General features: G+C 36.4%; 57 protein-coding genes, 1 pseudogene and 1 other annotated feature (1 of these 59 running past the window's edge). Of the genes and pseudogenes, 44 read left to right on the forward strand and 14 right to left on the reverse strand.

Annotated elements, in window-relative coordinates:
- Positions 1-838: DUF5776 domain-containing protein (locus BCR22_RS15145; RefSeq protein WP_141706521.1), on the reverse strand; the 838-nt coding region annotated here is incomplete at its 3' end.
- 281 nt (positions 839-1,119) lie between these two features.
- Between BCR22_RS15145 and BCR22_RS01335 the strand changes: the two genes are divergently transcribed.
- The 6 genes from BCR22_RS01335 to BCR22_RS01360 all read left to right on the forward strand — a co-directional run bounded on the left by BCR22_RS01335 (position 1,120) and on the right by BCR22_RS01360 (position 8,335).
- Entirely contained in the window at positions 1,120-4,017 is a 2,898-nt protein-coding gene (locus tag BCR22_RS01335; protein ID WP_069653211.1) for a sigma-54-dependent transcriptional regulator, read from the forward strand.
- A gap of 256 nt (positions 4,018-4,273) precedes the next feature.
- Positions 4,274-4,768, forward strand: a complete 495-nt coding sequence (locus BCR22_RS01340; RefSeq protein ID WP_069653212.1) for a mannose/fructose/sorbose PTS transporter subunit IIB — start codon at positions 4,274-4,276, stop codon at positions 4,766-4,768.
- A 279-nt stretch (positions 4,769-5,047) separates the two neighbouring features.
- A complete protein-coding gene (locus BCR22_RS01345; protein ID WP_069653213.1) occupies positions 5,048-6,046 on the forward strand; it encodes a mannose/fructose/sorbose PTS transporter subunit IIA in 999 nt (332 codons plus the stop codon).
- 33 nt (positions 6,047-6,079) lie between these two features.
- The gene (locus BCR22_RS01350) at positions 6,080-6,886 is read left to right on the forward strand and encodes a PTS mannose/fructose/sorbose transporter subunit IIC (protein ID WP_069653214.1); all 807 of its coding nucleotides are present in this window, start codon (positions 6,080-6,082) and stop codon (positions 6,884-6,886) included.
- Between the two features lie 22 nt (positions 6,887-6,908).
- On the forward strand, positions 6,909-7,820 hold the full coding sequence (locus tag BCR22_RS01355) for a PTS system mannose/fructose/sorbose family transporter subunit IID (RefSeq protein ID WP_069653215.1): 912 nt from the start codon (positions 6,909-6,911) through the stop codon (positions 7,818-7,820).
- 140 nt (positions 7,821-7,960) lie between these two features.
- A complete protein-coding gene (locus tag BCR22_RS01360) occupies positions 7,961-8,335 on the forward strand; it encodes a DUF956 family protein (protein WP_069653216.1) in 375 nt (124 codons plus the stop codon).
- Positions 8,336-8,483: 148 nt separating this feature from the next.
- Here BCR22_RS01360 and BCR22_RS01365 read toward each other — a convergent pair whose 3' ends face one another.
- Positions 8,484-9,302, reverse strand: a complete 819-nt coding sequence (locus tag BCR22_RS01365; RefSeq protein ID WP_240485838.1) for a DUF1129 domain-containing protein — start codon at positions 9,300-9,302, stop codon at positions 8,484-8,486.
- A 4-nt stretch (positions 9,303-9,306) separates the two neighbouring features.
- Positions 9,307-9,621, reverse strand: a complete 315-nt coding sequence (locus tag BCR22_RS01370) for a PadR family transcriptional regulator (RefSeq protein ID WP_083241718.1) — start codon at positions 9,619-9,621, stop codon at positions 9,307-9,309.
- A gap of 241 nt (positions 9,622-9,862) precedes the next feature.
- On the opposite strand from BCR22_RS01370, the gene BCR22_RS01375 reads away from it, so the two are divergent.
- From BCR22_RS01375 to BCR22_RS01385, 3 genes are all read left to right on the forward strand, one after another.
- Complete coding sequence (locus tag BCR22_RS01375; RefSeq protein WP_069653218.1) at positions 9,863-10,390, forward strand: HdeD family acid-resistance protein; 528 nt, start codon at positions 9,863-9,865, stop codon at positions 10,388-10,390.
- An 18-nt stretch (positions 10,391-10,408) separates the two neighbouring features.
- Positions 10,409-10,813, forward strand: a complete 405-nt coding sequence (locus tag BCR22_RS01380; RefSeq protein ID WP_069653219.1) for a hypothetical protein — start codon at positions 10,409-10,411, stop codon at positions 10,811-10,813.
- Positions 10,814-10,935: 122 nt separating this feature from the next.
- Positions 10,936-11,727: an HNH endonuclease gene (locus BCR22_RS01385; RefSeq protein ID WP_069653220.1), complete on the forward strand. Its 792-nt coding sequence runs from the start codon at positions 10,936-10,938 to the stop codon at positions 11,725-11,727.
- Positions 11,728-11,949: 222 nt separating this feature from the next.
- Here the strand turns inward: BCR22_RS01385 and BCR22_RS01390 are convergent, their stop codons facing one another.
- A complete protein-coding gene (locus tag BCR22_RS01390) occupies positions 11,950-12,147 on the reverse strand; it encodes a hypothetical protein (RefSeq protein ID WP_069653221.1) in 198 nt (65 codons plus the stop codon).
- Positions 12,148-12,765: 618 nt separating this feature from the next.
- Here BCR22_RS01390 and BCR22_RS01395 point away from each other — a divergent pair.
- From BCR22_RS01395 to BCR22_RS01420, 6 genes and pseudogenes are all read left to right on the forward strand, one after another.
- Entirely contained in the window at positions 12,766-14,913 is a 2,148-nt protein-coding gene (locus BCR22_RS01395; RefSeq protein WP_069653222.1) for a coiled-coil domain-containing protein, read from the forward strand.
- Positions 14,914-15,417: 504 nt separating this feature from the next.
- Positions 15,418-15,759, forward strand: coding sequence for a DUF3958 family protein (locus BCR22_RS01400; RefSeq protein WP_069653223.1), 342 nt, complete (start codon positions 15,418-15,420; stop codon positions 15,757-15,759).
- 3 nt (positions 15,760-15,762) lie between these two features.
- A complete protein-coding gene (locus BCR22_RS01405) occupies positions 15,763-15,984 on the forward strand; it encodes a T7SS effector LXG polymorphic toxin (RefSeq protein ID WP_069653224.1) in 222 nt (73 codons plus the stop codon).
- 168 nt (positions 15,985-16,152) lie between these two features.
- Positions 16,153-17,046: a type II toxin-antitoxin system RelE/ParE family toxin gene (locus BCR22_RS01410; protein ID WP_069653225.1), complete on the forward strand. Its 894-nt coding sequence runs from the start codon at positions 16,153-16,155 to the stop codon at positions 17,044-17,046.
- A gap of 19 nt (positions 17,047-17,065) precedes the next feature.
- Positions 17,066-17,437, forward strand: coding sequence for a hypothetical protein (locus BCR22_RS01415; protein WP_069653226.1), 372 nt, complete (start codon positions 17,066-17,068; stop codon positions 17,435-17,437).
- 202 nt (positions 17,438-17,639) lie between these two features.
- A pseudogene (locus BCR22_RS01420) lies at positions 17,640-19,163 on the forward strand (IS1182 family transposase).
- Here the strand turns inward: BCR22_RS01420 and BCR22_RS01425 are convergent.
- Positions 19,160-19,537 (reverse strand): hypothetical protein, encoded by a 378-nt coding sequence (locus tag BCR22_RS01425; RefSeq protein WP_069653227.1) that lies wholly within the window; start codon positions 19,535-19,537, stop codon positions 19,160-19,162. The pseudogene BCR22_RS01420 and the gene BCR22_RS01425 overlap by 4 nt on opposite strands.
- Positions 19,538-19,813: 276 nt before the next feature.
- Between BCR22_RS01425 and BCR22_RS01430 the strand changes: the two genes are divergently transcribed.
- The 10 genes from BCR22_RS01430 to rihC all read left to right on the forward strand — a co-directional run bounded on the left by BCR22_RS01430 (position 19,814) and on the right by rihC (position 28,564).
- A complete protein-coding gene (locus BCR22_RS01430) occupies positions 19,814-20,413 on the forward strand; it encodes a tyrosine-type recombinase/integrase (RefSeq protein ID WP_069653228.1) in 600 nt (199 codons plus the stop codon).
- 407 nt (positions 20,414-20,820) lie between these two features.
- Positions 20,821-21,168: a hypothetical protein gene (locus BCR22_RS01435; RefSeq protein ID WP_069653229.1), complete on the forward strand. Its 348-nt coding sequence runs from the start codon at positions 20,821-20,823 to the stop codon at positions 21,166-21,168.
- A 206-nt stretch (positions 21,169-21,374) separates the two neighbouring features.
- A complete protein-coding gene (locus BCR22_RS15335; protein ID WP_167351495.1) occupies positions 21,375-21,548 on the forward strand; it encodes a hypothetical protein in 174 nt (57 codons plus the stop codon).
- Between the two features lie 829 nt (positions 21,549-22,377).
- Positions 22,378-22,893 (forward strand): GNAT family N-acetyltransferase, encoded by a 516-nt coding sequence (locus BCR22_RS01440; RefSeq protein WP_240485839.1) that lies wholly within the window; start codon positions 22,378-22,380, stop codon positions 22,891-22,893.
- 142 nt (positions 22,894-23,035) lie between these two features.
- Positions 23,036-23,281, forward strand: coding sequence for a hypothetical protein (locus BCR22_RS01445; protein ID WP_069653231.1), 246 nt, complete (start codon positions 23,036-23,038; stop codon positions 23,279-23,281).
- A gap of 194 nt (positions 23,282-23,475) precedes the next feature.
- Positions 23,476-23,601, forward strand: a complete 126-nt coding sequence (locus tag BCR22_RS15820) for a hypothetical protein (RefSeq protein ID WP_276205045.1) — start codon at positions 23,476-23,478, stop codon at positions 23,599-23,601.
- A gap of 33 nt (positions 23,602-23,634) precedes the next feature.
- Positions 23,635-24,288, forward strand: a complete 654-nt coding sequence (locus BCR22_RS01450; RefSeq protein WP_069653232.1) for a hypothetical protein — start codon at positions 23,635-23,637, stop codon at positions 24,286-24,288.
- A gap of 172 nt (positions 24,289-24,460) precedes the next feature.
- Entirely contained in the window at positions 24,461-27,052 is a 2,592-nt protein-coding gene (gene mprF / locus BCR22_RS01455) for a bifunctional lysylphosphatidylglycerol flippase/synthetase MprF (RefSeq protein ID WP_069653233.1), read from the forward strand.
- Between the two features lie 118 nt (positions 27,053-27,170).
- Positions 27,171-27,503: a hypothetical protein gene (locus BCR22_RS01460; RefSeq protein ID WP_069653234.1), complete on the forward strand. Its 333-nt coding sequence runs from the start codon at positions 27,171-27,173 to the stop codon at positions 27,501-27,503.
- Between the two features lie 137 nt (positions 27,504-27,640).
- Complete coding sequence (gene rihC, locus BCR22_RS01465) at positions 27,641-28,564, forward strand: ribonucleoside hydrolase RihC (RefSeq protein ID WP_069653235.1); 924 nt, start codon at positions 27,641-27,643, stop codon at positions 28,562-28,564.
- 568 nt (positions 28,565-29,132) lie between these two features.
- Here the strand turns inward: rihC and BCR22_RS01470 are convergent.
- From BCR22_RS01470 to hisJ, 4 genes are all read right to left on the reverse strand, one after another.
- Positions 29,133-30,248 (reverse strand): hypothetical protein, encoded by a 1,116-nt coding sequence (locus BCR22_RS01470; RefSeq protein WP_069653236.1) that lies wholly within the window; start codon positions 30,246-30,248, stop codon positions 29,133-29,135.
- Positions 30,241-30,759, reverse strand: a complete 519-nt coding sequence (locus BCR22_RS01475; protein ID WP_069653237.1) for an RNA polymerase sigma factor — start codon at positions 30,757-30,759, stop codon at positions 30,241-30,243. Before BCR22_RS01475 ends, BCR22_RS01470 begins: the two co-directional genes overlap by 8 nt.
- A 284-nt stretch (positions 30,760-31,043) precedes the next feature.
- On the reverse strand, positions 31,044-33,680 hold the full coding sequence (locus BCR22_RS01480) for a YfhO family protein (RefSeq protein ID WP_069653238.1): 2,637 nt from the start codon (positions 33,678-33,680) through the stop codon (positions 31,044-31,046).
- 141 nt (positions 33,681-33,821) lie between these two features.
- A complete protein-coding gene (hisJ, locus tag BCR22_RS01485) occupies positions 33,822-34,649 on the reverse strand; it encodes a histidinol-phosphatase HisJ (protein WP_069653239.1) in 828 nt (275 codons plus the stop codon).
- Between the two features lie 302 nt (positions 34,650-34,951).
- On the opposite strand from hisJ, the gene BCR22_RS01490 reads away from it, so the two are divergent.
- Positions 34,952-35,605 carry a helix-turn-helix domain-containing protein gene (locus tag BCR22_RS01490; RefSeq protein ID WP_069653240.1) on the forward strand — a complete coding sequence of 218 codons (654 nt, stop codon included), beginning with the start codon at positions 34,952-34,954 and terminating at the stop codon, positions 35,603-35,605.
- A gap of 34 nt (positions 35,606-35,639) precedes the next feature.
- On the opposite strand, the gene BCR22_RS01495 is transcribed toward BCR22_RS01490, so the two are convergent.
- From BCR22_RS01495 to serC, 5 genes are all read right to left on the reverse strand, one after another.
- Positions 35,640-36,887 (reverse strand): glutamate-5-semialdehyde dehydrogenase, encoded by a 1,248-nt coding sequence (locus BCR22_RS01495; RefSeq protein WP_069653241.1) that lies wholly within the window; start codon positions 36,885-36,887, stop codon positions 35,640-35,642.
- A 21-nt stretch (positions 36,888-36,908) separates the two neighbouring features.
- Positions 36,909-37,703, reverse strand: coding sequence for a glutamate 5-kinase (proB, locus tag BCR22_RS01500; RefSeq protein ID WP_069653242.1), 795 nt, complete (start codon positions 37,701-37,703; stop codon positions 36,909-36,911).
- Between the two features lie 116 nt (positions 37,704-37,819).
- A complete protein-coding gene (locus BCR22_RS01505; protein WP_069653243.1) occupies positions 37,820-39,064 on the reverse strand; it encodes a DUF1015 domain-containing protein in 1,245 nt (414 codons plus the stop codon).
- Entirely contained in the window at positions 39,064-40,251 is a 1,188-nt protein-coding gene (locus BCR22_RS01510) for a phosphoglycerate dehydrogenase (protein WP_069653244.1), read from the reverse strand. The genes BCR22_RS01505 and BCR22_RS01510 overlap by 1 nt, the downstream gene beginning before the upstream one ends.
- Positions 40,252-41,343, reverse strand: a complete 1,092-nt coding sequence (gene serC / locus BCR22_RS01515) for a 3-phosphoserine/phosphohydroxythreonine transaminase (protein WP_069653245.1) — start codon at positions 41,341-41,343, stop codon at positions 40,252-40,254. It lies immediately after the preceding gene.
- A 370-nt stretch (positions 41,344-41,713) separates the two neighbouring features.
- Here serC and BCR22_RS01520 point away from each other — a divergent pair, with 370 nt between their 5' ends.
- The 18 genes from BCR22_RS01520 to BCR22_RS01605 form a co-directional block, all read left to right on the forward strand.
- A complete protein-coding gene (locus BCR22_RS01520; protein ID WP_069653246.1) occupies positions 41,714-43,081 on the forward strand; it encodes a hypothetical protein in 1,368 nt (455 codons plus the stop codon).
- A 110-nt stretch (positions 43,082-43,191) separates the two neighbouring features.
- Complete coding sequence (locus BCR22_RS01525; RefSeq protein ID WP_069653247.1) at positions 43,192-43,671, forward strand: dCTP deaminase/dUTPase family protein; 480 nt, start codon at positions 43,192-43,194, stop codon at positions 43,669-43,671.
- A gap of 104 nt (positions 43,672-43,775) precedes the next feature.
- Positions 43,776-45,146: a DNA repair protein RadA gene (gene radA / locus BCR22_RS01530; RefSeq protein ID WP_069653248.1), complete on the forward strand. Its 1,371-nt coding sequence runs from the start codon at positions 43,776-43,778 to the stop codon at positions 45,144-45,146.
- Between the two features lie 90 nt (positions 45,147-45,236).
- Entirely contained in the window at positions 45,237-46,379 is a 1,143-nt protein-coding gene (locus BCR22_RS01535) for a PIN/TRAM domain-containing protein (protein WP_069653249.1), read from the forward strand.
- Positions 46,339-47,091 carry a 2-C-methyl-D-erythritol 4-phosphate cytidylyltransferase gene (gene ispD / locus BCR22_RS01540; RefSeq protein WP_338030534.1) on the forward strand — a complete coding sequence of 251 codons (753 nt, stop codon included), beginning with the start codon at positions 46,339-46,341 and terminating at the stop codon, positions 47,089-47,091. Before BCR22_RS01535 ends, ispD begins: the two co-directional genes overlap by 41 nt.
- 8 nt (positions 47,092-47,099) lie before the next feature.
- Entirely contained in the window at positions 47,100-47,573 is a 474-nt protein-coding gene (gene ispF, locus BCR22_RS01545) for a 2-C-methyl-D-erythritol 2,4-cyclodiphosphate synthase (RefSeq protein ID WP_069653250.1), read from the forward strand.
- A gap of 15 nt (positions 47,574-47,588) precedes the next feature.
- Positions 47,589-49,046, forward strand: a complete 1,458-nt coding sequence (gene gltX / locus BCR22_RS01550; protein ID WP_069653251.1) for a glutamate--tRNA ligase — start codon at positions 47,589-47,591, stop codon at positions 49,044-49,046.
- Between the two features lies 1 nt (position 49,047).
- Positions 49,048-49,248: a binding site (T-box leader), on the forward strand.
- Positions 49,249-49,374: 126 nt separating this feature from the next.
- Entirely contained in the window at positions 49,375-49,923 is a 549-nt protein-coding gene (epsC, locus tag BCR22_RS01555) for a serine O-acetyltransferase EpsC (protein WP_069653252.1), read from the forward strand.
- The gene (gene cysS / locus BCR22_RS01560; protein ID WP_069653253.1) at positions 49,907-51,319 is read left to right on the forward strand and encodes a cysteine--tRNA ligase; all 1,413 of its coding nucleotides are present in this window, start codon (positions 49,907-49,909) and stop codon (positions 51,317-51,319) included. The genes epsC and cysS overlap by 17 nt, the downstream gene beginning before the upstream one ends.
- Positions 51,316-51,714: a Mini-ribonuclease 3 gene (locus BCR22_RS01565; protein WP_069653254.1), complete on the forward strand. Its 399-nt coding sequence runs from the start codon at positions 51,316-51,318 to the stop codon at positions 51,712-51,714. The genes cysS and BCR22_RS01565 overlap by 4 nt, the downstream gene beginning before the upstream one ends.
- Complete coding sequence (rlmB, locus tag BCR22_RS01570) at positions 51,704-52,543, forward strand: 23S rRNA (guanosine(2251)-2'-O)-methyltransferase RlmB (RefSeq protein ID WP_069653255.1); 840 nt, start codon at positions 51,704-51,706, stop codon at positions 52,541-52,543. The genes BCR22_RS01565 and rlmB overlap by 11 nt, the downstream gene beginning before the upstream one ends.
- Positions 52,544-52,598: 55 nt before the next feature.
- On the forward strand, positions 52,599-53,129 hold the full coding sequence (locus BCR22_RS01575; RefSeq protein ID WP_069653256.1) for an NYN domain-containing protein: 531 nt from the start codon (positions 52,599-52,601) through the stop codon (positions 53,127-53,129).
- Positions 53,130-53,216: 87 nt separating this feature from the next.
- Positions 53,217-53,777, forward strand: coding sequence for a sigma-70 family RNA polymerase sigma factor (locus BCR22_RS01580; RefSeq protein ID WP_069653257.1), 561 nt, complete (start codon positions 53,217-53,219; stop codon positions 53,775-53,777).
- Positions 53,778-53,910: 133 nt separating this feature from the next.
- Positions 53,911-54,156: a Veg family protein gene (locus tag BCR22_RS01585; RefSeq protein WP_069635129.1), complete on the forward strand. Its 246-nt coding sequence runs from the start codon at positions 53,911-53,913 to the stop codon at positions 54,154-54,156.
- Positions 54,157-54,371: 215 nt separating this feature from the next.
- The gene (gene ispE, locus BCR22_RS01590) at positions 54,372-55,223 is read left to right on the forward strand and encodes a 4-(cytidine 5'-diphospho)-2-C-methyl-D-erythritol kinase (RefSeq protein ID WP_069653258.1); all 852 of its coding nucleotides are present in this window, start codon (positions 54,372-54,374) and stop codon (positions 55,221-55,223) included.
- Positions 55,224-55,479: 256 nt separating this feature from the next.
- Entirely contained in the window at positions 55,480-56,442 is a 963-nt protein-coding gene (locus tag BCR22_RS01595) for a metal ABC transporter substrate-binding protein (protein ID WP_069653259.1), read from the forward strand.
- A gap of 77 nt (positions 56,443-56,519) precedes the next feature.
- The gene (locus tag BCR22_RS01600; protein ID WP_069653260.1) at positions 56,520-57,200 is read left to right on the forward strand and encodes a metal ABC transporter ATP-binding protein; all 681 of its coding nucleotides are present in this window, start codon (positions 56,520-56,522) and stop codon (positions 57,198-57,200) included.
- Positions 57,173-57,671, forward strand: the 5' portion of a protein-coding gene (locus BCR22_RS01605) for a metal ABC transporter permease (protein ID WP_069653261.1). Its footprint extends 338 nt past the window's final position; 499 of the gene's 837 nt are visible here — the first part of the coding sequence; it begins with the start codon at positions 57,173-57,175; its stop codon lies beyond the right edge, outside the window. Before BCR22_RS01600 ends, BCR22_RS01605 begins: the two co-directional genes overlap by 28 nt.

Genomic DNA, 57,671 nt, shown 5'->3' on the forward strand with positions numbered 1-57,671 from the left:
GTTGTTGCACATAAGATTTATTTGCAGTAAGGAAGCCTTTGTCACATTTCAAACGAGGTATGCCCCAATTAGAAAATTCAATCCCTAGAACTTTAACAATGACTCCTTTTTTTATAGCTGTTTTTTTGGTAGTAAAATTAGTTGAAGTATAGTAAAAATCGTCCGCAATCATTTTGATAAAACCGGGATTCGATAGGAAATAATGACTCATGTTTTTTTGTTGTACATAATTTTTATTTGCAGTTAAGAAACCTTTTGCGGTTTTCAATCTAGGGTAACCACCTTTTGAATATTGAATGGCATCCACTTTAACGATTGTTCCTTTGAGAACTTTGGTATTTTTACTTGTAAATTCTGCTGTTGTATAATAATAGTCATCATTTTTTAACTGAACAAAGCCGGGATTTGTTGTGTAATAATTAGATAGATCAATCTGTGAAACTAAGTCTTTAAAATGAATATAGCCATCCACTGCATTCCTATCAATCCATCTTGTCGCATAGTTTCCAGAATCTGCAGGGTTGTTGTATTCTTCAATTAAAACACTATTTCCACTAATCTCTGCCACCCAAGCCACGTGAAATTTAGCATTCCACCAAGCTACAGAACCTACAGTTGGATTTTTGTCTACATTGTATCCCATACTCTGGGCATTACTTCCCCAGACATTTGCATTCCAATTATTAGGGGGACGAGTGATATTAAATTTGTTAACCACACTTAAACGGTTTGCTACAAAAGACGTACATTGTCGAGTGATCATTCCCCATGTATCAACTGTAGCATTAAGTGGTAAGTTTTTCCACTTAGCTGGATAGTCATCTCCAATTTTTGCCATATTGTTTCCTTCTTTCCTTTTTTAATTATTTTGCAGCTGCTAGACACAGTTTATCTGAATAAAGTAATCCTAACCATTCAGTATTCTTTCAATGTTCTATCACAACTTGTTTCATGTGAAACATTCTAATAAAAAGGTTATCTGTGTACTTTTAAAACGATACACTGTATGATACACATAAATTAGTGTATCGTTTGTTGTTTTAGCATTTAATGTTATCTAACTATGGGCTAGGTTGAAACGCACGAATACAGCTTTTAATTTTAAAAGGAGGAGTCAGGATGAAACGTATCGAACGAATCTATCTTTATGTAAAAGAGCAGACGGAAAATTTAACGCCTAGTGATGTCTCTTTAGGTAGTGGTGTGACTACAGGGGATGTTTCAGATGCATTAGATATCCAAAGAACAAATGCTAGCAAAGACTTAAATCAACTAGTACGGGAAGGATTATTAGAAAAAACAGAGGGTCGTCCTGTAAAGTATGTCGACAAAGTCATTTTTAAATATCAACCATTAACAAAGCCTGTAAAAAGTTACCGTGAACATAGTCTAGTTGAGGACACTACAGCACGTATGCATCACGTACATAAACCTTCAAAAAAATTTACTGGAGAAGACATTTTCAAAGGGATGATTGGCTCTGCTGGCAGCATGAGGACGCCTGTCGAACAAGCGAAAGCAGCGATACTGTATCCACCAAAAGGATTGAACTGTTTGATTACTGGCCCAACTGGATCTGGGAAAACCTATTTCGCTCATGCCATGTTCCAATTTGCCTTAATGAATCATGTGATCGCTCCAGATAAAAAATTAGTTGTCTTTAATTGCGCTGATTATGCTCACAATCCGGAATTATTGATGTCGCATCTTTTTGGCTATGCAGAAGGCGCATTTACAGGCGCAACGAAAGCCAAAGAAGGAATCATTCATGAAGCAGATGGAAGCATTCTATTTCTTGATGAGGTTCACCGTTTACCACCAGAAGGACAAGAAATGGTCTTTTATTTTATGGATCATGGAACGTATTCAAGATTGGGGGAAACCGTTAAAAATCGTCAAGCAGATGTGAGGATTATTTGTGCAACAACTGAAAACCCAACCTCTTCTTTACTAAATACGTTTGTCCGCAGAATTCCGATCATCATTCAGTTACCTAATTTTATTGATCGCCCTGCAAAAGAAAAAATTGATCTTCTTAGAGTGATGATCTCAATGGAAGCTTCACGTATTCAGAAAAAAATTTCGTTATCAGAAGATGTAGTGAAAGCTTTGATCGGTAGTGTTTCTTATGGCAATGTAGGACAATTGAAATCCAATGTTCAGTTAGTGACAGCTAGAGGCTTTTTAAATCATATCGACCAAGATGAATTGACAATCACGATCGATGAATTGACCGATAGCATCAAAGAAGGGATGATGCAGCTAGCGAGCAATCGTGAAGCATTGGCGGAACTATCAAAATATTTGGAACCGCAAATGATCGTTACACCCAATGAACCTTTAGTAACGATACAATCAGATTCATATGAATTACCCTATAATTTATATGAAATTATTGGTGATAAAGCAGCTTTATTAAAAGCTGATGGATTAGAACAAGAAGTGATCAACAATTTTATTACAACAGATATCAATGTACATTTAAAATCTTTCTATAAAGATCATGGTTTTACATTTGATACTGAAAACAAGTTAGCAGAAATCGTCGATCAGCGTATAATCGATGTCACCAAAGAAATCTATACTTTTGCTAAACAAAAACTAAACTATAATTTCCAATCAAATTTTATTTATGCCATGAGCTTGCACATTAGTTCATTCTTAAAACGAATTCAAAATGGTGAAGAGCGCCAACACAAATTAAATGAGAATATCAAAAATATGGTGTTGGATTATCCGGTAGAATTTGAGACAGCACAAGAAATAAAACGTATTATTGAAATCAATTATCAAATGAAAATACCTGAATTTGAAACCTATTATCTGGCGGTATTACTCATTTCACTAAGAGAAAATAAAGATGCAGGACGGATTGGTATTGTCGTTGCTGCCCACGGAAAAAGTACAGCAACAAGCATGGTGCAAGTGGTATCCCAATTGTTGAATGTTGATAATTTAAGAGCGGTCGATATGCCGTTAGAAATGCAACCGAAAGAAGCTTTGCACCAAATCGTGAATGTAGTCAAAGAAGTCAATGAAGACAGTGGTGTGATTCTTTTGGTAGATATGGGTTCTTTAGCTACGTTTTCAGATGAAATCACGCGGCAGACAGGAATCGAAGTTCGAACAGTTGATATGGTCACAACACCAATCGTTTTAGAGACAGCGAGAAAAACGACATTGATCGATACACAGTTGGAGACATTATATGAGTCACTGAAAAACTTTCAAGGATACGCCAAAATTCATCAAGAGAGAGAAATGGATTCTTTGGAGACGTGGAAAAAAAGAGTGATCATCGCAATCTGTGCTTCTGGGGAAGGAACTGCTAAGCGGATGAAAGAAATGATCGAAGCTGCTGTCCCATCCCAATTAGCTTTAGAATTAGAAGTATTCCCCTTGTCCATTGTCGATATGAAAGAGCAACTTGTTGCCATTCAAGAAGAATATCGTGTTATTGCGACAACGGGTATTACAGATCCTAAAATTGCAGCACCATTTATTCCGATGGAAACCTTTTTCTCTGGTGAAGCGGAGTCTGTGATCAATCAGCTATTGATGGATAGTGATATTTATGTAGAAACACAAGAAATGGATGAGCCAATGGCTAAAAAAATCTGTGTTGAGTACATGGAGGAAAGCTTTACCTTTATCAATCCCAGAAAAGTAATTGATCCGTTATGGGGATTTGTTGACATCATCCGAACTAAGCTGAATCTACAATTGGATTATACGTTCTATGTTAATTTCGTCATGCATTTAGCCGGTATGTTAGAAAGAGTGCTACAGCATGATACATTGACGCTGACCGAAGAAGAACGAACACAGGTCACAAGCGAACCTAGCTATGAAATCGTAATAGAAGCAGCCGTTTATCTAAAGCAACTATTTAAAATTGAGTTACCAGTGGAAGAAATTTATTATATTATTCAGTTGATCAAAAATACACAGTTGAATCAAGCTCAAAATACAGATGATACACTAGAATCGATACACAAAGAAGATACACTGTTTTAGTGTATCTTCTTTGTGTATTCTCTTAAAAAAAGCCTTAGTTTTCTCTTTATTTTGCTAATACACTATTTTTGGCATGGAAATTGCTTTAAATAAGACAGTGGATAAAATTTGTCTATTATTCAAGCAATCCACTTGTAATGATTTGGCGAATTCTTTTAGTCTTTATTTTGGCAATAAATGACTAGACATAGTATTTTAGTAATAATGAATCAAGAATTTGCAGATTAGAGTAACCTTGAGAAGGAGAACAACAAACATGATGGATATTCGTTTAGTGCGAATCGACGATCGTTTAATCCATGGACAGGTTGCGACCGTTTGGACCAAAAGTACCAATGTAAACCGGATCATAGTCATTAGCGATGCAGTTGCACATGATACACTAAGAAAAGCATTGCTTGTACAAGCAGCGCCGCCTGGTGTAAAAGTAAATGTCATTACTGTTGAAAAGATGATCAATATTTTTTCAGATGACCGTTTTGATAGCTTAAAGGTAATGTTGTTGTTCACAAATCCAGAAGACGTAAAACGTGTGGTAGAAGGTCATGTCGTATTCAACTCTGTCAATATTGGCGGAATGAGTTTTACCAGTGGCAAGCGTATGATTACCAATGCTGTTGCGGTTAACAAAGAGGATATCGCCGCATTCCAGTATTTACATGATCAAGGTATTACGTTGGAGATTCGGAAAGTAGTTGCAGACAACAAAATAGATTTGATGGAATTGCTGAAAAAAGAACAGTTAGTGTGAGTCTTTTTTCAGATTCTATATAAATGGCACGACTGACTCGATGTTACTAGTCGTATCATATGCATAGAATTGGAAGGAGTGATCCAATCGATCAAAATCAATATATGGAGTGATCGTTGAGGAATAGGAATGTTCAAAAATCATCTGACAGATCGCAAGAAGTAATTGAAAACACAAACCGAGTAACGCATTTTTTCTATTTTTTATTTTTAGTCGGTGTTTTCATCTGTTGTTGATTTAGTGATAAGTAGTTGAAAAAAATATAGGAGGTATCAAATTATGGTAGGAATTATTATTGCTAGCCATGGGGAGTTTGCTCAAGGCATTTTACAATCCGGTTCCATGATTTTTGGTGAACAGGAAAAAGTACAAGCAGTTGTATTGATGCCTAGCGAAGGCCCAGACGATTTAAAAGCCAAATTAAAAGCAGCAATCGCAACGTTTGATGAAGAAGACGAAGTATTGTTCTTAGTCGATTTATGGGGAGGGACACCGTTTAACCAAGCGAATAGTTTGTTTGAAGAGCATAAAGACAAATGGGCGATTGTTAGCGGATTGAACTTACCAATGTTGATTGAAGCGTATGCTTCTCGTTTCTCAATGAATTCTGCTCAAGAAATCGCAACACATATTCTTGAAACAGCTAAAGAAGGCGTAAGAATCAAACCAGAAGAGCTAGAACCTGCTGAAGCACCAAAAGCTGTTGTAGAAGACGCACAACCAAAAGGAGCATTACCAGAAGGAACAGTTGTTGGTGACGGTAAAATCAAATTCGTTTTGGCACGTGTCGATTCTCGTTTATTGCATGGTCAAGTGGCGACAGCTTGGACAAAATCAGTTTTACCAAATCGAATCATCGTTGTATCGGATGCAGTTTCTAAAGATGATCTTCGCAAAAAATTGATTGAACAAGCGGCTCCTCCCGGCGTAAAAGCGAACGTTATTCCAATTAGTAAAATGATTGAAATTTCAAAAGATCCACGTTTTGGGAATACCAAAGCATTACTATTGTTTGAAAATCCTGAAGATGTAGTCAAAGTAGTCGAGGCAGGCGTAGACATCAAAGAAGTAAACGTTGGTTCTATGGCGCATTCAGTCGGGAAAGTAGTTGTAAGTAAAGTATTGTCAATGGGACAAGAAGACGTTGAAGCTTTTGAGAAATTAGAAGAGTTAGGTGTTAAATTTGACGTCCGTAAAGTTCCAAATGATTCTAGCGCGAATATGGATGAAATCCTTAAAAAAGCGAAACATGAGTTAGCACAAGCACACTCAAAATAATCCAAAAATTCAAATGAAAATAGGAGGCTTATCATGTCTATTATAACAATTATTTTAGTAATTTTAGTTGCCTTTCTAGCTGGTATGGAAGGAATTCTTGATGAATTCCAATTTCACCAACCGTTAGTGGCATGTACCTTGATCGGTTTAGTAACTGGTAACTTGGAAGCTGGGATCGTTCTTGGCGGAACATTACAAATGATCGCACTTGGTTGGGCGAACATCGGAGCCGCAGTAGCACCGGATGCGGCATTAGCATCTGTTGCATCAGCAATTATTTTAGTTTTAGGCGGACAAGGTGTTAAAGGTGTTCCATCAGCAATCGCGATTGCTGTGCCACTTGCAGTAGCAGGTCTTTTCTTAACAATGATCGTTCGTACACTTGCTGTACCAATCGTGCACATGATGGATGCTGCAGCTGAAAAGGGTGATGTTAGAAAAATCGAAATGTTGCACATTTTAGCAGTATGTATGCAAGGTATCCGCATTGCAATTCCAGCAGCAGCATTGTTATTCATTCCAGCAGAAACGGTTCAATCTGCATTGGAATCAATGCCAGCATGGTTGACTGAAGGAATGGCAATCGGTGGTGGTATGGTCGTAGCTGTGGGGTACGCATTAGTAATCAACATGATGGCAACCAAAGAAGTATGGCCATTCTTTATCATTGGTTTCGTTGTAGCAGCAATTTCTCAATTAACATTGATCGCACTGGGTGCTTTAGGTGTTGCCTTAGCATTGATCTATTTGAACCTTTCTAAAATGGGCGGTTCTTCAAATGGTGGCGGTGGCGGAAACAACACTGGTGATCCGCTTGGCGATATCTTAAACGACTATTAAACTGAAGGAGGAGAGAAGAGACATGGCAGAAAAAATTGAATTATCCAAAAAAGATCGTTTAGCCGTTGCATGGCGCTCTACATTTATTCAGGGCTCTTGGAACTATGAACGTATGCAAAATGGTGGATGGGCATTTTCAATGATCCCAGCAATCAAAAAATTATATAAAACAAAAGAAGATCGTGCATCAGCATTAAAACGTCATTTAGAGTTCTTTAACACTCACCCATATATTGCTTCGCCAATTCTTGGTGTAACATTAGCGTTGGAAGAAGAACGTGCCAATGGCGCACCCGTTGATGATGTAGCAATTCAAGGGGTAAAAGTTGGAATGATGGGACCTTTGGCTGGTGTTGGTGATCCAGTGTTTTGGTTTACTGTTCGTCCGATGTTAGGCGCGCTTGGTGCTTCATTAGCGATTAGCGGAAATATCTTAGGCCCAATTATTTTCTTCGTAGCATGGAATTTAATCCGTTGGTCATTTATGTGGTATACACAAGAATTTGGCTATAAAGCGGGTTCTAAAATCACAGAAGACCTTTCAGGTGGATTATTACAAGACATAACGAAAGGTGCTTCGATTTTAGGGATGTTCGTATTGGCAGCTCTGGTACAGCGATGGGTGTCCATCAAGTTCCTTCCAATTGTTTCTACGGTTAAATTGGATAAAGGTGCTTATGTAGAATGGGATAAACTACCAATCGATGGTTCAGGACTTCAAAAAGCATTTGAGGAAGTTGGCTCAGGTAAAGCACTTTCAGCAATGAAAGTAACGACTCTACAGGATAACTTAGATCAATTGATTCCTGGGTTAGCAGCTTTACTATTAACATTCTTCTGTATGTGGTTATTGAAGAAAAAAGTTTCACCAATCGTTATCATTCTTGGTTTATTCGTAGTCGGTGTGCTTGGTCACGTTATTGGATTACTATAATTTAACCTGAATTTTACTTCGATTCTACTCTTAGGGCAAAACGATTTCTTTGTTTTGTCCTAAGTTCTTTTACATAGCTTAATTCTTTGGTAACACGTATAATAAAAAGGATAGATTACAAGGGAAATGGGGCAATTAAAATGGTTCAATCACTGAATACGAAAGTAGATTTCATAACGGATGCCACCGCTTTTACGGGTCTTACGGATTATGGGAAAATTATGATCGGCGACAAAGGTTTTGAATTTTATAATTCTCGTGATAGCCGTAAATTTGTTCAAATTCCGTGGGAAGAAGTTGATTACGTGATTGCTTCTGTGATGTTTAAAGGGAAATGGATTCCGCGTTATGCGATTCAAACAAAGAAAAATGGAACCTTTACCTTTTCTTCTAAGCAACCTAAAAAAGTACTTAGAGAAATGCAAGAATATGTTGCACCAGATCATATGGTACAATCATTAGGATTCTTTGATGTCATCAAACGAGCATTTAAAACCTTAGGTAAAAAAAAATAAAGAATATAGGAGGCGGGGACAGAAGGGTTTAATCCAAAAAAATAAGAAGGGATTGCTTCTGCTCCTACCGTTTATTCGCAATTAGGGTGTGATACAAAAGTGATTTTTACTTTTGTATCACACCCATGTATTTTTAGTATAAATAGAATTAATTCTTTTTTTCTTGTCTATAAAATTGAATAGAAGGAAGTACAAACATGATCAGCAATAATAAGGTTGAAAAAAGCATTTTGCTAGCAAGAGATAATGTAGCTGGATTGACTAAACCTATGAAAATAGTGAATGCTAAAACTGCAAGAATGACAGTAGGAATAGTCTCTAAAAAGCTACTTTTTTCTAAGTAATAACCGACTAAAATAATGCCAGATAAAAGCAGTAAAATCAACGCAAATAATTGGTGAGAAAGAATCACTGTTTTTCCTATCCCGTTCATCTTATTATCGATTATTGGTACTAAGAACGTTGCTAACCAACACATAAAGGCTGACAAGGCAAAAGAATAACTTACTTTTTTTGAGAAGAGACTGTATTTTACAGATGCAAGTATAAAAATGATTGCTAAGGCTAACAATAAAATCGGCAGACCTGTTTTAAAGAGACTGACGGCTATTACAGGTTCCAAAAGAAGCGTAAATAGATTGAATTGAAGTAGCAAAATAAAGACCATCATGACAAATTTTATTAAATCTTTGCTTGAATTATTTGGTAATTCTGCTAAAATGGCATCGCTGATTTCTTTCGGATTTTTACCAAAAAATACTTGTGCTGAAGTACCGTTTTTTTGGGCATTGAGAATATCTTGTAACATTTCTAAGAGAAGTTCTTCTGTTTGTTTTTCCTTCTTGTTTATGTTTACGCGAATATAAACTAAAATCTCTTCGTAGTATGTTTTATTTTCTGGATTCAATTGTTTTCTTAGTTGATTATTTTGTTCGACTAATTCTTCTGTATTTATTACAGCCCTCATTTTCTTATTCGATAATATTGTTTACGCCTGTGGAGATTATGACCCATTGTTTTTCAAATTGCTGTAAGTAGGCTTTGCCTGCTGGCGTCAAAGAGTAGTATTTCCGTTTTGGTCCTTCTGAAGATGGGCGCATTTCACCGGAGATCAATTCTAATTTTTGAAGTTTGAGCAGGACGGGATAGATGCTGCCTTCACTGACCATATTTAAACCATATTCAGACAATAAAGTAATCATTTCATAGCCATAGACTGTTTTTTTTTGAATGATTTTTAAAATACATCCTTCGAGTAATCCTTTTAACATCTGAGTAGTGTCCAAACAAGCCCCTCCGTATGAATGGTGTATTGTCATACACTATACCATTCATACACTATGTTGTAAAACAATATAGCGCTCTATTATAAACTAATTTTTTTCTTGCATTTAATATATGAAATTAATTTAAGGAAAATTTACAGAAACAGATTTTTTTGTTATTTTTCAGACCTTTTATTTTGACCTAGCCTTTTTTTAGGAGTACCATAAAATTGTAGAAAGAATTAAAAAGGAGCGAGACATTATGAATGAAACAAGCAGGAAGGGTATTGACTGGGGTTCTTTGATTCTAGGAATTCTATTTGTTTTAACAGCGTTACTATCTTTCCAAGACCCAGCAGGAAACTTAATTGCAATTGTGATGGTTTTTGCAGTATTCGCAATTGTGAAAGGGATTTTTGAAATATTAGTACGAAATAGAATGAAGGAACTAACAGGATACAAAGCCTATGCGCCAATTATTTTAGGGGTCATCGATATTATTATCGGGGTATATTTCCTATTTAACTTAAATATCGGTGTTGCAGCATTACCCTTTATTTTTGCGATTTGGTTTATCCTAGACTCTGTTTTTGGACTTTTCGCTTTAGATTTAGCGAAATCAGTCAGTACTGGCTATTTCTGGTTTACTTTAGTCGTTGATGTTTTGGGGATTATTCTAGGAATCATGTTATTAATGAATCCTTTATCTTCAGCATTAACATTAAGTTTTCTAGTTGGATTTTATTTTATGCTTTTTGGTATCACGCAGATTGTTTACGCATTTAGATAAAACGAGGAGGAACAAATAATGACAAATTATGCAGAAAAAGAAGTAAAATTAGTAGAAAAAATCGGTAAAGAAATGGATAAGTTAGACGTGACTCTTGGAAAAATGGAAGATACAGATAGCAAAATCAAACATTTTTATGAACAAGAAAAAGCGTTACATGAAATAAAATCAATTATCCGCAAAGAAAATAAGATCGAAAAAGAAGAGCAAAAAGCTCTTGATAAAGCAGTAGAAAATGCTGAAAACTGGATCGATGATCAAGATTCATTGGTTTACCAAATCAATACTGAAATCGATAAATTAGATTCAACTTTAGGTAAAATCGATGGCGATGAAAATAAAGTGAAGAGCTACCTGGAACAAAAGAAAGCCATTCATGAAATTAAAAAAATTGTCAAAAAAACGGATAAATTAGGTGAATAAACGATTCTGAATTGAATCAAAAAAAAAGTAGAGGCTGATCTTTAGGGATCGTCCTCTATTTTTTATATTCGGTTAATTGTAAAAATACGCTATAATAGAAAAAAATACGAAGGAATGACAGTATGAACTATCATCGCTTTAAACTACCAAAGGCTTATTGTCCAAACTGTTCAAGAAAAGTAGAATTACTTTTTTCGGAAGAGTCTGCCGAGCTACCGCAATTCTATATTTGTTTTAAATGTAAAAAAGTCGGGCAATTCGGTGTGGGTGAATTAGCGACGAACGACTTTTTAGCTTTTTCAACGGACAGAAAACAGGAAATTCAAGAATTAGTGGAAGAAATTCCAGATAAATATGTTTACAAAGCGAACGGAAGCCAATTACGTTTGGAAGAAAAAACAGATACATATAAACGACGTTGGCTAAGTCTTTATGAATACGAAAAAGCATTTGGCGAAACATTGGGCTTTGAAACGATTGATTTTAGGGAAGATAACCGATTATGTAAATGGTGTAATCACCCTTTGGAAGGCCGCAGAAGATCATTTTGTTCGGATCGCTGTAGCCGAAACTATGGCAAAGCGACTTTTTTTAAACGAGGAATGTCAACGTTACCACATAGAATAGCTAGTAGAGATCGTTTTTATTGCAGAGTCACTGGAGAAGATTTAGCAGTTACCAATCGTTTTGGTGTCAGAATTCCAGCTAGTGATCATCAAGTGGAGATTCATCACTTAGTCTTTGTATCCGCAGGAGGAAGTGATCATGAAAGTAATCTTTTAACTGTTTCCAAACAAGTCCATAAGGATTATCACATGGGCGTTGCATACGCTGTAAACGCTATTGAAGAAATAAAAAAACAGCAACTAGTGCACTACCAAGAGAAAATGTACACTGCAAAAGAAAATAGCTAGGCAAGATTGGGAAAAGAAAAAAACTAAAAAAGGTGAGGTTGGGACAGAAGTGTTTAACTCCGAGAAATAAGAAGGAATTTACGAAAATAGCTCTTCAAATTTTTGTGAATTTCAGCTTATTTCCGAAGGAGTTGCTTCTGCGCCCACCGTTTATTCGGTTACTAATAGCCTGAAACATAATCTTTTTAGTTATGTCCCAGGCTTATCTTTTTTAGTGATCTCTTAATAATATCTACGGGAATTTGATGGACCTGAAATCATACGAACTAACCATACAGCGATAGCCACAGGAATCAAGATCTTGATTCCTAGCCACAATAAACCACCTAAAAGTCCTAGTATGATACTTAAAATAATACTTCCTATAAAGAAAAATCCGATTACCATTAATATATTCAGTAGCATTGAGCGATGTTCCATTCTAAAAACCTCCAGTTTTTCTCTCGTTCTCTATGAATAAAGTATAGCAAGAATCCTTAGCCACTGAATCCACCTTTAGGCTGATTTTCTCTCCATCTTTAGGCGGGGCATGATCATTGGATCTGTTTTATAAGAACGTAAAATGAGGTAATGAGAATATGTCAAAATCAAGACTAGATGTTTTTAAAGATGTTTCTATTACGATTGTGAGGACGATTTTAATTTTTAGAATAACATAAACATTTTATATTGATCGTAAATAGTTGTATGGTAATTAGGTGGATCATTTTATATTGATGAATAGATAAGCAATAGAAGGGGTAAATTCGGTTTATAAAGAGTGCATTATCAAAGATAAGATAGGACTATTTCTTAGTTTTATCTTATCTTTTTTTTAAAACAGATAATCACTTTAAATAAATCATATAAAATAGAGTGAAACCTCAATTATTCTCATTTTTTTACAACATTATCGTATTTTATGAAAACAAATCTAGTTGTTTTTAGGTTAAAATTAAAAATGATTGTAAAAAAGAGTGTAATAAACATAGAATTATAAAAATGGTGTTTCTAAATAAAAAAGTAAGGTACAAGTAAAAAAAGGGGCCGTTAGTACATATGGAAAAGGTGAATCTTACAAAGAGTACAACAGGAAGCAAAAAAGTTTTTTTAAGAAAAGAAATGGAAGCAAATCGATTAGGAGAAGAGCTGTATTCAGAGGATGTTCTGAGCCAATATTCTGTCTATCTTATAAGAAAATTCGAAGTATCAGAAGATTATGAACAGCCAGAGCAATTTGAAGTACTTCTATCGGACCTACCAAATGAATTCAACCATGAATTTGAAGACTGTGTAGTAAAAAATCTATATGTTCGCGTGACACAAAAAGCTGTTTACATTACATTGCTATTAGCTTTGGCTCATCCATTAAGCAAATTACAGATCAGCGACTTACGCACTTGGATCAGCGGTTTAGAAGTTCCTGAAAGCCCTCTAGAGCATCTGTCTAGTTTTGCTGAAGACGTTCCGCTTGAAATGGTAAAAGGATTACAAGAAACGAATAGTGAAGTCTTGCTTTTAAGCGAAATGATGAATCAATTTAGTGAAAATTTAAATGATCTTTACAAAGAAGTTCAAACTGTTAAAGAGAAGAGAACACCGCCCGTAGTTAAAGTAGTACAAAGTAAAATTGCTGCTAAAGAAGCATTAGAATCAAAAAATGCTAAACAGCTAAGAATGACTGACGAAAAAATAAGGCAATTAGCGGAAGAGTTCGCAACCTTTAAAACGCTTATAACGGATAAATTAGAAAAACAGCCAAAGCCAAAAGCACCACCGAAATTCAAAATTACATTTGATTCGAGTGAAGAATCCGGTCCAACTGTTGAAAGTCGGTTAGATGAAGCAGTACAGCGAATCGATTTGCTAACACAAAAACTGACTCACTCGGATGAGCAAGTCACCGAACTAAGGAAAACAATCGAAAAAAATAAACAAGTACAAAGACCAAAACTAACCTTCTCTACCGCTAAAAAAGCAATTAGTGAACAAGCAAAGCTTGCAGAGAAAGTTGCGACAACCAATGAAGAAGTTACGACTATCGCACACCAATTACAGCAAATCAATGGGAAATTGAATGCTGTAGAGTCAACCGTTATACAAGCGAAACCAGATTCTGAAGCACTAGCAAGAATTGAAAAAGATCATGGGCAATTACAAAAAACAACCACAGAAACCCTTAAATTAACCCAAGTGATCGATCAATTGACTATGAAGTTACAAGCTGTTGAAACAGAACTTACAATAGTCAAAAATGAAAAGAAAAAAGTGCCTAAAGTAAAACTGACTAAAAGCGATTCAGCAAAAAGGCTAGCAGAACAACATCAAAAAGATCAAGAACAGTTAAAGTCAAATGCAACAGAAATAAAGAAATTAACGCAAACCGTTGGCAAAGTAGATGTTCAATTAATCAAAGCACATCAAAAAATCGCTGAGTTAGAACAAAAAATGCGTCAAACGTCAAAAGCAACACCAGCAGTAAAAACGGAACCAATCAAAACAGCTCAGCAAGACCCTGTGACAAGAACAAGCAATAAAATGATAGGACCACCTCCTGCACCAGCAACACGCGCAGAAACATCCCAGCAAACGGCTACTGCACAAGCAACTAGAAGCTTCCCGACCAAAGAGACGTTTCTACAAGCAAATCGACCCGCCAAAGCTGTAGCAGAAGTTGGCGAGGAGAGACCGACAGTGACGTTAGCAATCGAAGAAATGCTTGATCGTGTTTCAGAAAAACATCCACAACATACTGGGGCTAAAAGTTCTTGGTCAATAGAAGAAGGGTATAATCAAGATAGTGCGAATTCCCAAGACCCAAATGGTCCCTCTTTACGTCGTTTGAAAAAATTAGAGTGGGCTATCCATTCCTTTTTCCAACAAGGACGTGGGTCAGGACATAAAGGGATGATGCCAAAGGATAACTTTTATGCGAATATCCGACAAATTGAAGTACTCCCCTATCTCTGGGCTTCTGTATATGAACGAGAGAAGAAAGATATTTTATTAGGCAATGAATTAAGCACGCAACGACTGATCAATGAGTTGAATGATTTTTTAGAAGAAATAGAGGTATTATCTAAGAAACGAAAAGTTATGGGTAAGTGGATTTATTGCCCGAAAGAAGTGGAACAAAAGATGGAAGGATATAAACTATTAAGTGAATATTTGGAAACCTATCTTGCACGACAAAATGAAAGACAATAATGAAATAATAAACGATAAACTGAGAGCAGCAGGTTTTAGCTGAGCTCAGTTTTTTTAATTAATGTCATAATAGAATCATATGTTCTCTACGTGTGCGGAGGTGGAAGCTTCAGTGTTGAAAATCTCCTTTATGGTATAGATAGAATTGTTTATAAGTTCTCATTTTGTTATACTTTTACTACTAAATAAAAGGTGGGGGATTTATATAGGAGTAAAAAGTAGTCTTTCAGTAGCAGGAGGCGTATCTGCTTCATTTAGTAAATCTGCTAGTGCACTGAACAGAGTTACTAGTTTAACTAATACAGCTTCTAGAACGAACATTTCTGGAAACGCTATCGCCATGGAATCAGCAACTACGTATGGACAAATGTTTTAGCAGTTGTCTACAAGTATAGTAACAGCAGGAAGTAAAATCCATTCAGTTGCTAAAGATTTTTCGGAAATTGATCAACAGGCTGCACAAAAATTTCAACTAAATACGTCTCCTATGAGTAGGTGGTTTAAATGATTGAATCAGATTACAAAGCGCAACTATCAGCGATTCAAAATGAACAAGATTTGGTCAAACAAGAACTGAAGTCCGTTGAGAAGCAAAGAGAAGATTTTTTCTATTTGAATCAACAAGAACAACGGATTTATGCAGAACTTATTGCAACCAGTGATCCAGAAGATCGTAGATTTTTTCAGGATAAAGGGGAAGATAGTTTTTTTCAATCAAAAAGAGCACAACAACAACTAGAAAAAAATGAAGAGCAATTGCAGCGTATGAAAAAAGAACTAGCTGATTCTGAAGAAGAGACTTACCAATTGCAGCGAAAATCTTTACTGAAAAACGAGGAGGATTGAGGGATGGGTTTAAAATTCTATGTAGGAGAGATGCAAAGACAGGCAGCAGAAGCTGCACGTATGAGTAATAAAGCAAATCAAGCAGTTGCACAACTACAAGACAGTATTTCTCATTTCTTGTCTGCTCCTTTATCTGGTAAAGCCTATGATTCTGCTAAAAGCTATTTTAGTGTGGTTTATACACCTCTTTGTCGATCAGCGCTTATGACAGGTGAAGCAATGTAACAAGCACACAAACGTTTAGTCACTGAATACCAAAGCTCTGTCTCGGGTATCGATACTGACGAAGATCAAATCCAAAGTCAGATTGAGCAACTGGAACAGCTTAAAAGAAATTTAGAACACCAGATGCAGGTCTCGAAAAACTTCCAACCAAGTTTAGAACGTCGATATATGAACGCTTGTGATTCTATTTCTAAAAAAAGAGAAAAACTTGAAAAGTTCCACGCTTATAATGCTCGTTCCAGTAGTTTTTTTGCTGAATATGAAGCAAGTCAGCAAGAGTTTTCTCGTGGTTTAGCTCAAGTCAATGGATGCAAAGCATGGAATGCTTCTTCAGGTACTTTCAACATCAGTAAATTAGATATGAATTGGGCGATATCAATTAATAAGCGTTGGGAAAGCAGAGAAGAGCAATTAGAAGCCATAAAAAATAAGAGCATTAAGAACGCAATTGCCAAGCTAGGTGGGTATGAAATACGGCGTGTGACAAATGGGAATAAAGTAGATTGGATCATTCTAAAAAATGGAAAGATACTCAATCCAAAAAATAATTCTGAACTTTATTCAATTTTAGAATTGCATGGAGATTCGTTGCCGAAAAGCAGTTATACTGCAATGGTCGTAAAAAAAGGAATTGTTGATCCGACAATTGCCTTACCTGGTATTGGTGGTGCTGCGAACATAAAAAACGTAGTAAAAGGGATAGGGACGATAATAGTATCTACTGGAATCCTAACTCTCCTAAATGATGCCCCCTCTGTATCATTCAGCGATTCCAATGTAGATGAAGTAGATATTGAAATACCCAAAGATGTACAAAGAAAAATTAAAAAACTTTCTCCAGAGCAAAAGAAAGCCCTAGATGAAGCGTTGGACAAATTATCTAAAGGTGATAAAACAGGTTTGAACGATCACGCATTAAAAGGTGATCGCAAAGGAGAACGAGCATTTGATATCCGAGGAAAAGGGACAGGAAATAATAGAGGTGGAATCCGAGGAACCTATGAAAAAGACGGTCCCGATAAAATAAAACTAAAAGATGTGTTTAAAGGACACAAATACTAAAGTGAAAGAGGTTTTTCTTTTGGAAACTAGAATAAAGCATGTATTATTAGAAGTATTTTATGAGGAAGGAATGGATCTCGTAAAAATATTCAGAGAAAGTGAATCTTTTGATGATTTTAATGGCACAGGTATAGGTTTTACGTATGCAGACTATGAATTATGCTACGCAGGAGAACATGGAATTGTTCATACTTTAGAAGATTTTGTAGGGTTTGGTGGAGAAATGGATATAAATCCAGACACAAATGATTATCAAAGTCATAATGACCAGTTAAAAAAAGAATGGGAAATAATATCTAGAAGAAAAATTGAAGAGGCACATAGTGAATATATGCAATTCAAAAAGGATTATATGGATAAACATGGAATTGAAGATGATATGGCTGATTAATACTATTCAGGTATCTAATTTTATTAGTGTACTGCTAGTGAATCATTTTCGAATGAATTTAATGAGCTTGGGACATAAGTTCTAATGAAAAATCCAGATACCAGTCAACTTGATTGGCATCTGGATTATTTTGTTGTACAAAAATAAGAACACCTTTGCTAAAATAAAAGTGACTAAACAAATAAGTCAGCGAGGTGTTCTTATGTTTAAAAATTATACCACAAATCAAGTCGTTCTTCCTCTAGATTTTAGCTTTCAGTTAGAAAAAAATGATATTGCGTTTGCCATAGATCAATTAGTTGAAAGTATTCCGGAGGAACGTTTTCTCTCTTTCCACCATCAAATGGGGCCTGCTTCTTATCATCCGAAAATGATGATGAAAATGATTTTGTGTGCTTACACGCAATCTGTGTTTTCTGGTCGTAAGATTGAAGCGTTAACGAAAGACAGTATTCGCATGATGTGGCTCACTCAAAGTTATCAACCTAGTTATTGGACCATCAATCGTTTTCGAGTGAATCCTTTAGTGAATGTACTCCTTCGGGAGTGCTTTGTCCAGTTCCGTAGCCAATTAGTCAAGGAACAATTAATCGATGAAGAAGCCATTTTTATCGATGGCACAAAGATTGAAGCCAACGCCAATAAATACACCTTTGTTTGGAGAAAATCGATTGATAACTTTGATAAAAAGCTTACTGAAAAATCAAATTTTCTTTATGATGAATTGTTAAAAAATCAACTTATTCCTGAAATTGAGCGAGAGTCCGCAAAAGAATTATCTATCACTGAATTAGGCAAGATTGAAGAAAATCTAGCGCATGTTGTAGAAAAGTTTACAGACAAAATCGAACAAGCAGAGGATGGAAGTACGCGCAAATCAATCCGTTCTAAACGAAAAGTGTCTAAAAAATTAAGGAAACTTTTCCAGGACTTTAAAGAGCGAAAACTCGCTTACCAAAAACACAGATAGCTTTTAGGGCAACGAATTGCCACGAACAGTCAATACATTTTAGGCTACGACCTTTTCTCAAATCCAACAGATACACGAATATTACGCCCTTTTTTGACCACTTTAAAGGAGCGTTTCTTTGAACTGCCAAACTATATTGTCGCAGATGCCGGCTATGGAGGTGAAGAAAACTATCAAGCGGTTTTAGAGGATCATGAGCGAACACCACTCATCACTTACGCCATGTACCATAAAGAACAGAAGAAAAAGTTTAAACGAAATCCGTTCTTTCCAGCAAATTGGCCGTACCAAGAATTAAAGGATACGTTTCTTTGTCCCGATGGACGGAAGATGATTTTTCGCAATTATTCCATTCGTACAGATAAGTATGGTTTTAAACGATATTTAAAACGGTATGAATGTGAGGACTGCTCAAATTGCCCTCTTCGAAGCAAATGTACAAAAGCGAAGAGTGACAAGAATCGTGAGATTCAAAAGAACATGAACTGGGAATACTTTAAAGCGACGATTCAACAGCTGCTTTCAGAAGAAGAAACAGGGAAACTCTATCGCCAACGAAAAATTGACGTCGAACTAGCTTTCGGACATTTGAAGGCTTGTTTAGGATTCACTCGTTTCTTTGTTCGAGGGAAACAGCAGACACACAATGAAATTGGATTCGCGTTAATGGCAGTAAATTTAAGGAAGTATAGACTAAGTAAGCTAGAAAATAAGAAGGATTCTTCTATTTTACGGTTCTTGGGACTTACGTCCTAAGCTCTTTTTAAAATTAATGGAGGAGACTCACCAACAATGTTTTCATTGGGATTCGCAGAAAAGTAAAACTCTAATTGATTTTTATCAATCATATGAAATGAGTAAATGGAACCTTTATCAAGAGACTTCAAAATTAGCTCTTTTTTTGTTTGTTCTGAGGTTATTAAATCACCGTTTTCAAGAAAATCAAAATTATCTAATACTAGCTCAAATGAACGATCATTGTTTTCTATTATACTAATTTGCTTCTCAGTGTCTCTTACTGATTGCCAGGTTCCAACAAATGTAGACTGTTCTATATCCTTAGACCCTTTGCAGCCTACTAAGATAAAAGATAAAACAACAACTACAAAAAAATATGGTAAAAACTTCAAAGTAGTTCTCCTTTCTTTTTTTATATATTTAGAAGGATAATGTATACACTAATCATAACAGGAAATGCCATATTTTCAATACAGGAAATAAAAAAATTTAGACAAGGTCTAAATCTGACACAACTTATTGTGTCAGATTTATAAAAATCAATAAAACAAGACAGCTCTAAGGCTCAACTCACTTTTGAGGAAAGCCTTCAATTTATATCTTCTTTAAATCTGACTTAAACAATGTTATAATGGTATTAAGTCAGATTTATAAAAAGAGGGATTTTTTTGAAAATTGTTGAACCATTTCGAGACAAAAAACAGATTGATGCCATGAAAGCTATTTTATCCTCCGGAAAAATGGGCCAACGAAACGTGCTGCTATTTTCGATCGGAATAAATACTGCTTATCGAATTTCAGATCTACGCCGATTAAAATTATCGGACGTCCTAACAATTTCTCGTGATCGAGTGATTGCCAAAGATCGATTAGAAATGAAAGAGCAAAAAACAGGGAAGCATAATTCGATTATTATTTCGAATAAGCTGAGAAAGTTGATCATGGAATACTGCACTGAAGTTTTTTCCTATGAGATAGCAAATCGAGAGTTTGATCACTACTTGTTCCCAAGTCAAAAAGGAACGGATGAACCGATGAAAAGACAAACGTTGTGGGAAATTCTTAGTAATGCGGCCAAGAGTATTGGGGTAAGTAATATCGGCAGCCACTCGATGCGGAAAACATTTGGGTATTTCCTTTATAAAAATGGCACGTCAATCGAGATTATTCAGGATCTATTGAATCACTCTTCTCAACGTGAAACACTTAGATACATTGGAATTACTCAAGAAGATAAAGATACGGCAGTGATCAGTTTGGATTTATAAAAGGTACATAGTTTCTATATAATAGAAGAAACACGTTTTTTCTTAAAAATTGCCCCAAAACTTATAGCAAATTCTATCTATCATAAATCTACGTTATTGGTAGAGTGATTCTAAGGACGTTTCAGCTTTTAAAGCTAGATACTATCTTGAGTGAACGTTCTGAAGATTCTCAAAAACGCCGTTTTTGGCAATATAAAAAAGCTGCCCCAAAACTAGGGCAACTTCCAGTGATATCAATAGTATATATTCGTTGAAACATGAATTAATCAAATTATCGAAAACGCTCGTTTTTGGTATAAAAGCTTGTTTCCTTATATTTATGTTAAAGAAATGAAGCAGCATTGTCAATTTGAAAAAGTATTTACAGTAACGTATATGAAATCAAAAAATATGAGAAGGGGAAGACAATGGATGAACTCTTGAAAAAAATGGCAGCCTTTGGGGTTCCAGGGATAGTTTTAGTAGTTGCGATCAGTGTCAGTGGATATGCTGGAGGTGTAGCTATCACAGTTGCTTTAGCTTCCTTAGGACCTTTTGGAATGATTGGCGGAATTGCAACATTGGGAGTTATCGGGTTAATCAGCCATACTATTGCAGATTATGGTACAGAGAAAGTTATACAGGCTGTAGTAAAAGAGCAGCTGAAGAAAAAAGAACAGAATCAGATAATTAAAGAAATTTGGAATTACCCAATCACAAAAGGCTTAAAACTAAAAGTAATTAATTATGTAGAAAACACCAAAAAGGATCGATAAAATTAATCTATAAAATACGCTACTATGGGAGGTGTTTTTATTGAAGAATACAAAGTTTAGTTTATCTCGTATATCAAAAAATGTAGTTTTTTTTATTCTAGGTATAATTTTAGCAATAATAATCTTGAAGATCTTTAATATTAAATGATTTCCAAAAAGGATAGGTAGGTGAAAGATGAAAAATTGAATGAAGAGAGGTGTTACAGGTGATCGTTTTAACAGAAGAGCAAAGAGAAGCAATCATAAATAAAATGTCTGAAAATCAGAGAAAAGTCCTTTTTACTTATAAAAGACGTGATATTCAATCGATGTTTTTAAATAAAATATTCTCCGAAGATGATGAATGGGAATATGATGATTACCATGAAAATTCGTACTAGCAAAATAGTAAAGTATCAAAAGAAGAAAGATTGTATTGTGCGTGTGGTAAAGAAGTAAAGTACCAATATGTATTGAGATCCAAAAAGAGCCAACAAAAGATCGGACTTAGTTTGCAACATTTATCGGATCATATCAATATTCCGTTGTCGATTGCTAGAAATATCAAAGCGGGAATACAGGGAATTGACCGTCATTTAGATAAGTTTGTTTATAAGCTAAATAATAATAGAAATAAGATATCGTCGTGAAAAAACAAGATTTTAATGAAATATCATCTACATTTAGAGAACACAAAAATTTTCGTCAGTATTAGTTGATTATGGTTATATGTGTTCTTGGTTACCAGTTGATGATCAAGGTGTTGGTTTTATAACAGTTCACTCTAAAAACAAACCATGATTCAAAAATTCAGTTACAAGGAAGAATATCAGTGGAACGGAATTCCTTTGGTACAGACAATTATATGGCTTTCCAGAAAGATGACATGAAAGTTCTTTCGATGCCATATCAAAATATCCTGAAGTTTACACTGCTGTAGCAGTCAAAAAAACTTGGAAATTTAATTGAGATAATGGCGTCTTATGGTTTAGAAGTCGTTTTCAGTTTTCAAGTAAAACAAATACCTCACTTTAATCAATATGAGAGATATTTTAATATATACCTTCAACGTCTAGCTGGAAAAATTTAAATATAATCATCAACTATTAAATGGATCAAAACATCAAAACGATCAAAAAAGCAATGGTTCAAATAAGTCTTTTTCGCATAGCTTTTTAAGAAGTGGTCCAATTTTTACTAAGAACGATAAAAATTGAAAGGATGAGTTATTTGTTACTAAAAAAAGAGGAATTTTACATAGATAAAATAAGCTCAAAGGATTTTATTAGTTTAAAAAAGATACTTCAAAATGAGCGATTAATGTTGTTAGGATCGGGTAAAGTATATAACGATCTTGAAGTTCAGCAATGGATAAATAAAATTAAAAATCAATACAACAATTATGGATATAGCTACTTTATGATAAAAAATATTGATAGCAATGAAGTAATTGGTTTAGTAGGACTTATTCCGACTGTTATAAATGAAAAAGAATGTGTAGAAATTGCATACGTGATTAATGAAGAATTTCAAGGTAATGGATTTGCTGTAGCAAGTGTTGAGATCTTAATTAAACATTTTTCAGATAATGTAAAAAAAAATACTATTGTAGCGCAATTTGTTCCAGAAAACATAAATTCAAAAAAAGTTGCTGAGAACTTAGGTATGACTTTTGCATATGAATATGAGAGGGAAATGCATAATGGTAAAAAAAAGCACTTAGTATATAATTTCAAAGTCTATTAAAACTATTAATATGTAAAACAAACAGGAAAGAAGGTAAATAGATTAGTTGCGAAAAAAAAGCAAATTGAGAGGCTACTAGTTAGGTTGGGAAGCATAAAAATACTATTTTCAAAAAAGATCAATAACTGAAGGAGGAAAAATTGTGTTAATCATATGGAAGAGAAAAGGTTTATTGGTTTCTGTATCAATCGTTTTAGGCTTATTATCTTCATTTTTACCATGCTTAATAAATCATTTATTCAATAAAATATTTTTGAAAAATGAAAGAATTGAACTCTATACAGACGATTTAGGTAAAATTTACCAAAATGATAATCGTAGTAATTTTTTGGAATTAAAAATGTCACATGGACAAAAATTCTATTCTATTTTCCAATTATTTGTATAGGTATTCCTGTTCTTACATTGTTAATAAAATAGCTTTGCATACAATAAAAAAGTTAATTCTGAAAAGGATTGATTCCGAACCGCAAAAATTACTGAAGCATAAGAAAAAAATCGAAAAGAAATTGAACAGAGTCAGCAGGAGTTTGACGTGCGGCTGACGGATCTTGTTAAGCGTTTGGATAAACGCATAAGTACATGAACTCATTGAACTATATGGAACTGGCTTCGGATATAGATTTGTTTGCAATGGCATTTACAGATATTTCAGAAGAATTACGATTAAAGGAATCAGTGAGAGAATTTTTAGTTACATTGGAATAATAATTCCCAAAAAGAATCAGTAGGAGGAAATAAATGCCCAAGTCAGGAAAATTAAATAGGCATAAACTAAAAATATTAATAATTGTATTCTTAACATTACTTACTGCTTGTGGTGCAAATTCGAAAACGCAAAAATTTGATAAGAAAAATGATCTAAATAAACTTAAATCAAATATGATTTCGTTAATTTCTCCTTCTTTATACGCTCAACAGTTTGTCAATAAAAATATATTTACATTAAATAGAGATTCTACAATTGATGATTTAAATCTAATAAAAGATGACTTGAACAATAAATTTTACTCTGAATGGAAGACTCTAATCGATGAAAAGAATAAGGCGATATCTAATTTAAAAGAAGTCGTTGCTGATCAAAAATTGAGTGAGATTCTATTTGCTCAAACGGACTTGATGGAAGAAAAAAATGAGGAAATTTTTAATCAGTTGAAAGATATTCAGAATCAAGAACAATTAAGTTTCTTTGTAGAAAAACTAGAAAATACTTATTATTCGTACGACACTACAATGAATCTTCTAAAAGTCGAGCTAAAATATCTTCCAGATGATCTAGAATACACAGAGTACGAGAGTCAAAGGATTGTTGTACAAACCTACTCTAAGGCGTTACATAAGTATAGTGAGCAAAGTAGTGCAGAAAAATTTGATAAGGAAAATTTTATTGATTAGTATAATAAGAAATTTCAGCTATCAAGTGAATACGATGGGCTGAAAAATCAAGTTTAAACTGATTATTTGGTAATCCATTAGCGTCTGTAAAAATAATCACAGTGGAAAAATAACTAGTTATAAGATAACATATAAAAGAAAACTCTTTAAAAAGCAGAAAGGTGGTGAGCAGATGAAAAATAAAATAAATCAACTCTTTCACTGGATGAAAGAACACAGTTTGTTATTAAAGATGATATTTCTAGGTTCCGTTTTGATTTTTGTAGCCAATCAAGTGACACATATCGTGCAGGGAATGACGTGGCAAGATGTTTTCCAGACGATGGGACAACAAAGCCGTTTTCGGATTATCGGCATGGTTTTAGCTGGATTACTTGGTGTTTTACCGATGCTTCTATATGATTTAGTTGTGGTGACTGTCCTTGAAGAGCAAGGAAAGCCAAAAATGAACCGTTGGGAGTGGTTTGTTTCGGCTTGGGTCACGAATACAATCAATAATCTTGCGGGGTTTGGCGGTGTAGTTGGAGCGACATTGCGCGCTAATTTTTATGGCAAGGACGCACCACGCAAAAAAGTGGTAGCAACGGTTTCCAAAGTAGCATTGTTTATGATTTCTGGGCTATCAATTCTATCGTTTATTGCATTTATTGATGTATTTTTTATTCGACCAGACAGTCTGTTTCGAGAGTATTGGGTTTGGTTGCTTGCAGGAAGTTTGATTACCCCAGCTTTGTTATTGTTTACTCAACTAAAAAAATATACTTTATTCAAGGATTTTTTCCCGAAAGGTATTTTTCTTTTATTGGGCGCATCACTTGGTCAATGGTTAGGTGCAATGTTTGTCTTTTTAAGTATCGGGGCTTTGATGAATGTCGATGTTTCGTTGCTATCGGTGTATCCGATGTTTGTGATTGCCACTTTGATTGGGATGTTGACGATGGTGCCAGGTGGCATGGGGACCTTTGATGTGCTAATGATCTTAGGTTTATCACAATTAGGTGTGGGACAATCAACTGCAGTCGTTTGGCTGATTTATTATCGTTTGTTTTATTACGTATTGCCATTTATTACTGGAATTATCCTCTTTATTCATCAAACAGGAATCAAAATCAACCGATTTCTTGATAATTTACCACGGATGTTCTCGCAAAAAGTGGCACATTTTATTTTAGTAGCAGCGCTTTATTTTGCTGGCATCATGATGGTTTTACTTTCAACGATCACGAACCTCTCGAATGTTAGTCGGTTATTTAAATTCTTAACGCCATTTTCGTTTGACTTTTTAGATCAAACATTTAATATGCTGATTGGATTTTTATTATTGGGACTGGCTAGAGGAATTTCAATGAAAGTAAAAAAAGCTTACTGGCCTACGATTGGTTTATTGATTTTTGGTATTGCTAATACGATTTCTAGAACGTCTTCATGGCAGTTGATCCTCGTGTATCTAGTGATTCTTTCCGCCGTTTTTTTAGCAAGAAAAGAATTTTACCGGGAAAAATTTGTTTATTCTTGGGGAGCGCTTGCTGTTGATGGCGTTTTGTTTAGTTTCTTGTTTATTATTTATGCAGTGGCTGGGTATTACAGCTCTCATCCGGATAAGATAGGCCCACTTCCGAATACGTTTTTACTCTTTCCATCGGATGATGTTTGGTTTTCTGGGTTGATTGGGTTAGGAATTTCGATGCTTGGTCTGATTACGCTGTATCACTATTTGGCAGATACCTCTAAACGCTTGGGTGAAACATATCAAGAAGAACGTTTAACTGCGCTGATCAATAAGTATGGTGGAACGCAAGGTAGTCATTTGCTGTATTTACAACATTATTCCTATTATTATTATCAGGAAAATCACGAAGATAAAGTACTGTTTGCCTATCAGATCAAGGCAAATAAATGTTTTGTTTTGGCAGATCCAATCGGGGAGAAAGAAAAATGGGCGCAAGCTACATTGGCGTTTATGGATGCTGCTGATCTTCTGGGATATCAAGCGGCGTTTTATCGTGTTAGTGAAGGATATACCATGGTTTTACACGATTTAGGGTTTAACTTTATGAAAATTGGAGAAGAAGGAATGATTGATCTTTCTTGTACTGAATCCGCTCCGATTTCTTTCGCAACGAATAGTATGGAGCTTCAACATTTAACCAACTTAGGCTATACTTTTACAATGTATCATGAACCTGTTTCACATGAGCTTTTTCAAGAATTAGCTCGTGTATCAGAAGAGTGGTTAGGAAATTCACGCGAACGAAATTTCGTGTGTGGTCATTTTGATAAAGAGTATATAGCGTTAAGTGACCTCGGGATTTTACGAGATGAACGTCATGAGGTGGTGGGCTTTATCACGGCTAAACCTGTTGTTCGAAACAGTGAAGTATCCTATGATTTGTTGCGTTATTCCGATTCAGCACCGACACATGTTACGGATTATTTATTAACTCATTTTATTGCAGAGTATCAAAATCGAGGGTATCGTTTTATTGATTTAGGTACGGCTTCGTTAGCAAATGTCGGTGAAACCAATTATTCGTTTTTGAATGAGCGCTTTATTAATATTTTTTATAAATATGGCAATCAGGTGTATGGATTCCAAGATACAAGAAAAGAAAAAGAGCAGTATGTAACAAACTGGGAATCAAGATATTTTGCGTATTTTAAACAAAGTAATGTGTTGTTTGCTTTTATCCAGTTAGCATTATTGATTGAACGCGGAAAAGGGAAGGTTGTTTCTTTTGTAGAAGAAGTAATGATTGGGGAATAGAATAGAACAGTCAAAGGTAAAGCGAAAATAGGTTTATCTTTGACTGTTTTAAGTCTTAAGTTCCACTAGCAAAAAGTGCGGAATAGCGTATAATAATCAATAAAAGGTGGTTTTTGTAATGGTTATTGAACAAATAACAGTAAGGACAAAAGCTGAACTTGCGGTCGAGTTAGATAAGAAGACAGATGAAATCATCGTTGAAGGTGATTTTAGTCAAAATATTGCAGAGATCAAAAAGGGACAATTAAATGAGGTTGATCAACTGGGTTTTGCACTTGGTAGCGATGGAATCGGTATTCTAGTAGAATATGGAATCAGTACATTGTTAGATATTTTTGATCCTACTGCAAAAGAAGATAAAAAGATCCGTAAGCAAATCGAGCGTCTGTATACAATCAAACGTTTAACGCAAGAGTCATTTTTATTGCGTTTGAAGCAGTTGGATTATTAAAAATAGAAAAGGGCGGGAGACAGGCATTTTTCTGTTTCCTACTTTTTTATATAAAAAAGGGGGAGCTTTAGTAAGTTGATCAGCATGGGAGAATTGCTTTTTAACTTTGCTAAAGTTTAGAGGAAGGGAATAATAAAGTGAAAAAACCAAGAAAAACCATCATCGATACAGATCCAGGAATCGATGATGCTGTTGCTATTGCAGCGGCGTTATTTGATGAAAGGTTGAACATCAAACTGTTTACAACAGTTGCTGGCAACGTGAGTACGGATAAAGTAACGAAAAATCTGCTGAAACTGCTAGCTTTTTGGAATAAAGAAATTCCTGTGGCAATCGGTTCGGATCGTCCTTTGTTCCGTGAAGCAATCAATGCTAGTGACATCCACGGAATCACAGGAATGGATGGCTATGACTTTCCAGAATCTAAGTATGAGTTGTTGACAAAAAATCATGCGGTGATTGAGATGCACAAAGTACTAATGGATTCCAAAGAAAAGACAACGATTGTTGCGATCGGTCCATTGACGAATATTGCACTATTATTAAGACTTTATCCAGAGTGTGTGGAAAGAATCGAAGAGCTAGTGATTATGGGTGGTGCTTTAGGTAGAGGGAATGCTGGAGTGTTATCAGAATTCAATATTGCGGTTGATCCAGAAGCGGCAAAAATCGTTTTTGAAAGTAATATTTCACTAACGATGGTTGGATTGGATGTTGGGGAAAAAGCCTTAGTCTTACCTAAAGAGCGTGAGCAGATGCGGAAAATGAATCGAACGGGTGATATGATCGATCATTTATTTAGAAAATATCGTGGTGGTAGTTTAGAGACTGGTTTGAAGATGTATGATGGTTGTGCAATTGCGTATTTGTTGGAGCCTGAAATGTTTGAGGTTAAAGAATCTTATGTTGCAGTTGAAACCCAAGGTACGTTGACGGCAGGGGCTACTTTAGTTGATTTAGATGGATATTTGGGTAAAGAAGCGAATTGCCGGGTTTGTGTGGATGTTGATGAGGAACAGTTTAGAGATTGGTTTTTAAACGCTATTAAGAAGTGTGATTAATCAATACAAAAACATACTAAGATTAGAGGGTAAACTTATCGACGGATGAGTTTACCCTCTATTTGCCTATTTTTAGGTTTATAGTAAGGAGTGAAAGGAAGATCGACCATAGTCTCTTGGACTTCGAGTCCCTACAAAAAAACGGTCTCCTTCACTGTCATTTTAAAATCTGGTTTAAGTATGTTGGGCTTCGAGCTCGTGTAAAGGAAATTAGGAACGAAATGAAACAGTGAAGAACCTTTCAAAAAAAGAAAGAAGATGAAAACATGGCTTATGTAATTGCATTGGATGTTTCTATGGTCAAAAGTTATAAAGTGCTTTATAAAGAGATTGGGACAGGAGTATTTAATCCCGAGAAATAAGAAGGAATTTACGACAATTGATCTTCAAATTTTTGTGACCAAGTAGGTACTGTGCAACATCAACTTGTTCCTTGTTGTGTTTTACAGCAATTTCAGCTTATTTCCGAAAGGATTGCTCCTGATCCCACCGTTTATACGGATTCCATGTGATTGGGATATGACTCAAAGAGTTGTGTCCCAATAACGTTTATTTTAGAGGGATTTGATTATTGATTTTGCAGTTCAAAAAAGCCAATTTCTCTAACCGTTTCACCAGAAAGATCGTTCACTTCATTTACTTGTATTCTATATACGGATGTTGTATCTAATGAACTTAGGTTAATCGAAATTTCGATTTCTCCAGTTTCTAAATTAGAGATTTGAGTAAATAGTTGATCTTCAACTTCTATACCATCTTTATACAAAGTAATTTCCGGAGTAAAAAAGTTTTCTGGAGAACGAAAGTCTTTGAGAGGCACAGTAAAGTGAATGGTTGTTTGTAAAGGGTCGCTAGTTGCTTTGATATCCGTGATATTCTTTACGTTGCGAATTTGTGTATCAGCCGTTTGGGTCAGTGGCTTGTAGTCAATATCAAAACGCCAATCGCCTTCATATTCTAAAGCGTTATCCACACCAAAAGGGCTATTTGTTTTAGACGCCTCGATGTATGCTTGATCAAGTTCTTCAGCGTCCTGCCAAAATAATTTATAAATATGAAGTGTCAATTTCGCGTCCTCAGGAATTTTTTCTCTGTTAAACATTGCCACAACAGAACCGTAAAAAGTATCTCCTTCTATACGGAAAGTAGATTGGGATGTAACACCGCCGAATAGGTCTTCATCACGATCATTAACAAAAAGACCAAGGTCAATATGTTGAGCATTTGGTGTATTTTTGGTGAATACCCGATTAGGGGAACTTTGTTTTTTCAGTAAGTCTTTTAGTTTTTCATCATCTAACTTAAATTGATAATCAAAGGCAAATTTTTTCTTTGTGGAGATAAATTTTGTCAATGTAATCTCGCGCCCATTTTGTGTGCTCGTTACATGTAGTTCATTTTCTATTCCGTTATTTTCTACCATCGCAACTCCTGAATCTTGGCTAATTCCGAAAGCATTTTTGATTGCTGTATTTATTTGTGGGTTGATCAAGGCAAATAAAATAAGTGATGCAGCTATCGCCAATGTGACGATTATTTGTTTCTTGTATTTAAGGTTGAGTTTCTTTTTTTCTTGCTTAATAGGGGTATTTAAAATGTTTTCTCGATTCTGAACTAATTTTTCCATTACTTCGCTTGGAATGTCCTGCTCTTCTGTGATAATATGATTCTTTTTTTTAGCCATTTTCTTCTCCCTCCAATAATAGTTTTAATTTCACCCTGCCTCGAGCTAGCCTTGTTTTAACAGTATTTTTAGATAGATTTAGTTGTTCAGAAATCTCATTAATGTTAAAACCTGCATAATAATGTAAAACGATAGGAATTTTATATCTATCTGGTAAGTTATTAAATTCTTCTTCTAAGTGAGAGCGTTCATAGCTGCGTTCATTTATACCCATATAGCTTTCTTCGAATTCAACGAGTTCCACTCTTTTTTTCAAGATATCCTTAGCGATATTGATCATAATTCTAAAAATCCAAGAATTAAATGCGGCTTCATTTTTGATGTTAGGAATGTTTTGCCACGCGCGTATTTCAGTTTCTTGCAGACAGTCTGCAACATCTTCATTGTTTAACAGTAATTTATAAGCAGAGTTGTATAGCACAACTTGATAGGCTTCGCAAAGTTTTATAAACGATTGTGCGTCACCATTTTTAGCCTTTTTAACCAAACGTATTTGTTCCCTCTTCTCCATAAACTTCTCCTTCCCCTTTATAACCATTAGACTCTAATTTTACCAAAAAGGTTTCATCTTAATTTATTTTTATTTTTTGCAGAAATTTATGATCGGCATTACAAAAAAATCCCTAATAAGTGTTAAACCAACACTTATTAGGGATTTATAAGAATCATCCGCTGCCAATTATAGAAGTAAGCAAAACTATAAAATTATAACCTGCTCCCACCGTTTAATCGCATTTAGGGTGGGAAACAAAAGTGATTTTTACTTTTGATGTGCGCCATTCACAAAATAATGATTTACCGTTTTTTACGTTTCCGTTTATTGGGTTTCACTAGCGCCAGTTTTGGCTTATTCGCGAATCGTATATACACTACAAACCCACCAATACAGACGATGAACAGAATCACACCAGGAACAAAACCTTCTGGCAGATAAACAAATTCTATCGTATGTTCGCCCTGTGTTACTGGAATACTAACAAAGGCTTTTTTAAACGGCTGTATCGGCATTTTTTTACCATCTACATAGGCTTTCCAGCCTTTGTCATAAGGAATGGTTGTTAAAAGGACTTGATCTTTCTCGGCGTTCACAGTTCCAACGGCCTTGCGCCCTTTCGCTGTTAAATCAGCACCTTTATCTTGAATCGCTTGAAGAGAACGTTCAAAGGCTTTAGTATCTAAACCAACAACTTTTGGCTCCATAAAGCTGACGGCAGTTGTGCCATAAAAACTAACCGTAAAGGTAACGCTAGTTGGTTTGTCATAATAACCAATATTATAATATTGACCGGTGATATTGATTTGAGATTTTTGACTAGATCCATTTAAAGACATTGTGGCAGTCGAGCTTTCTAATTGACCAAAATCTGTTGGGAACAAGCTAAGATAGGCTTGCGTATTTGCAGGGACATTGACTGTCCACGTAATATCTTTTGCGATGTTGTTTTGGACTTCTTTATACGTTACGGAGCCTGCATTTTGTTCAATCTTAACATTTTTCTTATCAATAATTGTTGGTTGATAAAACTTGAAGTAGTTTTCTTTTTGTCCAGAGAGCGCATTGAATAATTCAGTCTGGCTGCTTAAATTATCATTCGTTGGTTGTTTGACCTTATAGATATCCTTATCTGCTAAAAAGCCTAACGGTAAAGCATTGCTGTTTTCATAAAGTGAAAATTTACCCGCTTTATCTGTTTGAGAAAAACCAAATTTCAATGGATCACTTTCCGAAATATTGTATTTGATTCCAACAAGAGAATCCATCAGTAAGGTATTATTTGGATAACGAATATTTAAACTAGTTCCTCTAGAACGAAATCCTAAATCATTTAAATAAGAAGACGAATGACGGTTTCTGATAGAAGAAAATAAGCTGACACCGCTATAGCCATAATTGATGCTATCGTTAGAAGAAACCGAATTTAAATTTTCCAAACGATAAAATTCATCATTTTCCTTTTTCGTCTTATCTACTAGTTTTTTGATGGAAGGATAAGGTTCAGAATAAAGACTACGGGAAGCATAATTCCAATCGTCTAGAATTCCTTTCAACATCCTATTTGTATTGACGAACGCTTCTGTAGAAACCAGTATGAGCAATAATAGAATCAGATAATGCATCGGTATTTTCTTCAACTGATAAAAAGCGATCCCAGCAAGGTATAATAGTAAAAATAACACAGTTAAAACGAAAGCTGTAATTGGGATATAGTCATAACTTGTCGCGCTTTTCGTTCCCTCAGCTAGAGCAAAAATTGCAATCAGCATGATTGTTGAGCCGACTAAGAGACCTAGATCGTCTTTTTTGAATTTCTCAAAGCCGTAGCCCGCCAACAGAACAACTAAAAAAGAAAATAAGAAGCTGTAGCGGAACAAGAACATATTCGGAGCATGCATACCATGCCAAAATAAATTCAATGGTGTGATATAAAAACTAGCAATCAAAATGATAAACAGACTACCAAATAATAACTTGTTTTTCTTAGGAACCTCTTTGGTGACAAAGTAGAAAATACAGAAAATCAAAGGAAGCAATCCCACATAGATGAAAGGAATCGACCCATATTTTGTCGTATCGTAAACGCCAATCATATTTTTCATGACAATATCCCAAAAAGCTGTTGCTTCTGTTTTAAACTGAGTTACTTGGGATAAGGTCTCACCATTTGTCCGTAAATCAAGAACAGCTGGTAATACTAAAATCATAGAGGCTCCACCTGCTAAAAGAGAGGTAATTCCATAAGGCAAGATTCGTTTTTTGTAAACCTTCCAGTTCGTTAACATTCGGGCGATAAAATACAGAAACGAGAAGACACCAATCATAAAGCCCATGTAAAAATTGGAAATAAATAAGAGCAGATAACTTACAAATAACAGTGTCGGTTTTCGTTCGTCCATCAGCCGGTGAATACCCAAAATAACAAGGGGTAAATAAGTAAAGGCATCTAACCACATAATGATTTCTGAATGTGCTGTAGCAAATGACATCAACGCATAAGGCACACTGAGCATGACGTGTCCCCATTTTGGTATTTTATAGGTATTTTTAGCAAATACCCAAAAAGCCAGGCCAGCAGAACCGATTTTTAACAGTGTAATCAAATACAGTGCATCGGGAATATTTTGGTTTTTAAAGAAAATCACCAGTGGTGTAAATAGTCCGCCAAGATAATAGGATATCAGCGAGAGATAATTTAATCCCAGTGATGCATTCCAAGTATAAAAAATACTTTGTTTACCATGGAGTACATTGTTGAAACTAGCATGGAAATTGGAAAATTGTGAAAAGGAATCGCTGGCCATCACGCTACGGCTACTTCCAGGATAAATGCCGAGACTTAAATAAATAATGACCATCACAAAAAAAGGAATGAAAAAGCTGGCGGCCATATAGGGCCAGTTTTCTTTAATAAAGGACTGTATTTTTTTCTTCATAATCAACCTCACAACGTAATAAATAGAATATCTATAGTTTAGCATATCCATCGGAAAATTGATTGTTAGAAAGAAAAAATTAAAGAAAATCAAAAAAGTAAAACTATCCGAGAGTTTAGTACTCTGTGATAGTCTCATTTTTCAAATCCAGCTCTTGATTTTTTCATATCCTCGTCCAATATCCGTTAAGGAATGTGTGTCTGATCCATAAATCAGTGGAATCTCTAATTCACTTGCTTTTTTAGTTATCCACACCTGTGGATAACTCTGTTGATAACCTTGTTTATAAAAACCAGCTGTGTTTAAATCTAAGCTGTATTTTTCCTGCTGTATACGGTCTAAAAGGGTGTGGACAAGTGCTTTATTTTCAGAAGAATAATGAATCGATTCATCAAAGAAACGTTCGAATTTTTGGCATAAAGAAATATGTCCTAAGCGCGTAGGTTTAAAGTGACCTAGATCCGCTTCTAAAGAAGCTAAAACCTTTTGATAGTAACGTTTTTGAGCCTTTTCAAAACTACCTAAATAATCAACGACGCCTGTCTTGTATTCTTCAAAAGAATAGTCGATACCACGTAATCCACCATCACCTTCAAGAAAATGTACGGATAAAATGCCATCGTCCGTTTGTGGTCCGTACTCAGTTAAAAAATCTCGCGTCCATCCTTCAAATTCGGAAAAATAATCCAATTCAAAGCCAATGTGAATAATGATGTCAGAAGCGTATTTTTTCCGCAAGTTATTCATCTGTTTTAAATAGTTATCCACATCATTCGAAGCCATCGAAGCCGTTGTCCATATGTTGGGGTCACCTGCGGCAAATTTTTCTATGCCAGTAGGTAAAGGGGCATGCTCTGTGATGCTGTATTCTTTAAATCCTAGACTGATTGCCCGTTGGATCAGAAGTTCAGTGTCTTCCACTTTTCCATGGGGACAAAATTCTGTGTGGGTGTGACCATCGCGTTTCATGAAATAGCCTCCTTTTTTAATGGTGTATAACGTTCTCTTGCATCAGTTATAGTTATAGATAGTGTATCAAAAGGAATTCTAAATGTATATCTGAAGAAGATAGTAAATGTAAGAAAATAAGCAATAGGAGTAAAGTATCTCCGTAAAAAGTTCTCTCTCTTTGATATAATGAATATAGGAAAAAGGTTGCTCTATTAGCATTCTACAAAATATAGACACCTTGATTGTACTCTTTCTACAAATACAAGGTAGCCTAATGTATCCTTCTTATTATAAATTAGAGTTAGAAAGGAGCTTGGATAGTGGAACTAAAAACGCAGTTAAAAAAATATCGAAGTATAAATGAATGGACACAAAAAGATTTAGCGGAAAAGCTGAATGTGTCAGATAAAACAATTTCTAGCTGGGAAACTGGACGTACTTATCCAGATGTTCACATGTTGATAACGTTAAGTGAGTTGTTTGGGATTACTTTAGATGAGTTTTTGAGAGGAGATTCAAAAATGGTAAAAAGAATCGATACAGATTTAAAGTTAAAGAAAGTGTATAAATATGGATTGATCACAACCGGGATCGTGTTGTTAGTTGGTGTGATTTTTTTGAATGTGTATCAATATAAAAATCAATGGGTAGATCGGTTTAATCCATTTATGGAAATGAAAATAGGGTATGCGACTTTGCCTACGAAAGTTACTTATAATGGCGGAAAAGAGTATGAAGAGAGTAAAGATGGGTTACAATTTCCAGATCCGTATAAAGATATTTGGGTCCTTGACGATCCTTTTGGTGAAGGAAGTAAATTGACTTTTTCTGGTGGTCAAGCACCTGAAGGAAAAAACTACGCATTAGTACAACATAAAGGGATTTACGTAAGACGAATATCTTTTGTTTCTTGGGAGTCTATCCCAGGGATGTATCGGGACATAATGAGTAAAGAATATGAAAAAATTCCTTAGATAGGCAATCGTCTCTAAGGAATTTTTACTCTGCTTACTTCCGATACTGTCCATCACCATAGACAATATATTTCGTAGAAGTCAATTCTGCTAAGCCCATCGGACCACGTGCATGTAATTTCTGTGTGCTGATCCCAATTTCGGCTCCAAAACCAAAAACAAATCCATCTGTAAAGCGTGTGGAAGCATTAGCATAAACCGCTGCTGCGTCTACTTGCTGCAAAAATTGTTGCGTAGCAAAATAATTGTCACTAATGATGCTTTCAGAATGTTTAGTATTATAACGATTGATATGATGGATTGCTTCTTCTAAAGAATCGACAACTTTAACGGCTAAAATATAGTCATTGAACTCAGTTTCCCAATCTTCTTCAGTGGCTGGGATCGATTGTTCAAAAATAGCTAGCGCTCGTTCATCAGCTCGTAATTCCACGTTATATTCATTTAAGGCTTTTTCGATAACAGGGAGGAAATCCGCTGCGACCTCTTGATGGATCAGCAACGTTTCAGCAGAATTACAAACAGAAGGGCGTTGGCATTTTGCGTTGACGATGATATTAGTTGCCATCTTCAATTGGGCGTCCTTGTCGATATAAACATGACAATTACCAGTGCCGGTTTCGATTACTGGAACAGTCGCAGTGGTTAAAACTGTTTTGATCAGATTAGCGCCGCCTCGCGGAATCAAAACATCTAGATAATCATTTAATTTCATCAATTGTTGTGCTGTTTCTCTAGAAGTATCGTCAACAAATTGAATCGCAAAAGGAGAGACTTCTTTTTGTGTTAAGGCTTGTTGTAAAACGGTAACTAAGATTTGATTTGAATGAAACGCTTCTTTACCACCGCGTAAAATCACGGCATTGCCCGTTTTAAAACATAAGCTTGCAGCATCTGTCGTCACATTTGGACGTGATTCGTAGATGATACCAATCACACCTAATGGTACACGTTGTTTACCGATCATCAAGCCATCTTCATTTTTCCACATTTTATCGACCTCTCCAATTGGATCAGGCAAGGTTGCTACTTGGCGAATCCCGTCGGCCATTTCTTGGATTCGTTCGTCTGTCAAACGTAAGCGATCCAGCATCGTATCAGTAATGCCGTTTTCTGTAGCTGTGGCTAAATCTTTTTGATTTTCAGTCAAGATTTTAGCGGTGTTATTTTCTATCTCATCGGCCATATGCAACAATAAATCATTTTTCATTTTTGTATCCATCAAGCCTAGTTGATACGCTGTTTCTTTGGCTTGTTTGCCTAGTTGTGTTAAATCAGTCATGAAGCGCTCCTCCTTTTTTTGTTAAATAAATAGTGTCCCGATATTTTCGCCAGCCAAAATATCAAAAATGATTTTTGGTTGTTGTCCGTTTGCTAAAATCATAGCACCATTATGCGCTAATACACGCTCTGCGGCCTTTAATTTGCTATACATACCACCAGTTCCAAAGCGACTCCCTTTCCCACCTGCTAATTGTAGTAGCTCGTCATTTATTTCATTGATTTCAGAAAAAAGAGTGGCATCTTTATTTGTATTCGGATTATCGGAAAAGAAGCCATCGATATCAGATAACATGATCAGCGCATCTGCCTGAATCAGCTGTGCTACGATTGCAGATAATTGGTCATTGTCACCGAATTTTGTTAGATGATCCAATTCATCGATGGCGACAGTATCATTTTCATTGATGACAGGAATAATCCCCATCTGTAGGAGTTGCTCGATGGTATTGGTTACGTTTTTGCGGCTTTCCGGATATTCAATTACATCTCTAGTCAATAGTAGCTGAGCAATTTGCTGGCTGTAAGTCAAAAAGCGCTGATTGTAAATATTCATCAACTCTGCTTGCCCAACGGCAGCCACTGCTTGTTGTTCTGGAATGGTTGGGGGACGTTTGTCCATGTTCAGTTTATTTAGACCGACACCGATCGCACCTGATGACACTAAAATGATTTCTTTGTCTTGGTTACGTAAATCGGATAAGGTGAACGCCAATTGATCAATGGCGCTTAAATTGATATTTCCATTGGGATAAATCAATGTACTTGTCCCTACTTTAATGACGATTCGTTTTGCTTCTTTTAATTGTTTTCGCATGGTTGACCTCACTTATTAGCTGATTCTAGATAGCCGTTTTCGATTATTTGCAAGAAAGCTTGGACAAAAATGTTGCTTTTGTCCAAGCTTCGATTTTATTCTTCTATTTTACAGCTTTATACGTCGTTTGTCTCTAAATCATGAACAAATAATCCACTTAATAATTTAGGTTCAAACCAAGTTGATTTTGGCGGCATAATTTTTCCAGCATCCGCAACATTTAGTAAATCATCCATCGTTGTTGGGTAAACAGCGAAAGCGACCGACCATTGCCCACTATCGACTAATTGTTCTAATTCCTGCATTCCGCGAATACCACCCACAAAATCAATACGCTTATCTGTACGGACATCTTGAATATCAAAAATATCTGCGAATACATGATGTTGAAGTAAAGAAACGTCCAGACCAGCAACCGGGTCATCAGATAAAATCTCTTCTTTAGCAGTCAAAGCAAACCATTGTCCATCTAAATACATGCCAAACGTTTTTGCTTGAGTAGGCTTTCCACTCTCTGTTTTTGAGACTACGAAATTCTTTTCCAACTGTTCAAAGAAATTTGTTTCGATTGGGACCTTCAAGACACGGTTATAATCTAAAATTTCCAACTCTTCTTTAGGAAAAATGACAGATAAGAAGTAGTTGAATTCAGCTGTCTCAGTTGCTTCAGGATATGCTTCTTTTTTCTTTTGTCCAACTTTTACTGCAGATTCTGTCCGGTGATGTCCATCTGCAATATATAAAGCAGGTACGTCTTGAGCGAAACGTGTCACTAGTTGTTCGATTACTTCCGGTTGGTCTATAAGCCAAACACGATGTGTAACGTCATGGAAACTTGCAAAATCGTAAACGGGAGCATGAGTTGTTTTCCAATCATCTGTCACCGTTTGAATCTGTTTGTGTTGGCGATAGGTTAGAAAAATCGGGCTAGTATTGGCATCACAGGCTTCAATATGGCGAATACGGTCAACTTCTTTTTCTGGACGAGTAAATTCATGTTTTTTGATTTTACCTTCTGTATAGTCAGAGATCGAGGTACAAGTCACAAGTCCTGTTTGAGCGCGACCGTTCATTGTTAATTCATAAAGGTACAAAAGCGGTTGGTCATCTTGGATCAGCCATTTTTTTTGTAAAAATGCTTGTAAATTACGTGCGGCTTTTTCGTAGACTTGATCATCATAAGACGAAAGTGTTTCAGGTAAATCGATTTCTGCTTTGTCGATATGCAAGTAGGAGTATGGATTATTTGCGCCTAATTCTCTTGCTTCAGCAGAATTTAAAACATCATAAGGTAAGGTCGCGATTTTTTCGCTAAACTCAGTTGCTGGACGGATACTTTTGAAAGGGTGGATTTTAACCATTAATAACTCACCGCCTCATTATTTTTGATTGTCCGTACTCGGATGATGTTTTCGGCTGCTTGAATTTTCTCGGCAGCAGCATTGATTTTTTCTTCGTCAGTTTCTGCAATATCAACAATTGTGTAGGCATAATCGTCACGACTACGGTTGATCATGGTATCGATATTGATCTCTAAATTTGCAATGCCAGTTGAGATTTGACCTAACATATTTGGAACATTTCTGTGTACAATTGTAAAACGGAAAGGTGAATTAAAGGCCATTTCTACCGTAGGGAAATTGACAGAACGTTTGATATTGCCAGTTTCCAGGAATTTTTTTAAGGTACGTGCGGCCATTTTCGCACAATTGATTTCAGCTTCTTCTGTAGAAGCTCCTAGATGGGGAAGAACTAAGATTTTTTCGTTGTGTAAGAGACGTTCATCGGCAAAGTCTGTAACGAAATTGCTGATTTCACCTTGAGCTAAAGCGTCAATCACAGCTTTTGTATCGACTAGCTCACCACGGGCAAAGTTAAGCAAGACCGCATTCTTTTTCATTTGAGCTAGTTGCTCTTTGCCAATCAGATGATGCGTATTTTCAGATAAAGGAACGTGTACGGTAATAAAATCACAGGTCTTTAGGACTTCTTCCATACTTTGCGCCCGTTTGACCCGACGTGAGATACTCCAAGCGGTGTCAACAGAAACAAATGGATCGAAGCCGGTGACTTCCATGCCTAAACGGTAAGCATCGTTGGCAACCATTGCACCGATTGCACCAAGACCGATCACACCAAGTTTTTTGCCTTCTAGTTCAGTACCGGCAAACTGTTTTTTCTGTGCTTCAACTTGTTCTTCAGTGTCTGTTCCGGTCAAGGTTTGAACCCAATTAGAGCCTTTTAGAATCGGGCGCACAGAGAGAAGCAAGCAAGCAATCACTAACTCTTTTACAGCGTTAGCATTGGCTCCAGGCGTGTTAAATACAACGATACCATCTTCGGTACATTGTTTGACTGGGACGTTATTGGTTCCAGCGCCAGCACGAGCAACGGCTAGAACAGAAGCTGGGAAGTCATAATCATGGAGTTTTTCGCTACGTAAGATAATACCGGCGGGCAATTCAGTTTTATTGATCGTAAAATTTTCTTCGTTAAAACGTGCTAAACCAACTGGTGCAATTGCATTGAATGTTTTAATATCATACATCTATTTTGTTCCTCCATTTTCTGCTTCAAATTGTTTCATCAACTCGACTAAAGCCATAACCCCATCTTTGGGAAAGGCATTGTACAAACTTGCACGCATACCACCTACAGAACGGTGTCCTTTTAAGTTCTCAAAACCTGCTGCTAGTGCTTCTTGATTGAATTTTTTATCAAGTTCATCATTTCCAGTAATAAAAGGAATATTATTGATCGAACGGTCTTTAGGATTTACTGGTGAAGAAAATAGAGCAGATGAATCCAGCTCATCATATAAAATAGCGGCTTTTTCTTTATTTTGTTTTTCCATTTGACTTACACCGCCTTGTTCTTTGATCCATTCAAAGACAAGTTTTGCCATATAGATACCATAAGTTGGCGGTGTATTGTACATTGAGCCATTTTTCGCATGGATATCATAATCTAACATAGCACTAATAATATCTGCCTGACCGATCAAATCATCACGAACGATCACAACGGTCAAACCAGCAGGGCCGATATTTTTTTGGGCACCTGCATAAATCAATCCAAAGTCAGCAACATTATAATCGATCGACAAAATATTTGAAGACATGTCAGCCACAATTGGAACTTCACCTGTATCTGGTAAATCATAAATCGTTGTGCCTTCAATGGTATTATTGGTCGTGATATGAACATAAGCTGCATCTTGTGGAATGTCTTCTTTATGAATGTCAGGAATATACGAGAAATTTTTATCTTCGCTTGAAGCAATGACTTGAACATCTACATTATCAATTTTTTTCGCTTCACTAATGGCTTTTTTCGCCCATGAGCCAGTATTGACGTAAATCGCTTTTTTATTTTGTGCTAAATTCAACGGAACCATCGTAAATTGCATACTTGCGCCCCCTTGTAAGAAGAGCACTTTATAATTATCGGGAATCGTCATTAATTCTCTAAGTAATGTTTCTGCACGTTCGATGATCGATTCAAAAAGGGAGGAACGATGACTTAACTCCATCACGGACATGCCGCTGTTCTCGTAATTCACCAATTCGGATTGTGCTTTTTCCAAAACACTTTTAGGTAAAACGGCGGGTCCAGCTGAAAAATTGTAAACAGTTTTCATACATCTATCTCTCCTTTGATATGCTCATTCATCGACTAGTCAAATAGTAAATGTGAAAACCATTATAACAGAAACCTTACATTAAAAAAAGATTAAAAAGCTAGTTTCGTATTTTTCACAGAGTTTTTCATTTTTTATAGACGTAAAGCAAACTTGTTTATAAATCGATAAACAGGTTTAACTCTTATGGAGAGTGGAGAGTCGTACGAAGCGAAAGCGTAGAAAGAAGGATTACTAACTGGTACAGTATTGTCGAGTGTCTTTGATCGATCCTAACTCTTCTTTGGTTTAATTTGGAGATCGATTCCACTTTTTTCATGAACGTGGTAGACTACCTACATAACAATATGCTTTAAAAGGAGAAGAAACAATGTCTAAATTGAAAGAATTAGCCCGCAATTGTTTACAAGTTGCGCCTTTTATATTATCTAATACAATTATTTTTATTCCTTATTTTTTATTTTTGAGTTTAAGTGATGGCACAACTTTGGAAAGAGTGTTGCCGTTTGTCTTGTTCTATACGTTTCGGATGACGGGGATATTTTTGTTAAAGAGCTTCAAGCTATCATTGTCAAGCTTTAATATATTGATTATTTCGATTCTGCTGGGAGGTGCAGGGTGTTTAATTGGCGTGTTAGGTCAGTTTTATTTTCCTGCCTATCTTTTTTCAGCTGTTTTACTGGGACTTAGTGCATCATGGTTGCCAGCTGCTAATACCACCGTTAATTATCACGAGAAGCAACAAGGGTATTCAGCGTTGACTGGTAGAAAATATCTTTTTATCTTGCTGCTATTCGGTGGCGTGATTGCATCATTGACGTTGCCGAAAGAATTGAGGATTCCTTTAGTTTTAGGGGAGTATGCTTTGCTTTATATTGCAGCGTATCATACAGTTACCCATTATCCTGACTATGAGATTGATTTCAATGAGGTCAATAAACAAGTGATATCGGTCAAAGAGTTCTTTTTATTTTTGTTTTTCTTTGTATTATTGTTATTTATCCGTTCTGCTCGATTGTTATTTGATCCAAAACTTTTGGATGTAGGGTTGATTGGTTTTTCTATTTTATTTGTAATAGCCGGCTGGTATTTAAACAGTCAAAGAAAAACATGGAAACTCCCTTTGTGGTTGAACTTAATGACATTTGCTAATGGGATGTGTATGAACTTTCTACTGCTTTTTGGAACCTTTTATGTTTCTTTACGTTTAGGGATCGATCGTCTGACTGCTAATTTATATATTCCTTATGTTTTGGGTATCGTCGGAGCTGCTTTTGTTATTAAATTTTTATATCATCTGTTCCCTAATGTCGATCCTAAAATCATTCATCTGGGCGGTTTTATCCTGTCACTATTTTTTTTATTGTTCCGTCCAATTTTTCCAGTTGGCATTTTTTTGCTCAGCTGTTTCATCAGTGCGACAGGTAGTTTTTTGAATCAACAATACTATCAGGAAGCCATTTTACCTCAAGATCAACGAATCATTACGAAGTACAGCACTCAAACGAAAGGCAGTGTGACACATCAATTATTATTGATGAGTGTCTTATGGTTACTAGCGAAACAAGCACAGTTACCAGTAAAAACAGTTCTGCAAATCACAGCGCATCGGACTCATAATCCAATTGCACTTCAAGTGGTGGAGCATATTCATATAATCAGTATTATTGGTCTGATGTCATTTTTTTCATTTATTCTTTATGAGGTAGTAAAACATGAACGAAATGAGTCTAAATGATGTGTAAACATTAAAAAATACAAGAGATTAGTAAAGATACTGTAAAAGCCAGCTAGGAATCAGTGTAATATGTTAAAATAGAAATAGTTTACAAGTAGAGGAGATTTTTGATGAAACAACGAGGATTTGAAATTATTACAGATTATGCAGACCAAGGGATTGCTATCCCTGAGCGTGCGACAAAAGGCGCTGCAGGTTACGACTTTGAAGCAGCAGAAACAGTAGTTGTCCCAAGCATTTGGCAATTACAAGCACAAGGCATAACACCAAAACCCGTCTTAGTAAAAACAGGGATCAAAGCATACATGGCTGAAAATGAATACTTAGAATTAGTAAGTCGCTCATCCAACCCATTAAAACGTTTTTTAATGTTAGCGAATGGCGTAGGCGTGATCGATCGTGATTATTATAATAACGAAGGCAACGAAGGACATATTATGTTTCAATTTCTGAATTTCGGCTATGAAGAAATGGTTATTGAAAAAGGTGAACGAATCGGCCAAGGGATTTTTAAACCGTTTCTTTTAGCAGATGTTGATGATGTCGAAAACGAGCGTACAGGTGGTTTTGGTTCTTCAGGCAAAAATTAAGATCAAATCGCTTGGAAACTGCGTATTTTACAGTGGGAAGTCTTAGTCTAAGAAGCCTATACTATGGTAAAATAAAGAATACATTAAAAATGAGGGGATAGCATATGGCAAAAAAAGCAAAAGTTCAATTTGAGTGTCAAACGTGCGGGTATATTTCCCCTAAATATTTAGGTCGCTGTCCCAATTGTGGTCAGTGGAACACAATGACAGAAGAAATCATTCAAGATACGACCGATCGTCGTGCTAGAGTCAGTTTAACTGGGAAAAAGACACAGCCTCAGCGCTTAGCTGAAGTGGTTCCAAAAAAAGAACCGAGAGTCAAAACAAAACTGGTAGAGTTGAACCGTGTGTTAGGTGGCGGCGTAGTGCCTGGATCACTTGTTTTGATTGGCGGCGATCCTGGAATCGGTAAATCAACATTGCTGTTACAAGTATCACAACAACTTGCTGAAATCGGTGGCAAAGTGCTTTACGTTTCTGGAGAAGAGAGTGCGGAGCAAATCAAAATGCGTGCCGAGCGGTTAAGTTCGATCGATACTGAATTTTATTTGTACGCTGAAACAGATATGAATGAAATTTCTCGAGCAATTGAAAAATTAGAACCTGATTACGTAATCATCGATTCCATTCAAACGATGACACAACCTGATGTGACGAGTGTGGCTGGAAGTGTCAGTCAAGTGCGAGAAACAACAGCTGAATTATTGAAAATCGCTAAAACCAATGGTATTGCTGTTTTTATTGTTGGTCATGTGACGAAAGAAGGGTCAATTGCAGGACCGCGTATGCTAGAACATATGGTAGATACTGTCTTATATTTTGAGGGAGATAAGCATCATACTTTCAGAATATTGAGAGCAGTCAAAAATCGTTTTGGTTCCACTAATGAGATCGGCATTTTTGAAATGCGGGAGCATGGATTAGAAGAAGTCGCGAATCCATCGCAAGTATTTTTAGAAGAACGCTTGGCGGATGCTACGGGATCTGCGATAGTGGTTGCTATGGAAGGAACACGCCCCATTTTAGTTGAGGTTCAGGCTTTAGTCACTCCAACGATGTTTGGAAATGCAAAACGGACAACAACTGGATTGGATTTTAACCGAGTTTCCTTGATCATGGCAGTTTTAGAGAAACGCGCTGGATTGTTATTACAAAATCAAGATGCATATTTAAAAGCTGCTGGCGGCGTAAAAATCAACGAACCTGCAATCGATTTAGCGGTCGCGGTGAGTATTGCGTCCAGTTATAAAGAAAATGGCACAAGACCAACCGAATGTTTTATAGGTGAAATTGGGTTGACTGGTGAGATTCGTCGAGTGAATAGTATCGAACAACGAGTACGCGAAGCACAAAAACTAGGATTCACGAAGATTTATTTACCAAAAAATAACTTAGGCGGTTGGACCCCACCAGAAGGAATCGAGATTGTCGGCGTAGCGACAATCGGTGAAACACTAAGAAAAGTATTCAAATAGACTGAGAGTAAAGAGATCGATACAAGAGGATCGTCACGACCTCTTTCTTTCAATCTTTAAATAAGTATAACTATATTGGAGGATGAATCTATGCAAAAACGTGTCATCACATTGCTGATGGTCGTCGCTGGCGCAAGCTTAGGTATTTCACTATTACCAATAGCTTGGGACATGGCGAAACAGGCAGATAATACATGGTTGAACAATAACTTTACTAACAGTTTGATTGGTGCACTTATTTTCTTTATATTATCGTTAGGGTTAGCAAAGTATATTGTTTCAGTTGTAAAAAAAGTAGAAGCATCATTAAATGAAATGAGTTTAACGTATCTATTATTCGGAAGTGTCGGCGCAATTCTTGGGTTGATCATTGGTGTGATTATTTCAATTCCAATGTATAACTTGAATATCCCGTTTGTGAATAGCGTCTTGCCGATTTTAGTCATGATTATTTTTGGCTATCTTGGGTTTCGTATGGGAACTACTCGAATTGATGAATGGCGTAAAATTTTTACTCCGAAACAGAAAAAACTTCAAACGGAAGGCCAAGGAGAAGTCTTGGATCGTAGGGTAGAAGATCGTTTCCATAAATACAAAATTTTAGATACAAGCGTAATCATTGACGGTAGAATTTACGATATTGCGAAAACTGGCTTTTTAGAAGGAGTTATTTTGATTCCTAATTTTGTGCTGTATGAACTGCAATATATTGCGGACTCTGGTGATAGTCTTAAACGTGTTCGTGGACGACGTGGCTTGGATATTTTAAATGCGTTGCAAAAAGAAGATGGTATTTCGGTTGAAATGTATGAAGGTGATTTTGAAGATATTTCAGAAGTCGATAGTAAACTGATTAAACTAGCAAAATTATTGGATGGCGTGGTCGTAACAAATGATTATAACTTAAATAAAGTTTCTGAATTTCAAAATGTTCCTGTTTTAAACATCAATGCTTTAGCAAATGCGGTAAAACCAGTTGTGATTCCTGGCGAAACAATGAATGTAATGGTTGTAAAAGCTGGAACAGAACGTCAACAAGGTGTGGCGTATTTGGATGATGGTACGATGGTTGTCGTTGAAGATGGTCAGCATTATATGAATGAACACATTCAAGTAGTTGTTACCAGTGCTTTACAGACTGCAGCTGGCCGGATGATTTTTGCAAAGCCTGCTCACTCTGGACGAGGTATCAATGATAGCAAAGAAGACAGCAAAACTAATGAAAAAATCTAAAAATAGAAATGAAGCTCTGGATTATGAAGTCATTTTGTTGGCGGCGGGTCAAGGGAAGAGAATGGGTGCTAGCCGAAATAAGATTTTATTGCATCTGATCGGTAAACCAGTTATTTCTTATTCGCTAAATACTTTCTTAAATGATCCTGCATGCAAACATATTATTTTAGTCGCACAAGAAGACGAACAAGTTTTATTAAGTGAAATGATCAAGAAAGAAGCAAAGAAAATAAGATGCCCGATAACAATCGTCTCTGGTGGTCATGAGCGGCAATATAGCGTGTATAATGGCTTGAATGCAGTATTTTCTTTGAAAAATATTGTGATGGTTCATGACGGCGCAAGACCCTTCGTCAATCTGACACAATTGAAATTATTGCATCAGAAAGTACAAGAAACGAGAGCCGCTATTTTAGGTGTTCCTGTCAAAGATACAATCAAGCGAGTGACGGATGGAATCGTACAAGAGACGGTTCCACGTGAAACATTATGGCAAATACAAACCCCTCAAGCCTTTTATGGAGAGGATTTACTTGCCGTGCATGTTTGTGCACAGCAAGAAGGTTATTTAGGAACAGACGAGGCATCTCTTATTGAAAAATACAGTAATTTACCTGTTTCGATGGTATTGGGAAGTTACGAAAATATCAAATTGACCACACCAGAAGATATGCTGATCGGCGAATCAATCGTCAAACGAAAAAGAAGCTAGGTGAAAAAATGATACGAATTGGACAAGGATTTGATGTTCATCAACTGGTAGAAGGACGTAAGTTGATCATTGGTGGTGTAGAACTACCTTTTGAAAAAGGCTTATTAGGACACTCAGATGCAGATGTGTTGCTACATGCAATTACAGACGCTTTGCTTGGCGCTGCAGGTCTGGGTGATATTGGACATTTATTTCCTGATACAGATCCGGCATTTAAAGAGGCGGACTCACTGAAATTATTACATGAAGTAAATCAAAAAATTTTGGCTGGTGGCTTTACTATTGGCAACATTGATTGTACAATTTTAGCAGAACAACCAAAAATGAAACCTTATTTAGAACAAATGAAAGAAAACATCGCTAAGGCCTGTCAAATTGAAACGAATCAACTCAATTTAAAAGCAACAACGATGGAAAAAATGGGTTTTATTGGTCAAGAAGAAGGTCTGGGAGCGATTGCGGTCGCTTTACTTGAAAAATAGAAAGAGGAATGCACAATGACAAAAGTACGTGTACGTTATGCACCAAGTCCAACTGGACACTTGCATATCGGAAATGCAAGAACAGCTTTATTTAACTATTTATTTGCCCGCCACAACGATGGCGAATTTATCATCCGCATCGAAGATACCGATCAAAAAAGAAATATCGAAGATGGGGAAAAAAGCCAATTAGAAAATCTAGCATGGCTAGGAATGGATTGGGATGAATCTCCTGAAAAACCAGGTGAATATGGTCCGTATCGTCAATCAGAACGTAGCGAAATTTATCAACCTTTAATCGATCAATTATTAGTAAGCAATCGTGCGTATAAATGTTACTGTACTGAAGAAGAATTAGAAGCTGAAAGAGAAGCACAACGTGCCCGTGGTGAAATGCCACATTACGCTGGTAAGTGTGCGGATTTGACTCCTACTGAGCAAGCGGAAAAAGAAGCACAAGGTCTTGAGTCAGTGATTCGTTTCCGTGTACCAAGAAATACGTCTTATACATTTGAAGATATGGTTAAAGGCGAAATCGTTTTTGAATCAGATAATATCGGTGGCGATTTTGTCATCCAAAAACGTGATGGCATGCCGACCTATAATTTTGCGGTAGCGGTAGACGATCACATGATGAAAATCACGCATGTCTTACGTGGGGACGATCATATTGCGAATACACCAAAACAATTGATGATTTATGAAGCATTTGGCTGGAAAGCACCCGAATTTGGTCATATGACGTTAATCATCAATTCTGAAACGGGTAAAAAATTAAGCAAACGGGATGAATCGATTTTACAATTTATTGAACAATACCGTGAACTTGGCTATTTACCAGAAGCAATGTTTAATTTCACAGCGTTATTAGGTTGGTCCCCAGTTGGAGAAGAAGAAATCTTCTCACCAAAAGAATTGATCAAAATCTTTGATCCAGAACGCTTAAGCAAGTCACCAGCTGCCTTTGATGGAAAGAAACTTGAGTGGGTCAATAACCAATATATGAAGCAATTAGATTTAGATGTTTTAACAGATATGTGTCTTCCTTATTTAGTAGCAGAAGGCAAAATCGAAGCACAACCAAGCGGAGAAAAATTGGAATGGCTGAAAAAAGTAGTTAGCTTATACCAACCACAAATGAGTTATGCAGCTGAAATCGTCAATGTATCTGAATTGTTCTTCAATGAGCATCCAGTTTTAGATGAAGCGGCAAAAGAAGTTTTAGCTGGTGAAACTGTTCCAGCAGTTTTAGCGGCGTTCAAAGCACAATTAGAAGCAATGGATGTTGTTGATGTACCAAGCATCAAAGCTGGGATCAAAGCAGTTCAAAAAGAAACTGGCGTAAAAGGCAAAAATCTATTTATGCCAATCCGTGTAGCTGTTTCAGGACAAGTACATGGTCCAGAATTAGGCGATACGATTGAACTTTTAGGAAAAGAAAAAGCCTTAGATCATTTAAATAACGTTTTATAATAGAAATATGTAGAGAAGAAGAAGTAAAAAAGCGCGTGTCTATAGAGAGACTGTGGATGGTGAAAACAGTTGTCAGCACTTTTTGAAATGCATCTTTGAATAGTTTCGGCGATATGTAGCTGAAAACGGCCAACAACCGTTATCTGTTTTGAGGCAGGGAGACCTGTAAAAAAAAGTGGAACCACGCAGAAGCGTCTTTTAAACGGAGTTATGTCGTTTGAAAGACGTTTCTTTATTTGTATTATCTAGCTCGTTAGCCTTACGGAATAAAGAACTGGACGATCCTGCCACGTTTTTATGTATAAAATTGAATGAAAGGAGAGCGAATATGGGTTGGTTAAAAAGAGCAGTCAGAGCAGTCAAAGAGAATGATCCGGCCGCTCGTTCAACAGCGGAAGCATTACTTACATACCCGGGTGTACATGCATTATTTTGGCATCGTTTTTCCCATTTTCTGTATCGACACCAGTTATTTTTATTAGCAAAAATTCATGCACAATTTTGGCGATTCATAACAGGAATCGAAATCCATCCTGGTGCGACGATTGCACCTGGCGTTTTTATTGATCATGGGATGGGTGTTGTGATTGGTCAAACAGCAGAAATAGAAGAAGATGTCGTGTTGTTTCATGGGGTGACCTTAGGCGGAACAGGTAAAGACACAGGAAAACGCCATCCGACTGTAAAAAAAGGGGCAATGATCCACGCACACGCTCAAATATTGGGACCTGTCACAATAGGTGAACGAGCAAAAATCGGCGCATCTGCCGTTGTGTTAACAGATATTCCTGATGATGCAACAGCTGTAGGAATACCTGCAAAAATCGTCAGAATCAAAGGAGAAAAATTGGAGGTAGCATATGATTCAAATTTATAATACATTAACGCGAGAAAAAGAATTATTTCAACCAATAGAGGAAGGGAAAGTCCGGATGTATGTCTGCGGACCAACTGTCTACAATTATATTCATATCGGCAATGCCCGTAGTTCGATGGCTTTTGACACGATTAGACGTTATTTAGAATACCGCGGATACGAAGTGAATTATGTTTCAAACTTTACGGATGTCGATGATAAAATTATTCGGGCAGCCAAAGAATTAGGCATCACAGCCCCAGAAGTGGCAGATCGATTTATCCATGCATTTGAAGAGGATACGAATATCTTGAATGTGAAACCTGCAACACTACATCCAAGAGTAATGGATCATATGCCGGACATTTTAACCTTTATCCAAACATTGATTGATAAAGGCTATGCATACGAATCAAAAGGCGATGTCTATTATCGGACGAGAAAATTTGAAGGGTATGGCAACCTTAGCCATCAATCAATTGATGAATTAGAAGTTGGTGCTAGTCAACGGACAGGCGTAGAAAAAGAGCTGAAAGAAGATCCGTTAGATTTTGCTTTATGGAAAGGTGCCAAAGAAGGTGAAATTACTTGGGATTCTCCGTGGGGAGCTGGCCGTCCTGGCTGGCACATTGAGTGTTCTGTTATGGCAACAAAACACTTAGGTGATACAATTGATATTCATGGTGGTGGGCAAGATTTAGAGTTCCCTCATCATGAAAATGAAATAGCCCAAAGTGAAGCAAAAACAGGGAAAAAATTCGCCAATTACTGGATGCATAATGGGTTTGTAACGATTGGTGAAGAGGATGAAAAAATGAGCAAATCGCTAGGGAACTTTGTAACGGTTCATGAACTAGTGAAGGAAGTTGATCCTCAAGTGTTGCGTTTCTTTATGGCTACTACACAATATCGCCGCCCAATTCGTTATAGTGAAACAACGATGAAAGAAGCAGGCGTTAATTTACAAAAATTAAAGAATGCGTTTGAGAACCTATCCTTTAGAAAATCTGATGCAATAACAGAACATGACGAAGATACTCAAAAGTTACAAGAATTAGCAGATTTAGAAATACGTTTCACAACTGAAATGGATGATGATTTTAACGTAGCAAACGGAATCACTGTGGTGTATGAAATGGCGAAATGGCTAAATCAATACAGTGAGCAAGAGGCTGTATCCGCAGTGGTAATCGAAAAAGCGCTAGAACAGTTTACACAATGGTTAAGTATTTTTGGGATCTTTTTCTTATCAGAAGAACTACTAGACGATGATGTTGACCAATTGATCGAAGAGCGTAATCAAGCTCGCGCGAATCGTGATTTTGCCCGCAGTGATGAAATTCGTGATTTATTAAAAGACAAAGGAATAACCTTGGAAGATACAGCTCAAGGAACTAGATGGAGAAGAAGTGAATGAGAGATTATACTCAATTAAACGGTTTAGCATTGGCCTATGTAGGGGATGCAATCTATGAGATTTATATCCGCGATTACTTAGTGGAACAAGGACAAACCAAACCAAATACGCTACACCGTATGGCAACACATTATGTTTCAGCCAAAGCCCAAGCTTTTCTGATTCAAGAAATGCTGGAAGAAAAATTACTTTCAGAAAATGAAGAACTAATGTACAAACGCGGCCGCAACGCCAAAAGCCACACGTCTGCAAAAAATGCCGATATCACAACGTATCGAATTGCCACTGGATTTGAGTCGTTGATGGGGTATCTGCACTTGACGAAACAAACGGAACGTTTGAAAGAATTGATTGATTGGTGTATAAAAAAAGTAGGTGAAAAAAATGAGAAATGATAAAAAGCGCCCTTTTAAGGGAAACAAACCACAAAAAAAACAACCATTTAAAAAAGAATTGGTAAGAAAAGAACGTGAAGTCTCACAAGAAGAGGTCGAAGATAACTTCGTTTTTGGGAATCATGCGACGGTAGAAGCAATTCAACAAGGTCGTGGCAATAAATTATTTCTTCAAGAAGATAGTAAGAGCGAGAAAGTTGAACACCTAAAATTATTAGCCAAAGAAAATGCTGTACCTGTTAAATGGGTACCAAAACAAAAACTAGATACAATGACAAATCACGGTGTTCATCAAGGAATCGTATTAGCAATTACAGCGTATGAATACTTAACATTGGAAGAATTGCTCGATCAGACGAAAGAAAAGACGGAGACGCCATTCTTTTTAATCTTAGATAGTTTAGAAGACCCGCATAATTTTGGCTCTATCTTAAGAACGGCAGATGCAACGGGTGTGGACGGGATCATTATCCCCAAACACCGTGCAGTTGGCATTACACCAGTTGTCACCAAAGCTTCAACTGGAGCAGTTGAATATATCCCAGTCGCTCGTGTAACCAATTTAGCGCAAAGTATTGCTACATTAAAAGAAAATAGTTTTTGGATTTTTGGGACGGATATGAAAGGCACTGATTACCGCAAATGGAATACGCAAGGGGCGATTGCGTTGATCATTGGAAATGAAGGTCGTGGCATGAGTCAAGGTCTACATAAAGAAGTAGATGAATTATTGACGATTCCAATGAGTGGACATGTTCAAAGTTTGAATGCCGGTGTTGCAGCGGGATTGTTGATGTATGAAGTTTATCGTGGGCGAAATAGTCTGTAAAGGTTCGTTTAGCGGCGATAGAGGCACATCATTAAAAAGAAGGTGACAAAGCAAAATGAAAAAACAGTTATTGATCGTTGATGGTTATAATATGATTGGTTCTTGGCCAGAGTTGGTTCAGTTGAAAAATCAGAATAAACTTGAAGATGCCAGAGAAGTTTTACTACAGCGTTTATCCAACTATGCAAAATACGAGGGGTTAGAAGTAATCGTGGTTTTTGATGCACAGCTGGTTCCAGGTATTCAGCAGACATATAAGAAGTATCATCTAACTGTGGTTTTTACCAAAGAAGAAGAGACTGCTGATAGCTATATTGAACGGATTGCCGGAGAAAAAAATGATCGGTTGACGCAAGTAACAGTCGCAACAAGCGATTTGGCAGAACAATGGCTAGTTTTTTCAAAAGGAGCATTGCGAGCATCAGCGAATGAACTGTATAAAAATGTTCAAAAATCAGAACGTACAATTGCTATTCATGCGACGGATATCCATTTCCAAGATTTTCGACGAAATTCTCCATGGAATCTAGAGCAATTGTCAAAGTTGTCCGAAAAAATGGACGAATTGTCCAAAAAGAAAGAATAACTGTGCTTTTGTATCTGTTTTCTTAGAAGAAAATGTTACGCTTTTTCCAAGCATTTTGGTAGAATGCTTGGAAGGAGAATGTTGTTGATGAACAAGTATGAAGATATCTTAAAAGGAGAACCATTAGCATTTGATCGTATGTATCGGAAGTATCATCCAGTTGTGTATAAACTTCAAAAAAAATATTATTTAAAGGATTTTGATCGAGAAGACTGGTTACAGGAAGGTCGGATTATTTTTCACCGCTCACTGGAAAAATATCAAGATGAGCATAGTGTTTCAATTGGAACATTTTTCAAATCAAATTTTGAAAACCATATCCGCAGCTTAGTTAGAAAACAATGTGCACTCAAACGAACGATTGACGCAAAGTCTATTTCTTTAGATCAAAAAATAGAAAATCAGGGAGAATCCTTTTTTGATTACATAGGAACGGAAGATAGCAATGCATTAGATCAGATGATTATTCGGGAAAAGCTAGAGCAGCTGCCACTCGTTTTGTCACCTTTTGAACGAATCACCTTTGAAGAATATATGAATGGCAAGGAATTAAAAGAGATTGCAAACGACACTGATAGCCGTGAAATCACTGTCAGAAGTGCCTATGATCGAGCAAAAAAGAAATTGAAAGCGATTATTTATGATTAAATTAGAACTTTTAAAATTTTCACATCAAATAATTATTCATTTATAAATTATAATTAGTTGCAATTCATTTTCTGCTATGGTAAACTTGTTATTTTTATTAATATGTGATACAATGGCGAATGAGGTGAATGCAATGCCAACAACTTTAGCGTCAATTAAAAAAGATCTAGAATGTCGTATCGGCAGCCAAATCACATTAGTTGCTCAAACCGGCAGAAAGCGCCAAACTGAACGTAAAGGTATTTTGACAGAAACGTATCCATCTGTCTTCGTTGTAGATTTAGACCCAGATGAAAACTCATTCGAACGAGTTTCTTATAGTTATTCGGATGTGCTAACACGCACAGTAGAGATTGAATTTGTCAGTGAAGCAGTCTAAGACAATTATTGATTTTTAAAAGCAGAGACAAAGCGAAAACGCTTTAGCTCTGCTTTTTTTGTCTATGAGATAGTTTACTAATTATGTATAAAAGAGTAGACGTAAAGGATAAGTAGAGCAATTTTTATACAAATATATACTTCTCTAACAACATATGTTAGAATTTAAAAGATTGTGAAGTTGGTCAGGTAATGGGATTAGATAGGTGAAAAAGAATGGAAATCATAGAAAAAGCGCCCGCAAAAATCAATCTGGGGTTGGATGCTCTCTATAAAAGAAATGATGGTTATCACGAGTTAGAGATGATCATGGCTAGTGTAGATTTAGCCGATCGGCTGACCTTTGAGTTATTGCCGAAAAATGAAATAGTGATTGAAACAGATAGCTCCTTTTTGCCAGTAGATCGAAGAAATCACGTGTATCAAGCAGCAGAATTGCTGAAGAGCACGTTTAATCTTACGCAAGGAGTTAAAATTTATATAGAAAAAAGAATTCCCGTAGCCGCTGGGTTAGCTGGCGGCAGTAGTGATTGTGCTGCTGCGTTAAGAGGAATGAATCAATTGTGGGAGTTAGGCTTGTCGCTAGAAGAACTTGCTGTACTTGGCAGTAAGATTGGTTCAGATGTTCCGTATTGCGTTCATGGTGGGACAGCTTTTGTTACTGGTCGTGGAGAAAAGATTGAGTTTTTACCAACGATGCCACAATGTTGGGTCGTTTTAGTAAAGCCAAGAATGAGTGTCTCTACGGGTTCGATTTTTGGGAGTTTATCCTTCAATGACGTAGAACATCCTGATATTCGTGGTCTGAAACAAGCCATTGAGACGAATAACTATCAGTTGATGGCAGAAAAAAGTGGTAATGCTTTAGAAGGTGTAACAATCAATCGTCACCCAGTGATCCAGCAAATCAAAGATCGTATGATGAAATATGGAGCAGATGCGGCACTGATGAGTGGGAGCGGCCCAACAGTTTTTGCCTTGTGTGAGAAAAAGACAAGAGCACAGCGTATTTATAACGGTTTAAAAGGCTTTTGTGAAGAAGTTTATATTGTACGGACGTTAAAATAAAAGGTTGTGACAGAAGTGTGTAACGCCAAGAAATAAGCAGGAGTTGCTTCTGCTATCATCTTATATCCAGATTGCAGGGGTGAGGTGTGACTCATAGAGTCATGTCTCAGCTCCTTTTTTTGGTTATAGTAATAGGAATAAACTATTTTGATCTGTTTTCACTTGACGTTCTCATTTCCTTCTGGTAAATTAGTTCTTGCTAACAAATCGTAAATATTACGATTTAATCAAGGTAAATCGAAATGAGGATAAAGAGATGAGAAAAAATAGCTGGAAATATAGTATCGGAATGTTGCTAGTAATCGTGATGTTTACATTAACAGCATGCGGACAAACGAAAGAGCAAGATAAAACTGGGAAAAGTGATACAATAAAAGTCGTGACAACGTTTTACCCCATGTATGATTTCGCTAAAAATGTGGTAGGGGATGCTGGAGAGGTTCAATTATTGATTCCATCTGGAACAGAACCTCATGATTATGAACCAAGTGCTAAAGACATAGCGAAGATCACAGATGCAGATGTCGTTGTGTATAATAGTCACGAATTAGAAACGTGGGTCAAAGACGTTTTAGAAAATGTCGATGAGAAGAAAGTTGCGGTTGTTGAAGCGGCAGGGTCGATCGATTTGATGGAAGGTACAGCTCATGAGCATGATGGCGAAGAAGCTGACCATGACGAACATGACCACGATCACGAATTAGATCCTCATGTTTGGCTAGATCCCGTTTTAGCACAAAAAGAAGTTGAAGCAATTCGTGATGCGTTGGTGAAAAAATACCCAGATAAAAAAGAGACCTTTGAAAAAAATGCAGCAACTTATATTGAAAAGTTGAAAGGCTTAGATACAGAATATAAAGAAGCCTTTGCGAATGCTAAAAATAAAACGTTCGTAACACAGCATGCAGCATTTGGCTACTTAGCGAAACAATACGGTTTGATACAAGAATCGATTGCTGGTATTTCACCAGATCAAGAGCCTTCACCAAGCCGTTTGGCAGAGTTGAAAAAATATATCGAAGAGCACAACGTATCCGTGATCTATTTTGAAACATCTGCTTCATCAAAAGTTGCTAAAACATTAGCACGTGAAACAAATGTAGAATTGGCAGTGCTTAATCCGTTAGAAAGTATTACCCAAAAAGAACAAGATAATGGGGAAGATTATATTTCTGTTATGAAAGCCAATCTTGAAGCGTTGAAGAAAAGCATTAAGTAAGAAATTGAGGCGGAATAATGGTGTTGAGCTATTATTTCGGCCTTCAATTGTATAGTAGTCAAAGAAGGAGAATAGACATGCATTACCTAGAAGTCAAAGACCTCACATTTTATTATGATGATGAGCCAGTTTTAGAAGATGTTTCATATTATGTCGATCCAGGCGAATTTGTCATTCTCACTGGTGAGAATGGAGCAGCAAAATCAACATTGATCAAAAGTACATTGGGCTTATTGAAACCAACAAAAGGTGCAATCACGATTGCCAAAGAAAACAGTGCGGGTGAGAAGCTCAGCATTGGCTATATTCCACAACAAGTAGCTTCTTTTAACGCAGGATTCCCAAGTACAGTGATCGAACTAGTTCGATCAGGACGTTTTCCGCGTAATCGTTGGTTCAAGCCCTTAACCAAAAGAGATCATCAACATGTGGAAAAAGCACTCAAAGCAGTCGGCATGTGGGACATGCGCCATAAACGGATCGGTGAACTTTCTGGTGGACAGAAACAACGTATCAGTTTGGCGCGTATTTTTGCGACTGACCCTGATTTATTTATTTTAGATGAGCCAACAACGGGAATGGATGAAACGTCTAGGAATGAATTTTACCGCCTGTTACGGCACAATGCCCATGATCATGGCAAAGCGATTTTGATGATCACCCACGATCATGAAGATATCAAATCGTATGCGGATCGCCAAATTCGTTTAGTTCGGAAGGAGGACTCACAATGGAGATGTTTTCATATGAGTTCATGAGAAAAGCTTTTTTAGCCGCAACATTTATTTCGGTCATTGCACCAATGTTAGGGGTATTTCTTGTGATTAGAAGACAATCTTTAATGGCGGATACTCTTTCACACGTATCGCTAGCTGGAGTTGCTTTAGGGTTTTTCTTAAACTGGAATCCAAATATCATGACAATGGTTGTCGTGATTATTGCGGCAATTATTTTAGAATACCTACGAATGATTTATAGTACGTACTCAGAAATCTCGATTGCAATCTTAATGTCAGGTGGATTGGCGCTAGCTTTGGTGCTGATGAACCTGAGCGGAGGAAATTCAGCAGCCAGTATCCAGTCGTATCTATTCGGTTCGATTGTGACGATTACGTGGCAACAGGTCATTATTTTAGCAGTTCTGTTTGTGGTGTTAGTGATTTTGTTTGTCTTATTCAAACGGCCAATGTATGTTTTGACCTTTGATGAAGATACGGCTCATGTGGACG

Origin of the sequence: Enterococcus plantarum (assembly GCF_001730295.1) — a bacterium.
In the GTDB taxonomy this organism is placed as follows: Bacteria; Bacillota; Bacilli; order Lactobacillales; family Enterococcaceae; genus Enterococcus_L; species Enterococcus_L plantarum.

What these genes read in the sequence shown, in the direction of transcription:
- cysS (WP_069653253.1), top strand. Translation starts at nt 49,907, where the DNA reads ATGATTCAAATTTATAATACATTAACGCGAGAAAAAGAATTATTTCAA.
- BCR22_RS01380 (WP_069653219.1), top strand. Translation starts at nt 10,409, where the DNA reads ATGACAAATTATGCAGAAAAAGAAGTAAAATTAGTAGAAAAAATCGGT.
- hisJ (WP_069653239.1), bottom strand. Translation starts at nt 34,649, where the DNA reads ATGAAACGCGATGGTCACACCCACACAGAATTTTGTCCCCATGGAAAA.
- BCR22_RS01435 (WP_069653229.1), top strand. Translation starts at nt 20,821, where the DNA reads ATGGATGAACTCTTGAAAAAAATGGCAGCCTTTGGGGTTCCAGGGATA.
- BCR22_RS01400 (WP_069653223.1), top strand. Translation starts at nt 15,418, where the DNA reads ATGATTGAATCAGATTACAAAGCGCAACTATCAGCGATTCAAAATGAA.
- BCR22_RS15820 (WP_276205045.1), top strand. Translation starts at nt 23,476, where the DNA reads ATGAACTCATTGAACTATATGGAACTGGCTTCGGATATAGATTTGTTT.
- serC (WP_069653245.1), bottom strand. Translation starts at nt 41,343, where the DNA reads ATGAAAACTGTTTACAATTTTTCAGCTGGACCCGCCGTTTTACCTAAA.
- BCR22_RS01535 (WP_069653249.1), top strand. Translation starts at nt 45,237, where the DNA reads ATGCAAAAACGTGTCATCACATTGCTGATGGTCGTCGCTGGCGCAAGC.
- epsC (WP_069653252.1), top strand. Translation starts at nt 49,375, where the DNA reads ATGGGTTGGTTAAAAAGAGCAGTCAGAGCAGTCAAAGAGAATGATCCG.
- BCR22_RS01595 (WP_069653259.1), top strand. Translation starts at nt 55,480, where the DNA reads ATGAGAAAAAATAGCTGGAAATATAGTATCGGAATGTTGCTAGTAATC.
- BCR22_RS01350 (WP_069653214.1), top strand. Translation starts at nt 6,080, where the DNA reads ATGTCTATTATAACAATTATTTTAGTAATTTTAGTTGCCTTTCTAGCT.
- BCR22_RS01470 (WP_069653236.1), bottom strand. Translation starts at nt 30,248, where the DNA reads ATGGCTAAAAAAAAGAATCATATTATCACAGAAGAGCAGGACATTCCA.
- BCR22_RS01565 (WP_069653254.1), top strand. Translation starts at nt 51,316, where the DNA reads ATGAGAGATTATACTCAATTAAACGGTTTAGCATTGGCCTATGTAGGG.
- BCR22_RS01385 (WP_069653220.1), top strand. Translation starts at nt 10,936, where the DNA reads ATGAACTATCATCGCTTTAAACTACCAAAGGCTTATTGTCCAAACTGT.
- BCR22_RS01340 (WP_069653212.1), top strand. Translation starts at nt 4,274, where the DNA reads ATGATGGATATTCGTTTAGTGCGAATCGACGATCGTTTAATCCATGGA.
- BCR22_RS01360 (WP_069653216.1), top strand. Translation starts at nt 7,961, where the DNA reads ATGGTTCAATCACTGAATACGAAAGTAGATTTCATAACGGATGCCACC.
- BCR22_RS01575 (WP_069653256.1), top strand. Translation starts at nt 52,599, where the DNA reads ATGAAAAAACAGTTATTGATCGTTGATGGTTATAATATGATTGGTTCT.
- BCR22_RS01365 (WP_240485838.1), bottom strand. Translation starts at nt 9,302, where the DNA reads ATGAGGGCTGTAATAAATACAGAAGAATTAGTCGAACAAAATAATCAA.
- BCR22_RS01395 (WP_069653222.1), top strand. Translation starts at nt 12,766, where the DNA reads ATGGAAAAGGTGAATCTTACAAAGAGTACAACAGGAAGCAAAAAAGTT.
- BCR22_RS01580 (WP_069653257.1), top strand. Translation starts at nt 53,217, where the DNA reads ATGAACAAGTATGAAGATATCTTAAAAGGAGAACCATTAGCATTTGAT.
- BCR22_RS01345 (WP_069653213.1), top strand. Translation starts at nt 5,048, where the DNA reads ATGGTAGGAATTATTATTGCTAGCCATGGGGAGTTTGCTCAAGGCATT.
- ispF (WP_069653250.1), top strand. Translation starts at nt 47,100, where the DNA reads ATGATACGAATTGGACAAGGATTTGATGTTCATCAACTGGTAGAAGGA.
- BCR22_RS01600 (WP_069653260.1), top strand. Translation starts at nt 56,520, where the DNA reads ATGCATTACCTAGAAGTCAAAGACCTCACATTTTATTATGATGATGAG.
- BCR22_RS01460 (WP_069653234.1), top strand. Translation starts at nt 27,171, where the DNA reads ATGGTTATTGAACAAATAACAGTAAGGACAAAAGCTGAACTTGCGGTC.
- ispD (WP_338030534.1), top strand. Translation starts at nt 46,339, where the DNA reads ATGATAGCAAAGAAGACAGCAAAACTAATGAAAAAATCTAAAAATAGA.
- BCR22_RS01355 (WP_069653215.1), top strand. Translation starts at nt 6,909, where the DNA reads ATGGCAGAAAAAATTGAATTATCCAAAAAAGATCGTTTAGCCGTTGCA.
- BCR22_RS01585 (WP_069635129.1), top strand. Translation starts at nt 53,911, where the DNA reads ATGCCAACAACTTTAGCGTCAATTAAAAAAGATCTAGAATGTCGTATC.
- mprF (WP_069653233.1), top strand. Translation starts at nt 24,461, where the DNA reads ATGAAAAATAAAATAAATCAACTCTTTCACTGGATGAAAGAACACAGT.
- BCR22_RS01520 (WP_069653246.1), top strand. Translation starts at nt 41,714, where the DNA reads ATGTCTAAATTGAAAGAATTAGCCCGCAATTGTTTACAAGTTGCGCCT.
- BCR22_RS01450 (WP_069653232.1), top strand. Translation starts at nt 23,635, where the DNA reads ATGCCCAAGTCAGGAAAATTAAATAGGCATAAACTAAAAATATTAATA.
- BCR22_RS01480 (WP_069653238.1), bottom strand. Translation starts at nt 33,680, where the DNA reads ATGAAGAAAAAAATACAGTCCTTTATTAAAGAAAACTGGCCCTATATG.
- BCR22_RS01525 (WP_069653247.1), top strand. Translation starts at nt 43,192, where the DNA reads ATGAAACAACGAGGATTTGAAATTATTACAGATTATGCAGACCAAGGG.
- BCR22_RS01335 (WP_069653211.1), top strand. Translation starts at nt 1,120, where the DNA reads ATGAAACGTATCGAACGAATCTATCTTTATGTAAAAGAGCAGACGGAA.
- BCR22_RS01405 (WP_069653224.1), top strand. Translation starts at nt 15,763, where the DNA reads ATGGGTTTAAAATTCTATGTAGGAGAGATGCAAAGACAGGCAGCAGAA.
- gltX (WP_069653251.1), top strand. Translation starts at nt 47,589, where the DNA reads ATGACAAAAGTACGTGTACGTTATGCACCAAGTCCAACTGGACACTTG.
- ispE (WP_069653258.1), top strand. Translation starts at nt 54,372, where the DNA reads ATGGAAATCATAGAAAAAGCGCCCGCAAAAATCAATCTGGGGTTGGAT.
- BCR22_RS01495 (WP_069653241.1), bottom strand. Translation starts at nt 36,887, where the DNA reads ATGACTGATTTAACACAACTAGGCAAACAAGCCAAAGAAACAGCGTAT.
- BCR22_RS01475 (WP_069653237.1), bottom strand. Translation starts at nt 30,759, where the DNA reads ATGGAGAAGAGGGAACAAATACGTTTGGTTAAAAAGGCTAAAAATGGT.
- radA (WP_069653248.1), top strand. Translation starts at nt 43,776, where the DNA reads ATGGCAAAAAAAGCAAAAGTTCAATTTGAGTGTCAAACGTGCGGGTAT.
- BCR22_RS01375 (WP_069653218.1), top strand. Translation starts at nt 9,863, where the DNA reads ATGAATGAAACAAGCAGGAAGGGTATTGACTGGGGTTCTTTGATTCTA.
- BCR22_RS01510 (WP_069653244.1), bottom strand. Translation starts at nt 40,251, where the DNA reads ATGTATGATATTAAAACATTCAATGCAATTGCACCAGTTGGTTTAGCA.
- BCR22_RS01410 (WP_069653225.1), top strand. Translation starts at nt 16,153, where the DNA reads ATGAACGCTTGTGATTCTATTTCTAAAAAAAGAGAAAAACTTGAAAAG.
- proB (WP_069653242.1), bottom strand. Translation starts at nt 37,703, where the DNA reads ATGCGAAAACAATTAAAAGAAGCAAAACGAATCGTCATTAAAGTAGGG.
- BCR22_RS01505 (WP_069653243.1), bottom strand. Translation starts at nt 39,064, where the DNA reads ATGGTTAAAATCCACCCTTTCAAAAGTATCCGTCCAGCAACTGAGTTT.
- rlmB (WP_069653255.1), top strand. Translation starts at nt 51,704, where the DNA reads ATGAGAAATGATAAAAAGCGCCCTTTTAAGGGAAACAAACCACAAAAA.
- BCR22_RS01390 (WP_069653221.1), bottom strand. Translation starts at nt 12,147, where the DNA reads ATGGAACATCGCTCAATGCTACTGAATATATTAATGGTAATCGGATTT.